At 71.8% G+C, this 57,671-nt stretch carries 44 protein-coding genes (2 of these 44 only partly in view); 25 read left to right on the top strand and 19 right to left on the bottom strand.

Annotated elements, in window-relative coordinates; translation table 11 throughout:
* The 3 genes in view from ACFYXV_RS01495 to ACFYXV_RS01485 are tightly spaced (each overlapping or abutting the next) and all read right to left on the bottom strand, a layout consistent with a single transcriptional unit that may run on beyond the window.
* Positions 1-403, bottom strand: partial view of an AIM24 family protein gene (locus tag ACFYXV_RS01495; RefSeq protein ID WP_383502183.1) — the 5' portion only. The gene continues 428 nt to the left of window position 1, outside the view; 403 of the gene's 831 nt are visible here — the first part of the coding sequence; the start codon lies at positions 401-403; its stop codon lies beyond the left edge, outside the window.
* The gene (locus tag ACFYXV_RS01490) at positions 400-1,050 is read right to left on the bottom strand and encodes an AIM24 family protein (protein ID WP_383345862.1); all 651 of its coding nucleotides are present in this window, start codon (positions 1,048-1,050) and stop codon (positions 400-402) included. Before ACFYXV_RS01490 ends, ACFYXV_RS01495 begins: the two co-directional genes overlap by 4 nt.
* Positions 1,050-1,688 (bottom strand): AIM24 family protein, encoded by a 639-nt coding sequence (locus ACFYXV_RS01485; RefSeq protein WP_053689446.1) that lies wholly within the window; start codon positions 1,686-1,688, stop codon positions 1,050-1,052. Before ACFYXV_RS01485 ends, ACFYXV_RS01490 begins: the two co-directional genes overlap by 1 nt.
* Before the next feature lie 183 nt (positions 1,689-1,871).
* Between ACFYXV_RS01485 and ACFYXV_RS01480 the strand changes: the two genes are divergently transcribed.
* The 4 genes from ACFYXV_RS01480 (at position 1,872) to ACFYXV_RS01465 (ending at position 6,413) form a co-directional block, all read left to right on the top strand.
* Positions 1,872-2,222 carry a DUF3817 domain-containing protein gene (locus ACFYXV_RS01480; protein WP_030153811.1) on the top strand — a complete coding sequence of 117 codons (351 nt, stop codon included), beginning with the start codon at positions 1,872-1,874 and terminating at the stop codon, positions 2,220-2,222.
* A complete protein-coding gene (locus ACFYXV_RS01475) occupies positions 2,219-2,509 on the top strand; it encodes an MTH1187 family thiamine-binding protein (RefSeq protein ID WP_385469336.1) in 291 nt (96 codons plus the stop codon). The genes ACFYXV_RS01480 and ACFYXV_RS01475 overlap by 4 nt, the downstream gene beginning before the upstream one ends.
* Before the next feature lie 91 nt (positions 2,510-2,600).
* Positions 2,601-4,412: a glycosyltransferase family 2 protein gene (locus ACFYXV_RS01470; protein ID WP_389381758.1), complete on the top strand. Its 1,812-nt coding sequence runs from the start codon at positions 2,601-2,603 to the stop codon at positions 4,410-4,412.
* 3 nt (positions 4,413-4,415) lie between these two features.
* Positions 4,416-6,413, top strand: coding sequence for a galactose oxidase-like domain-containing protein (locus ACFYXV_RS01465; protein WP_389381756.1), 1,998 nt, complete (start codon positions 4,416-4,418; stop codon positions 6,411-6,413).
* A gap of 18 nt (positions 6,414-6,431) precedes the next feature.
* Here ACFYXV_RS01465 and ACFYXV_RS01460 read toward each other — a convergent pair whose 3' ends face one another.
* Positions 6,432-7,454 carry a glycoside hydrolase family 6 protein gene (locus ACFYXV_RS01460; protein ID WP_389381755.1) on the bottom strand — a complete coding sequence of 341 codons (1,023 nt, stop codon included), beginning with the start codon at positions 7,452-7,454 and terminating at the stop codon, positions 6,432-6,434.
* 91 nt (positions 7,455-7,545) lie between these two features.
* Positions 7,546-8,547, bottom strand: a complete 1,002-nt coding sequence (locus tag ACFYXV_RS01455) for a DUF5937 family protein (RefSeq protein WP_385469344.1) — start codon at positions 8,545-8,547, stop codon at positions 7,546-7,548.
* A gap of 87 nt (positions 8,548-8,634) precedes the next feature.
* On the opposite strand from ACFYXV_RS01455, the gene ACFYXV_RS01450 reads away from it, so the two are divergent.
* The 4 genes from ACFYXV_RS01450 (at position 8,635) to ACFYXV_RS01435 (ending at position 12,598) form a co-directional block, all read left to right on the top strand.
* Positions 8,635-9,882: an MFS transporter gene (locus tag ACFYXV_RS01450; protein ID WP_385469346.1), complete on the top strand. Its 1,248-nt coding sequence runs from the start codon at positions 8,635-8,637 to the stop codon at positions 9,880-9,882.
* Between the two features lie 21 nt (positions 9,883-9,903).
* Positions 9,904-10,410, top strand: a complete 507-nt coding sequence (locus ACFYXV_RS01445) for a MarR family winged helix-turn-helix transcriptional regulator (protein WP_030153818.1) — start codon at positions 9,904-9,906, stop codon at positions 10,408-10,410.
* Between the two features lie 71 nt (positions 10,411-10,481).
* Positions 10,482-10,811: a DUF3817 domain-containing protein gene (locus ACFYXV_RS01440; protein WP_229336416.1), complete on the top strand. Its 330-nt coding sequence runs from the start codon at positions 10,482-10,484 to the stop codon at positions 10,809-10,811.
* Between the two features lie 86 nt (positions 10,812-10,897).
* Positions 10,898-12,598, top strand: a complete 1,701-nt coding sequence (locus tag ACFYXV_RS01435; protein WP_385469349.1) for a methylmalonyl-CoA mutase — start codon at positions 10,898-10,900, stop codon at positions 12,596-12,598.
* 60 nt (positions 12,599-12,658) lie between these two features.
* On the opposite strand, the gene ACFYXV_RS01430 is transcribed toward ACFYXV_RS01435, so the two are convergent.
* Positions 12,659-13,285: a TetR/AcrR family transcriptional regulator gene (locus ACFYXV_RS01430; protein ID WP_383345890.1), complete on the bottom strand. Its 627-nt coding sequence runs from the start codon at positions 13,283-13,285 to the stop codon at positions 12,659-12,661.
* Positions 13,286-13,524: 239 nt separating this feature from the next.
* Between ACFYXV_RS01430 and ACFYXV_RS01425 the strand changes: the two genes are divergently transcribed.
* The 4 genes from ACFYXV_RS01425 (at position 13,525) to ACFYXV_RS01410 (ending at position 17,673) form a co-directional block, all read left to right on the top strand.
* Complete coding sequence (locus ACFYXV_RS01425) at positions 13,525-14,532, top strand: tetratricopeptide repeat protein (protein ID WP_389381754.1); 1,008 nt, start codon at positions 13,525-13,527, stop codon at positions 14,530-14,532.
* A 561-nt stretch (positions 14,533-15,093) separates the two neighbouring features.
* Complete coding sequence (locus tag ACFYXV_RS01420; RefSeq protein WP_030857233.1) at positions 15,094-15,744, top strand: DUF6230 family protein; 651 nt, start codon at positions 15,094-15,096, stop codon at positions 15,742-15,744.
* A 107-nt stretch (positions 15,745-15,851) separates the two neighbouring features.
* Positions 15,852-16,391 (top strand): DUF6114 domain-containing protein, encoded by a 540-nt coding sequence (locus tag ACFYXV_RS01415; protein ID WP_385469353.1) that lies wholly within the window; start codon positions 15,852-15,854, stop codon positions 16,389-16,391.
* Entirely contained in the window at positions 16,381-17,673 is a 1,293-nt protein-coding gene (locus ACFYXV_RS01410) for a hypothetical protein (protein ID WP_385469355.1), read from the top strand. The genes ACFYXV_RS01415 and ACFYXV_RS01410 overlap by 11 nt, the downstream gene beginning before the upstream one ends.
* A 120-nt stretch (positions 17,674-17,793) precedes the next feature.
* On the opposite strand, the gene pyk is transcribed toward ACFYXV_RS01410, so the two are convergent.
* From pyk to pta, 3 genes are all read right to left on the bottom strand, one after another.
* Positions 17,794-19,224, bottom strand: a complete 1,431-nt coding sequence (pyk, locus tag ACFYXV_RS01405) for a pyruvate kinase (protein WP_383345901.1) — start codon at positions 19,222-19,224, stop codon at positions 17,794-17,796.
* A gap of 62 nt (positions 19,225-19,286) precedes the next feature.
* Positions 19,287-20,504, bottom strand: a complete 1,218-nt coding sequence (locus ACFYXV_RS01400) for an acetate kinase (RefSeq protein ID WP_385469357.1) — start codon at positions 20,502-20,504, stop codon at positions 19,287-19,289.
* 48 nt (positions 20,505-20,552) lie between these two features.
* On the bottom strand, positions 20,553-22,646 hold the full coding sequence (gene pta / locus ACFYXV_RS01395; protein ID WP_389381753.1) for a phosphate acetyltransferase: 2,094 nt from the start codon (positions 22,644-22,646) through the stop codon (positions 20,553-20,555).
* 311 nt (positions 22,647-22,957) lie between these two features.
* Between pta and ACFYXV_RS01390 the strand changes: the two genes are divergently transcribed.
* Positions 22,958-23,983, top strand: a complete 1,026-nt coding sequence (locus ACFYXV_RS01390; protein WP_389381752.1) for an ATP-dependent 6-phosphofructokinase — start codon at positions 22,958-22,960, stop codon at positions 23,981-23,983.
* A gap of 249 nt (positions 23,984-24,232) precedes the next feature.
* Entirely contained in the window at positions 24,233-26,251 is a 2,019-nt protein-coding gene (locus ACFYXV_RS01385) for a hypothetical protein (RefSeq protein ID WP_385469363.1), read from the top strand.
* Positions 26,252-26,271: 20 nt separating this feature from the next.
* Here ACFYXV_RS01385 and ACFYXV_RS01380 read toward each other — a convergent pair whose 3' ends face one another.
* The gene (locus ACFYXV_RS01380; protein ID WP_389381750.1) at positions 26,272-26,895 is read right to left on the bottom strand and encodes a helix-turn-helix domain-containing protein; all 624 of its coding nucleotides are present in this window, start codon (positions 26,893-26,895) and stop codon (positions 26,272-26,274) included.
* Positions 26,896-27,300: 405 nt separating this feature from the next.
* On the opposite strand from ACFYXV_RS01380, the gene ACFYXV_RS01375 reads away from it, so the two are divergent.
* Both ACFYXV_RS01375 and trxA read left to right on the top strand, forming a co-directional pair.
* Positions 27,301-27,714, top strand: coding sequence for a MerR family transcriptional regulator (locus ACFYXV_RS01375; RefSeq protein WP_389381749.1), 414 nt, complete (start codon positions 27,301-27,303; stop codon positions 27,712-27,714).
* Entirely contained in the window at positions 27,711-28,064 is a 354-nt protein-coding gene (gene trxA / locus ACFYXV_RS01370) for a thioredoxin (RefSeq protein ID WP_389381748.1), read from the top strand. Before ACFYXV_RS01375 ends, trxA begins: the two co-directional genes overlap by 4 nt.
* Here trxA and glgB read toward each other — a convergent pair.
* The 4 genes from glgB to ACFYXV_RS01350 form a co-directional block, all read right to left on the bottom strand.
* The gene (gene glgB, locus ACFYXV_RS01365; RefSeq protein WP_389381747.1) at positions 28,054-30,339 is read right to left on the bottom strand and encodes a 1,4-alpha-glucan branching enzyme; all 2,286 of its coding nucleotides are present in this window, start codon (positions 30,337-30,339) and stop codon (positions 28,054-28,056) included. The genes trxA and glgB overlap by 11 nt on opposite strands.
* A complete protein-coding gene (locus tag ACFYXV_RS01360) occupies positions 30,336-31,802 on the bottom strand; it encodes a phosphotransferase (RefSeq protein WP_385469371.1) in 1,467 nt (488 codons plus the stop codon). The genes glgB and ACFYXV_RS01360 overlap by 4 nt, the downstream gene beginning before the upstream one ends.
* Positions 31,803-31,955: 153 nt before the next feature.
* Positions 31,956-33,650, bottom strand: coding sequence for a maltose alpha-D-glucosyltransferase (gene treS / locus ACFYXV_RS01355; RefSeq protein ID WP_383345931.1), 1,695 nt, complete (start codon positions 33,648-33,650; stop codon positions 31,956-31,958).
* Positions 33,647-35,641 (bottom strand): maltotransferase domain-containing protein, encoded by a 1,995-nt coding sequence (locus ACFYXV_RS01350; RefSeq protein WP_385469374.1) that lies wholly within the window; start codon positions 35,639-35,641, stop codon positions 33,647-33,649. The genes treS and ACFYXV_RS01350 overlap by 4 nt, the downstream gene beginning before the upstream one ends.
* A 525-nt stretch (positions 35,642-36,166) precedes the next feature.
* On the opposite strand from ACFYXV_RS01350, the gene ACFYXV_RS01345 reads away from it, so the two are divergent.
* Together ACFYXV_RS01345 and glgP are read left to right on the top strand one after the other, a co-directional pair.
* Positions 36,167-38,908 carry a PKD domain-containing protein gene (locus tag ACFYXV_RS01345; protein ID WP_389381746.1) on the top strand — a complete coding sequence of 914 codons (2,742 nt, stop codon included), beginning with the start codon at positions 36,167-36,169 and terminating at the stop codon, positions 38,906-38,908.
* Positions 38,909-39,177: 269 nt separating this feature from the next.
* Positions 39,178-41,832, top strand: a complete 2,655-nt coding sequence (gene glgP, locus ACFYXV_RS01340) for an alpha-glucan family phosphorylase (RefSeq protein ID WP_385469378.1) — start codon at positions 39,178-39,180, stop codon at positions 41,830-41,832.
* Positions 41,833-41,860: 28 nt separating this feature from the next.
* On the opposite strand, the gene ACFYXV_RS01335 is transcribed toward glgP, so the two are convergent.
* On the bottom strand, positions 41,861-42,883 hold the full coding sequence (locus ACFYXV_RS01335) for an Lrp/AsnC family transcriptional regulator (protein WP_389381745.1): 1,023 nt from the start codon (positions 42,881-42,883) through the stop codon (positions 41,861-41,863).
* Between the two features lie 149 nt (positions 42,884-43,032).
* On the opposite strand from ACFYXV_RS01335, the gene ACFYXV_RS01330 reads away from it, so the two are divergent.
* Positions 43,033-44,571 (top strand): DHA2 family efflux MFS transporter permease subunit, encoded by a 1,539-nt coding sequence (locus tag ACFYXV_RS01330; RefSeq protein WP_389381744.1) that lies wholly within the window; start codon positions 43,033-43,035, stop codon positions 44,569-44,571.
* A gap of 166 nt (positions 44,572-44,737) precedes the next feature.
* The gene (locus tag ACFYXV_RS01325; RefSeq protein ID WP_385469384.1) at positions 44,738-45,181 is read left to right on the top strand and encodes a hypothetical protein; all 444 of its coding nucleotides are present in this window, start codon (positions 44,738-44,740) and stop codon (positions 45,179-45,181) included.
* A 673-nt stretch (positions 45,182-45,854) separates the two neighbouring features.
* Here the strand turns inward: ACFYXV_RS01325 and ACFYXV_RS01320 are convergent.
* Positions 45,855-48,119 (bottom strand): M4 family metallopeptidase, encoded by a 2,265-nt coding sequence (locus ACFYXV_RS01320; RefSeq protein ID WP_389381743.1) that lies wholly within the window; start codon positions 48,117-48,119, stop codon positions 45,855-45,857.
* A gap of 382 nt (positions 48,120-48,501) precedes the next feature.
* On the opposite strand from ACFYXV_RS01320, the gene ACFYXV_RS01315 reads away from it, so the two are divergent.
* Positions 48,502-49,989: a sugar transferase gene (locus tag ACFYXV_RS01315; protein WP_389381742.1), complete on the top strand. Its 1,488-nt coding sequence runs from the start codon at positions 48,502-48,504 to the stop codon at positions 49,987-49,989.
* 20 nt (positions 49,990-50,009) lie between these two features.
* Here ACFYXV_RS01315 and ACFYXV_RS01310 read toward each other — a convergent pair whose 3' ends face one another.
* On the bottom strand, positions 50,010-50,954 hold the full coding sequence (locus tag ACFYXV_RS01310) for a GDP-L-fucose synthase family protein (protein WP_383345960.1): 945 nt from the start codon (positions 50,952-50,954) through the stop codon (positions 50,010-50,012).
* Between the two features lie 308 nt (positions 50,955-51,262).
* Between ACFYXV_RS01310 and gmd the strand changes: the two genes are divergently transcribed.
* The 4 genes from gmd to ACFYXV_RS01290 all read left to right on the top strand — a co-directional run bounded on the left by gmd (position 51,263) and on the right by ACFYXV_RS01290 (position 56,438).
* Complete coding sequence (gmd, locus tag ACFYXV_RS01305) at positions 51,263-52,276, top strand: GDP-mannose 4,6-dehydratase (RefSeq protein WP_030159241.1); 1,014 nt, start codon at positions 51,263-51,265, stop codon at positions 52,274-52,276.
* Between the two features lie 245 nt (positions 52,277-52,521).
* On the top strand, positions 52,522-55,302 hold the full coding sequence (locus tag ACFYXV_RS01300; protein ID WP_385469389.1) for a LamG-like jellyroll fold domain-containing protein: 2,781 nt from the start codon (positions 52,522-52,524) through the stop codon (positions 55,300-55,302).
* A gap of 119 nt (positions 55,303-55,421) precedes the next feature.
* Positions 55,422-56,099 (top strand): hypothetical protein, encoded by a 678-nt coding sequence (locus tag ACFYXV_RS01295; protein WP_385469391.1) that lies wholly within the window; start codon positions 55,422-55,424, stop codon positions 56,097-56,099.
* 126 nt (positions 56,100-56,225) lie between these two features.
* A complete protein-coding gene (locus tag ACFYXV_RS01290; RefSeq protein WP_030857282.1) occupies positions 56,226-56,438 on the top strand; it encodes a DUF6458 family protein in 213 nt (70 codons plus the stop codon).
* A 4-nt stretch (positions 56,439-56,442) separates the two neighbouring features.
* Here the strand turns inward: ACFYXV_RS01290 and ACFYXV_RS01285 are convergent, their stop codons facing one another.
* Together ACFYXV_RS01285 and ACFYXV_RS01280 are read right to left on the bottom strand one after the other, a co-directional pair.
* Complete coding sequence (locus tag ACFYXV_RS01285) at positions 56,443-57,567, bottom strand: glycosyltransferase (protein ID WP_389381741.1); 1,125 nt, start codon at positions 57,565-57,567, stop codon at positions 56,443-56,445.
* Positions 57,564-57,671 carry the 3' portion of a WcaF family extracellular polysaccharide biosynthesis acetyltransferase gene (locus tag ACFYXV_RS01280; RefSeq protein WP_385469395.1) on the bottom strand. It continues 432 nt past the right edge of the window, so 108 of the gene's 540 nt are visible here — the last part of the coding sequence; its start codon lies beyond the right edge, outside the window; the stop codon is at positions 57,564-57,566. The genes ACFYXV_RS01285 and ACFYXV_RS01280 overlap by 4 nt, the downstream gene beginning before the upstream one ends.

Here is a 57,671-nt window from a genome sequence, read left to right as displayed (position 1 = left end):
GGAACCCCGGCACGATCGACTGCTTCAGGGCGAGCGAGGGCTGGTAGGCCAGCAGGTTGCCCGACCTGATCGTCAGGTTCCCCTCGTCCAGGTCGTACGAGTTCACGTCGAAGGCGCGGTCGGCCAGCAGCATCTTGCCCTGGCCCTCGGCCACCACCCAGTCGGCGGCGTGCATCGGCGAGTGGAAGCTCGTGCGCAGGAGCCGGTCGAAGCGTCCGTTGCCGACGCCGTTGAACTCGATGCGCCCGTAATAGGCGATCATCTTGCCCTTCTGCAGGAACCACTGGCTCCCCTTGAGCTCCACGCAGAAGGTATAGGCGTTCACGTTGTCGTCGGAGGGCAGGGAGTGCGGGTCGAAGACCGTCGGGGCGCCGGGTCCGCCCGTCACGGGGCCAAAATTCACAGCTTCTCCTCCGAGGCCTGTACGTACACCGCTCCCTGACCCGACAGCTCCAGCTGGAACGCCTCGCCCGAGCCGCGCCCCACCATGTCCCGCCAGCCGAGCGCGGTGGAGAGCTTGTTCCTGACGTCCCCGTGGTGGGCCACGTACGCCTGCGGGTCGACGTGGATCGGCCGGTTCGGGGTGATGGGGAGCTCGATGACCCCGCCGTGGGCCATCACGGCGACCGCGCCGTGCCCCTTGAGGGTGGTGGTGAACAGGCCCTGGCCGGTCACCTGGCCGCGGACCATGCCCATGACACCGCCCTGCGAGCCCATGAACATCGTGCCCTGCTGGAGCGTGCCGTCGAAGGCGAGCAGCCGGTCGGCCTCGACGTACAGGGTCTCGCCGGTCAGGTTGATCACCTGGATGTGGTGGCCGCCGTGGCCGAACATCACGGTGCCGTTGCCCTCGACCGACATCAGCGGGGTCTGCTCGTTCGCCACGCGGCGCCCGATCATGCCCATCACCCCGCCCTGACCGCCGGTCAGGCTCGGGGTGAAGGAGACCTCGCCGCGGTACGCGAGCATCGCGCCGCGCTGGCTGAACATCCTCTGCCCCGGGATCACCTGGGCCTCGACCATCTTCGAGTTGATCTCGCGGAACGGCATCAGATGTCGCCCCCGATGGTGTTGCGCTCGCTGGGCTGCACGTAGACCAGGCCCTCGCCCTCGAAGCGGATCTGGAACGCCTCGCCCGAGCCCTCGCCGATCAGGGTGCGGAAGTTGATCCCCGACTGGAAGGACTGCTGGAGGTTCCCGGTGTGCGCGATGTACGCCCCCGGGTCGACGGAGAGCGGGTACTGGGCGCTGACGCGCAGCACCACCGCCGGTCCGTCGGACATGATCGCCGCCTGCCCGCTGCCCTCGACGGTGGTGGTGAACAGGCCGTTGCCCGTCGCCCCGCCGCGCAGGCCGGTGAAGGTGGTGCCGGTGCGCAGGCCGGCGTCGGTGCACAGCAGGTTGCTGGACTCGACGTAGAGCTTCTCACCGCGCAGGTTGACCAGGTTGATCTCGCTCGCGCGGTCGGCGAAGAAGCAGGTGCCGTGTCCCTGCACTTCCATCACGGTCATCTGCTCACCCGTCAGCCGACGGGTCACCATGCCCCGGAGGCCTTCGCCGCCGCCGGTCATCTTCTTGAAGGCCATCTGACCGTCGTACGCGACCATGGAGCCGTTCTTCGCTTTCACGGCGTCCCCGGTCAGGTCGACGGCGAGCACCTTGCTGCCTTGGAGTCGGAACTGAGCCACGGGATGACGTTATCGGCAGCGGGCGGAGGCGAACAGGGCCCGGTGGCCGATATCCGGCGACTGCGGCATCTCACACACCCCGGGCACCCCGCCGCCCACACGCCGCGGCGGCCCCGCCTCAAGATCCGGCGGGGCGGCTGAGAGACTGGAACGGACCCCCGGCCACCACCCCGAAGGCTCATCGTGGACATCAAGACCGCTTCCGCCCTGCACCGCCTGCGCCTGATCTCCGTACCGGAGGCGCTGTCGTTCCCGGCCCTGCTGATCTTCGGATCGGTGCTGAGCCGGATCTCCGACATCGACTACCTGATGATGCCGCTCGGCATCCTGCACGGGATCCTGTTCGTCATCTACGCGGTCTTCCTGCTGGACGTGTGGAACAAGGCGAAGTGGCCGGTCAAGAAGGTCGCCCTGTTCTTCCTGCTGGCGCTGCTGCCCTTCGGCGGCCTCTACGGAGACAAGCTCCTCAAGCGCGAGGAGGCCGACAGCGTCATGGCCGCCCGCGCCCGGCGCGAGGCGGCGAACGCAGCGTGATCGTCGCGTTCTCGGTGACCCCGCTGGGGGTCGGTGAAGAGGTCGGCGAGTACGTGGCCGACGCGGTCCGCGTCGTACGGGAGTCGGGACTGCCGAACCGCACCGACGCCATGTTCACCTCGATCGAGGGGGAGTGGGACGAGGTGATGGACGTGGTCAAGCGCGCGGTGGCGGCCGTGGAGGAGAGGGCGCCCCGGGTCTCCTTCATCCTCAAGGCCGACATCCGCCCCGGAGTGGTCGACGGTCTGACGTCCAAGGTGGAGACGGTGGAGCGCCACCTGGCCTAGGCCCCCCGTTCGGCCGAGCCCCGTTCGACATGCTCAGGGTTTGTCACCTTTTGTAGTGATATAACCCTGGGCTTCGAGCACTGGAGGGGCCGTGCGGCCGGAAGGCTTCGACTACGAGACCCACAGTCGGCTCGCCGGCCCGTTCGCGGAGCCGGACCCGGCCGCCCCCTACCGGGTGGGCTACCGCTCCCTGTTGTCGCGCGAGCAGCCGCGCACCCGAATACGCGCCGTCCTGCTGATGGCCCTGGCCCCCCTCGCCGCGGCCGGGCTGCTGCTCTACCTCGTGTGGCCCACGCACCGGACCGTCCGCGAGGGCGGCGAGCACTGGCTGGTCCGCCTCGACGCCGTGATGCTCGGCTCCATCGCGCTGATCATGCTCTTCATGCTGGTCAACGTCCTGTCGGTGGCCCACGCCACGATGGTCGCCCGCGATCCCGTACCGGTGCCGCCCGAACCCGGCACCAGGGTCGCCTTCCTGACCACCTACGTCCCCGGCAAAGAGCCGCTCACCATGGTGCGGGGCACCCTCCTGGGGGCCGTCGCCCTGCGCCACGACGGCCCGCTCGACGTATGGCTGCTCGACGAGGGGGACGACCCCGAGGCCCGGGCCCTGTGCGCGGAACTCGGCGTACGCCACTTCACCCGCAAGGGCGTCGCCCGCTGGAACACCCGCGAGGGCACCCACCGGGAGCGGACCAAACACGGCAACTACAACGCCTGGCTGGTCGCGCACGGCGACGACTACGAGTTCTTCGCCTCCGTCGACACCGACCACGTCCCGCTGCCGAACTTCCTGGAGCGGATGCTCGGCTGGTTCCGCGACCCGGACACCGCCTTCGTCGTCGGCCCGCAGGTGTACGGCAACTACACGGGCCCCGTCACCAAGGCCGCCGAATCCCAGCAGTACCTCTTCCACGCGCTGATCCAGCGCGCCGGCAACCGCTACGGCGCCCCCATGTTCGTCGGCACCAACAACGCCGTACGGATCAGCGCCCTCCGGCAGATCGGCGGACTCCACGACTCCCTCACCGAGGACATGGCCACCGGCTTCGAGCTGCACCGCCGGCGCAATCCGGACACCGGCCGGTTCTGGAGGTCCGTCTACACCCCCGACGTGCTCGCCGTCGGCGAGGGCCCGGCCTCGTGGACCGACTTCTTCACGCAGCAGCTGCGCTGGTCGCGGGGGACCTACGAGACCCTCCTGCGGCAGTACTGGAAGGGCTTCTACCGGATGCCCCCGGGGCGGGCCCTCAACTACGCGCTGATGCTCGTCTACTACCCGATGACGGCCGTCAACTGGCTCCTCGGCATCCTCAGCTGCGTCCTGTTCCTGTGGTTCGGCGCCTCCGGCACCCAGGTCTCCTCCGAGGTCTGGCTCATGCTCTACACCGACGCCGCCGCCCTCCAGGTGGGGCTGTACCTGTGGAACCGCCGGCACAACGTCTCCCCGCACGAGCCCGACGGCTCCGGCGGCCTGGCCGGCATGGCGATGTCCGCGATCTGCGCCCCCGTCTACCTCGCCGCGCTGGCCTCGGCCCTGCTGCGCACCCGGGGCGCCTTCGTCGTCACCCCCAAGGGCGCGGGCGCCAGCCCCGACCGGCCGGCGACCTTCCGGATCCACCTCGCCTGGGCCGCCGTCCTGGCCCTCTCCCTCGCGGCCTCGGTCCGCCTCGGCCACACGCACGCCGCCATGCGCACCTGGGCGGTGCTCGCCCTGCTCATCGCCCTCGCACCGGTGGCGGTGTGGGCCTGGACCCGGGTGCGCGGGCGCCGCGCCCGGGCCGCCGCCCCCGCCCGGGCCGCCGCCCCCGCCCGGGCCGCCGGATCCCCGGTCCTCGGGCTCGGCCACGGGCCGGGCGAGGAGCCGGAGCCGGCGTTCGCCACGCCGACGGGAGGGAACTGACCCATGGCCCGCCGGCCTTCGAAGCAGTTCAAGAACACCGTGCTGGGCACCGGGGCCGTGGTGGTGCTGGCCGCGCTCAACGCCCCCGCCGCGCTGTCCTTCGCGCAGGAGCGCTACCACTCGTACAAGATCGGACAGTCCAGCTACAAGATCCAGTACGGCTCCTGGGAGCAGGTCCGCCTCCCCGAGGAGTACCGGATCAACGCGATGCACGCGGCCCTGCTGCACACGGGCAAGGTGCTGCTGATCGCAGGCTCCGGCAACAGCCAGAAGAAGTTCGACGAGGGCACCTTCGACACCGTCCTGTGGGACCCGCGGGACGACAGCTTCAAGAAGATCCCGACCCCCGAGGACTTCTTCTGCTCCGGCCACGGCCAACTGCCGGACGGGCGGCTGCTGGTGGCGGGCGGCACCGCCCGCTACGAGGTCCTCGACGGCAAGGTGACCCGCGCGGGCGGCGGCATGCGGGTCAAGAACGAGAGCCCCGACAAGGTGGTCCGGCTGCAGAAGGGCACCCGGTTCCGGTCCCCGTCCGGAGTCGAGTACGTGTCGAAGTTCGACGTCACCGTGCCGAAGGCCAAGCGAGAGTTCGAGATCACGTACGGGAAGAAGGGAGCTCTGAGGCCCTGGCAGAACAAGGTGGTCGCCTCGGAGGCGCGGGTCTTCGTCGAGGCGGTCGAGACCGGCGCCGGGGGGCTGACGACCGAGGCCGCGCAGTACCGCGTCGTCGGCCTCAAGGGAAAGGACGCCGACAACGTCTACGGGCTCGCGGAGCGCCTCAGCGTCGAGAAGCAGGACTTCCAGGGCATCAGATCGGCGTACGAGTTCGACCCGAAGGCCGAGAAGTACGTGCCCGTCGACCCGATGAAGGACGCCCGCTGGTACCCGACGCTGGTGGCCCTCCAGGACGGGCGGGTCCTCGCGGTCTCCGGGCTCAACGACGTGGGGGACGTGGTCCCCGGCGACAACGAGTACTACGACCCGAAGACGAGGAAGTGGACCCGCGGCCCCTCCCGCTACTTCCCGACCTACCCCGCGCTCTTCCTCGTGCAGGGCGGCAAGCTGCTCTACACCGGGTCCAACGCGGGCTACGGCCCGGCCGACAAGGGGCGCGAGCCCGGCGTATGGGACCCGAAGGCCAACACGTTCACCAAGGTGGCGGGGCTGGCCGACCCCGACCGGCTGGAGACCTCGTCCTCGGTCCTGCTGCCGCCCGCCCAGGACCAGCGGGTGATGGTGCTGGGCGGCGGCGGTGTCGGCGAGTCGAAGCTGTCGTCGAGCCGGACGGCGATCGTGGACCTCAAGGAGGACAAACCCGTCTTCCGCTCCTCCGCGCGGCTGCCGCAGGGCACCCGGTACCTGAGCAGCGTGCTGCTGCCGGACGACTCCGTGTTCACCACCGGCGGCTCCCGCGACTACCGGGGCCGGGGCGCCAGCGACGTGTACAAGGCGCAGTTCTACTACCCGCGCACCGACTCCTTCGTGGCCGCCGCCGACCCGGCGGTGGGCCGCAACTACCACTCCGAGGCGCTGCTGCTGCCCGACGGGCGGATCGCCACCTTCGGCTCCGACCCGCTCTTCGCGGACAAGGACAACACCCGGCTCGGCAAGTTCGAGCACCGGCTGGAGGTGTACTCGCCGCCCTATCTGTACCGGAACCCGGCGCTGCGGCCGGTCCTGGGCGGCGGGCCGGCCGAGGTGGGCCCGGACGGCCGGGCCACGTTCGCGACGCCGCACCCGGAGCGGATCAGACGGGCCCGGCTGATGCGGCCGAGCGCGGTCACGCACACCACGGACGTGGAGCAGCGCTCCATCGAGCTCGGGCTGGCGCGGGGGACCGGATCGGTGACGGTCGACGTGCCGAAGGACCCGTCGCTGGTGCCGCCGGGCTGGTACATGCTGTTCGCGACGGACGCGGAGGGCACGCCTTCGCAGGCCCGGTGGATCCGGGTGCGCGAGCCGGAGCGGCCCTCGGGGGAGGAGCCGCAGCCGCAGTCGTAGACGGGGCGCGGAGGGCGGCTACCGCGCGGCGCGGCTCGCCAGGCCCAGCGCGTAGTCCGGCCACCAGCGGCCCGCCGCCGGGCCGCCGCGGCAGGGCCCGTCGGACTCCCCGGGCCGTTTGATCCAGAGGTACGCGTCGACGAGCGGATCGCCCGTCCGGTCGGTGGGTGCGATCCCGAGGGCGCGGCCCGGGGGATTGCACCAGGACTCGTGGCCGCCGCCCGGGAGCGGGCCCAGGCCGTTGCGGCTGGTGTCGATGACGAAGTGCTTGCCGTGGGCGGCCGCGGAGATCCGTGCGCCGTACTCCCGGCCGGACGCGTCGGGCTGGAAGTTGGAGACGTTGAGGGAGAAGCCGTCGGCCTGCCCGAGCCCCGCCTTGAAGAGGGGCCCGACGAGCTGCATCGGGTCCGGGATCCAGGCCGGATGGCCGGCGTCCAGGTAGACCTTGGTGTTCCGGTTCCGCTTCAGCCGGGTGACGGCCTCCGAGAGCAGCCGGAAGCGCTCCTCGTGGTGGGCGGCCCGGGTGCAGCCGTCCACGATGTGCGGGACGGCGTCCGGCTCCAGGACCACCACCGCCCTGGCGTCGCCGACGGCGTCGGCGAAGGCACCGATCCAGTTGCGGTACGCGGTGGCGTCCGCGGCCCCGCCCGCCGAGTGCAGGCCGCAGTCGCGGTGGGGGATGTTGTACGCGGCGAGGAGGAGCACCCGGCCCGCCGCCTTGGCGCCCTTCGCGGCCCGGCGGATCGCGGGACCGGGGTCGTCGCCCGGCCCCCACAGGGCCATGGGCCGTTCCGAGATCCGGCGCAGCGCCTGCGCCTCGCCGTTGCGGCCCCGCGCCTCCCAGGCGGCGACCTGCCGGGCCGCGTCGCTCTCCGGGTCCACCCAGTACGGGGATGGAGCGGGCGCCGCCTCGGCGGGTGCGGCCTCGGCGGGCGCGTGCGCGGGGGCGGACTCCTCGCTCCCGCAGCCGGGGGCCGCGGCGATCAGCAGCGCGACGCCCAGCACGGCGGCGAGGGATCTGGGGCGGGGGCGGCCTGGCATCCGGGTTCCTCGAAGGGTCGGCACACGGAATCACGACCGGCATATCGTGACATGACGGTCAATCGCCCCGGTTCCGCGACACCGGACCCGCCTACGCCCGGGGACGGCCGCCCGTGGTCAGGGCGATGGCGAGCGGGGTGCGCTCGTACAGGATCCGGTGACCGTGCCGGGCCGAGATCAGCAGGCCCGCGCCGTGCAGGGCCTTCAGGTGCGCCGAGACCGTGGCCGGTGCCAGGCCCAGCCGGTGGGCCAGCGCCGTCGTGGAAGCCGGCTCGTCGAGCGCGCACAGCACGTCGGCCCGGCCCCGGCCCAGCAGCCGCGCCAGCGCCTGCGGGGTCGGACCCGCCGAGGCCGTCCACAGCGCGCCGATGCCGCGGGCCGGGTACACCAGCGTCGGCTGCCAGGGCGGGTCGTAGCCGCCCACCACCTCCGGCCACACGAACGCGCTCGGCATGAGGAGCAGGCCCTGCCCGTCGAGGGCGCGGTCGTGGTGGGTGGGGCGGTCGATGGTGAGCGTCCCGTCCGACCAGCGCAGATCCGGGTGCAGACCGTCGAACAGCGCCTCCAGCCCGCCGGCGGCGAGCCGCCGCGAGTGGAACACGATGTCGGCCTCCAGCAGGGACCGCAGCCGGGGCCAGTGCGGGGCGATCAGCGCCGTCCAGGCCTGCTCGAAGAGGTCGGCCAGCTCCTGTACGGCGCGCACCGGATCGGCGAGCATCCGCCGCCCGAGGTCGCTCTCGGCGGCGCCCGGCGTGCAGACGAGGGAGCGCCGCAGATCCTCCCGTACGGCCTCCGGATCGGCGGCGGCCGCCGTCGAGCGGACCCGGGCCAGCTCCTCCTCGAAGGTGACGGTGGGGCCGAGCGGGGGCGGGCTCAGGAAGTCGGGGTTGTGGCCGCGCGGCATCAGGAGCCACAGGGGGCGCAGATCGAGGCCGTCGGCGGCCGCGCCGATGCGGCGCAGCCAGGGCAGGTGGTACTGCTGGCGGGCCGGCCGCAGCAGGGTCCGTACCGCTTCCTGCGTCTCCCAGCGGGGCGAGATGGAGAACCGGCAGCGGAGCAGGTCCCCGGCTCCGAACCGGAAGTGGAACGCCATGTCCCTCCGGGGTGTGTGGTGCGACGGGTGATTCGGCACAGGACGAATCACTGCCGTACCCCTACCGTAGCCCCGCAGGGTCGTCCCATGTCCATCACCGTCAACGAGGCCGCCGGCGGATACCGGGGCGTGTTCCTGGTCCGGGAGTTCCGGGCCGTGTTCGCCGCACACCTGCTGTCCGTCCTCGGCGTCGTCGTCGCCGAGATCGCCCTCACCGTCCTCGTCTTCCGCGCGACCGGCTCGCCCCTGATGAGCGCGCTCACCTTCGCGCTCGGCTTCCTCCCCTACGCCCTCGGCGGCACCCTCCTCGCCGGGATCGCCGACCGCCGGCCCGCCCGGCGGGTGCTCGTCGGCTGCGACCTCGTCTGCGCCGCCTGCGCGGCGGCGATGGTCCTGCCCGGCACCCCCGTCGCCGGGTTGCTCGCCCTGCGCTGCGCCATGGCGTTCGTCGCCCCGCTCTTCCAGGGCACGCGCAACGCCTCCCTGGCCGACGTCCTCGGCCCCGGCGACGTCTACGTCCTCGGCCGCTCCCTCATGCGCATGGTGGCCCAGAGCGCCCAGCTGATCGGCTTCGGCCTCGGCGGGCTGCTGCTCACCGCCCTCGCCCCGCGCGCCGCCATCGCGCTGACCGCCGCCGGATTCCTCTGCTCGGCCCTGCTGCTCCGCTTCGGCACCCGCTCCCGCCCCGCCCGCGCCGCCGCCACCGCCCGCACCTCCCCGCTCGCCGGGGCGCGAGCCGTCCTCGGCGAGCGCCGGCTGCGCGCCCTGACCCTGCTGTTCTGGCTGCCGCCCGTCTTCGTCATCGCCCCCGAGGCGCTGCTCGTCCCGTACGCCGACGGCATCGGCGCCGGCACCGCCGCCCTGGGAGTGATGATGTGCGCGCTTCCCGTGGGCACCATCGCGGGTGAACTGTGGGCGGGCTCGGTGCTCGGCCCGCGCGCCCGCTCCCGGATCGTGGCCCCGCTCGCGGCCGCCGGCCTGCTGCCGCTGCTCGCGTACGCCTTCCGCCCCGGGGTGGCGGCCGTACTCGCCGCCCTGCTGCTCGCCGGGCTGGCGCACGCGTACACCCTCGGCCTCGACCAGTGGTACGTCGACGCCGTCCCCGACGCGCTGCGCGGCCGGGCGATGACCCTGCTGAGCACCGGGCTGATGACCCTCCAGGGCGTGGGCATGGCCCTGGCCGGGCTGGCCGCGGAGTTCCTGCCGGTGCACGTGGTCGTCGCGGGCGCGGGCGTGCTCGGTACGGGGGTGGTCCTGCTGCTCCTCGCCGAACTGCGGTCCGCGGGCCCGCGGGAGGGCCGACCGAAGAATGAGACGGGGCCCGCCGCCAAATGACCGACCGGTAGGGTCGGGTGCGTGTCCAAGCCGCTCAGCCTCCCCTTCGACCCCATCGCCCGCGCCGACGAGCTCTGGCAGCGCCGCTGGGGACCGGTGCCCTCGATGGCCGCCATCACCTCGATCATGCGCGCGCACCAGATCCTGCTCGGCGAGGTCGACGCGGTGGTCAAGCCGTACGGACTGACCTTCGCGCGCTACGAGGCGCTGGTGCTGCTCACCTTCTCCAAGGCCGGCGAGCTGCCGATGTCGAAGATCGGCGAGCGGCTGATGGTCCACCCGACGTCGGTGACGAACACGGTGGACCGGCTGGTGCGCTCCGGGCTCGTGGCCAAGCGGCCGAACCCGAACGACGGCCGCGGCACGCTCGCGTCCATCACGGACAAGGGCCGCGAGGTCGTCGAGGCGGCGACGAAGGACCTGATGGCCGTCGACTTCGGGCTGCGCGCGTACGACGCCGAGGAATGCCAGGAGATCTTCGCGCTCCTGCGCCCCCTGCGGGTGGCCGCCGCGGACTTCGAGGAGTAGCGGGCGGCCGCGGAGCGCGCTCGCCGGGCCCCCGTCAAGATCGAGCAAAACGGACGGTTAGGCTCGTCGGCATGAAGAAGAGCGTGCTGACCCGCTACCGGGTCATGGCCTACCTGACCGCGGTCATGCTGTTGATCCTCTGCACCTGCATGGTTTTCAAGTACGGCTTCGACACCGGCGCCGACCTGACCCTCGCGGTCTCGCAGGTGCACGGCGTGCTGTTCATGATCTACCTGGTGTTCGCCTTCGACCTCGGGTCCAAGGCCCGCTGGCCGTTCCCGAAGCTGCTGTGGGTGCTGGTCTCCGGCACGATCCCGCTGGCCGCCTTCTTCGTCGAGCGCAAGGTCCGCGCCGAGGTCGAGCCCCTGGTCACCGACGCGCTGGCCACCGCCGACGCCTAGAGCGCGGCTCGCGCACCGGTACCCCGGAGATAGTCTCCGGGGTTTCCCATCGACATTTACTAGGACGTCCTAGTAAATTCATGGGTATGGACGCTGACGCCATCGAGGAGGGCCGCCGCCGCTGGCAGGCCCGTTACGACAAGGCCCGCAAGCGCGAGGCCGATTTCACCACGCTCTCCGGGGATGACGTCGATCCCGTCTACGGGCCCCGCCCCGGCGACGCGTACGAGGGATTCGAGCGCATCGGCTGGCCGGGGGAGTACCCGTACACCCGCGGCCTGCACGCCACCGGGTACCGGGGCCGGACCTGGACCATCCGCCAGTTCGCCGGCTTCGGCAACGCGGAGCAGACCAACGAGCGCTACAAGATGATCCTGGCCGCCGGCGGCGGCGGGCTCTCCGTGGCCTTCGACATGCCGACCCTCATGGGGCGCGACTCCGACGACCCGCGCGCGCTGGGCGAGGTCGGCCACTGCGGGGTCGCCATAGACTCCGCGGCCGACATGGAGGTCCTCTTCCGGGACATCCCGCTGGGCGACGTGACCACCTCGATGACGATCTCGGGCCCGGCCGTGCCCGCCTTCTGCATGTACCTGGTCGCCGCCGAACGCCAGGGCGTGGACCCGGCCGTGCTCAACGGCACGCTGCAGACGGACATCTTCAAGGAGTACATCGCCCAGAAGGAGTGGCTCTTCGAACCCGAGCCGCACCTGCGCCTCATCGGCGACCTCATGGAGTACTGCGCCAAGGGCATCCCGGCGTACAAGCCGCTGTCGGTCTCCGGCTACCACATCCGCGAGGCCGGGGCCACGGCCGCGCAGGAGCTCGCGTACACCCTCGCCGACGGCTTCGGGTACGTGGAGCTGGGCCTCTCCCGCGGTCTGGACGTGGACCACTTCGCCTCCGGCCTCTCCTTCTTCTTCGACGCGCACCTCGACTTCTTCGAGGAGATCGCCAAGTTCCGCGCCGCCCGCCGGATCTGGGCCCGCTGGATGAAGGAGGTGTACGGGGCGCAGAGCGAGAAGTCGATGTGGCTGCGCTTCCACACCCAGACGGCCGGCGTCTCGCTGACCGCGCAGCAGCCGTACAACAACGTCGTGCGGACCGCCGTCGAGGCCCTCGCGGCCGTTCTCGGCGGCACCAACTCGCTGCACACCAACGCCCTTGACGAGACCCTCGCCCTGCCCAGCGAGCAGGCCGCCGAGATCGCCCTGCGCACGCAGCAGGTGCTGATGGAGGAGACCGGCGTGGCCAATGTGGCCGACCCGCTGGGCGGCTCCTGGTACGTGGAGCAGCTGACCGACCGCATCGAGGCGGACGCCGAGAAGATCTTCGACCAGATCAAGGAGCGCGGCCTGCGCGCCCACCCGGACGGGCAGCACCCGATCGGGCCGATCACCTCGGGCATCCTGCGCGGCATCGAGGACGGCTGGTTCACCGGGGAGATCGCCGAGTCGGCCTTCCAGTACCAGCGCTCGCTGGAGAAGGGCGACAAGCGGGTCGTCGGCGTCAACGTGCACCACGGGTCGGTGACCGGGGACCTGGAGATCCTGCGCGTCAGCCACGAGGTGGAGCGCGTACAGGTGGAGCACCTGGCGGCCCGCAAGGCGCGGCGCGACGACGCGAAGGTGAAGTCCTCGCTGGACGCGATGCTGGCCGCGGCCCGCGACGGGTCGAACATGATCCCGGCGATGCTGGACGCGGTGCGCGCCGAGGCCACGCTCGGGGAGATCTGCAACGTGCTGCGGGACGAGTGGGGCACGTACACGGAGCCGCCGGGCTTCTGATCCGCCGGTGCTGAGGCCGGTCGCGGCGCCCTGCGGGGCCCGCGGCCGGCCTCCGTCGTGTCAGGCGTGCGCGGGGCCCCGGAGGCCGTGCATCAGGAGGGCCGTGAAGGTGGCCACCCAGAGCTCGTCCACCGGCTCGGAGCTGACCAGGGCCCGGTGCACCACCGTGCCCGCGATCACGTCGAAGATCAGGTCCGTGGTGCGGCAGGCGAGCTCCTCGTCCTCCTCGTACGGGAGTTCGCCGCGGGCCTGGGCCCGTTCGCGACCCAGTACGACGAGACGTTTCTGCCGGTCCACGATCGCCGACCGGATCCGGTCGCGCAGGGCCTCGTCCCGGGTGGACTCGGCGACGACCGCCATCAGGGCCGTACGGGCCTCGGGCCGCCGCAGCAGCGCCGCGAACTGGAGGACCACGTCCTCGATGTCGGCTTCGAGGGAGCCGCGGTCGGGGAGTTCGAGGGAGTCGAAGAGTTCCGCCACGGCGTCCACGACCAGCTCGTTCTTGCCCGCCCAGCGGCGGTAGAGGGTGGTCTTGGCGACCCCGGCCCGGGTGGAGACGTCCCCCATCGTCAGCTTCGACCAGCCCAGGTCGACCAGCGCGTCCCGCGTCGCGGCGAGGATCGCGGCGTCCGCGGCGGCGCTGCGGGGACGGCCGGTGCGTCCGGTCGGGGGGCTGGCGTTGCGCATGGCGGAGACCATACCCGCCGGTAGCCAGAGCGGCGGGCCCCGAAAGGCTGTGGTTCAGATCACGGGGCGCGAAGGGGCGCGGGGAGTTACGCTACGGCTCGTAGCGTAAGAGCGACGACCACGCGAGCTACCGGCGCCAGGTGGGGACCCGGCGCCAACACCGCACCACCGAGGGTACTCAAGAAGCCATTTCGGCCGATCTTTTTCGTCGGCGCGCGCACACGGGGGAGGATGTACGCATGCAGCCCAGAAACATGTCCATGAGCGGCGTCGTCGACCTCGCCGCGGTGAAGGCGGCCGGCGAGGCCAAGGCGAAGGCCGAGCAGGCTCGTGCCGAAGCGGCCCGGCAGGCCGCCCAGGGCGGCGCGCCCGCGTCCGCCGGCGCCGTGCCGCCGTCCGCGCTCGTGATCGACGTCGACGAGGCCGGCTTCGAACGCGACGTCCTCCAGCTCTCCGCCGAGGTCCCGGTCATCCTGGACTTCTGGGCCGAGTGGTGCGAGCCCTGCAAGCAGCTCAGCCCGCTCCTGGAGCGCCTGACGGTCGAGGCGAACGGCCGCCTCCTGCTGGCCAAGGTCGACGTCGACGCCAACCAGATGCTCATGCAGCAGTTCGGCATCCAGGGCATTCCGGCCGTGTTCGCCGTGGTCGCGGGCCAGGTGCTGCCGCTGTTCCAGGGCGTGGCGCCCGAGCAGGAGATCCGCGCCACCCTCGCCCAGCTGGTCCAGGTCGCCGAGGAGCGCTTCGGGATCATCGGCATCGAGGTGGACCCGAACGCCGAGGGCGCCCCCGCGGGCATCCCGGCCGCCGGTGCGGACGAGCCCCCGGCGGGCCCGTACGACGCGCTGCTCGAAGCGGCCGTCGTCGCGCTGGACGCCGGCGACCTGGGCGGGGCGGTGCAGGCGTACAAGAACGTACTGGCCGACGACCCCGCCAACACCGAGGCCAGGCTGGGCCTGGCCCAGGCCGAGCTGCTCGCCCGGGTCAAGGACATGAACCCGCAGGCGGTGCGCACCGCGGCGGCCGAGGGCCCGAAGGACCCGGCGGCCCAGATCGCCGCGGCCGACCTGGACCTGGTCGGCGGTCACGTGGAGGACGCCTTCGGGCGCCTGGTGGACACGGTCCGGGTGACGGTGGGCGCGGACCGGGACGCGGTACGGGTCCGGCTGCTGGAGCTGTTCGAGGTCATCGGGGCCGACGACCCGCGGGTGGCGGCGGCCCGCACGGCGCTCGCGCGGGTGCTGTTCTAGTCCCGACGATTTATTGACACGTGGATAAACAGCAGCCGCACTTTGCCAAAACTTGGTAATTGCGGCTGCTGTTACTCGCAGTAAGTGGAGCCCCGTGAACTGTCCGGTGTGTTCGTAAATCCACCACTCTGTCGTGGCCCATGGTGACACCCAGCGTCGCCACCCGATGGCGCCGGGTCGACCCCCGGTTATCTTGCCGTTACCCGCCAGTAACGAACCCCCTTGTGCCCCGGCCTGGAATGGACCACGATCGGCGACGCTCGGTCCTTCCCGCAGTCCCGCTCATCGGAGCCGCGGTGGAGGGTCCCCACCGGGCCGGCCGGCGCCAGGGGTGCCGGCCGAGGGACAGGGGGGTCTTCGCCACACCGGCGGAGCCTGTCCTCCTGGTTGCGCGAACGCGTGACCCAGTGGTTGTCGCTCGGGGGTGAACGCCGGTGTATCGGACGCGGCTGTGCCGCGGCTCGGCCGCCTGCGCTCCTTCCCGAGGACGTAGCACTTCTCCCATCCCAGGACGGGTACGGCCCGGACCGGAGATGTACGTCCGAGAAGGAGGAACGAATAATGAGTTCTCAGGTTCGTGGCGGGACCAGATGGAAGCGCTTCGCGCTCGTCATGGTGCCGAGCATCGCGGCCACCGCCGCGGTCGGTGTGGGTCTGGCGCAGGGTGCCCTCGCGGCGTCCTTCAGCGTCTCCGGCCAGGACTTCAAGGTCTCGGCCGACAAGCTCGACGGTGACGACCTGCTCCAGTACGGCAGCGTCGCCAAGGGCAAGGGCCTGGACGGCAAGGACGCGGCGCACCCGGTCACCATCTCCGGGTTCCGCCACGCCGAGATCACCAACATGTGCCAGTCCCTGGTCACCCCGATCCCGGGCCTCGGCAACATCACGATGCAGCTGCGGACGGGCAACAAGGGCAAGCCCGCCGTCGCGGACAACATCTACCTGGATGTCGCCGAGCTCGACACCGACGCCACGTTCACCGACCTGGACATCGGTGTCGCGGTCGGCGCGGCGAAGGACGACACGCACCCCACCGCGCCGCAGGCCGGCACGGTGGCGAACGGCTCGCTGTTCTCGCAGCGCGCCAAGAAGGCCGTTCTGACCAACGTGCGTCAGAAGGCGTGGGCGACGACGGCGGGTACCTTCACGCTGCCCGACCTCAAGCTGCGCCTGCTCAGCGGCGACCAGCCGTGCTACCAGGACGAGAAGTAGTCCGTCCCGGGGCGTGACCGGTGGAGGCGGGTGGCGGCCGTGGCCGCCGCCCGCCCCGCCGGGCTCCCCCAGTTCTCCGTACCACCGTTTCCAGGGAGCTGTTGTCCATGAACCCCCAGGCCCCGGTTCGCGCCGCAGACGACGCATGGCTCACCGCGGTGTACTACCGCTTCCACGCCTGGAGTGGCGGCCGGCCCTTCTGGGCGGGCCTCTTCACTCTCATCGGGGGCGTTCCCATCGCGTACTTCCCGTACGCGGACCTCCGGCTGGGCAACGTCACCATCGCCATGGCGACGACCGCGGGCTCGGGCTCGCTGATCATCGGCGTCCTGCTGATCACCCTCGGCCTCGCCCTCTGGTTCCAGCAGGGCATCCGGGTCTTCGCGGGAGTGGCGTCCATCCTGCTCGCGCTGGTCTCCCTGCCGGTGTCCAACCTGGGCGGCTTCTTCCTCGGCTTCCTCTTCGCGCTGGTCGGCGGAGCCCTCGCCCTGGCATGGGTGCCGGGCAAGGCGGAAGGCGCGCAGCAGGCCAAGGCGGAGCAGTTCACGGAAGGCCCCGCAGGGGTCCCCGGTCCGCGCGACACGGAAACGGCTTACGCGACAGACACGACTGCCCATGCCGATGGCGGGAGGAACAGTGCGGGGTGACGAGACGCAGCGGGACGTGACCCCGAGCGCAGAGTCCCGTGAACGAAGGGGTCCGCGGCACGCCGCGCCCCGGAAGTCGCTGCTGAACAAGATCCAGATACCCGTCGGCAAGACGATGGCGCTGGCGGCCATGCCGACCGCGGTCTTCGTCGGGATGGGCATGGCGCCGAAGCTGGCGCTCGCCGACGAGGAGATCCCCTTCGCGCCCGGCCCGTGTGTGACGCGGTCCGACGAACCCGCGGAGTCGGCTTCTCCGAGCCCGTCGGCGTCCACGTCGCCCTCGCCGGGTTCCTCGCCCTCCGCGAGCCCCTCGCCGGGTGCGTCGAAGGCGCCGAAGGCGGCCCCGAAGCCGGACGCCGGCAAGTCGGCGGAGTCCTCCACCGCGTCGAAGCAGACGGCCCCCTCGGCCCCCGCCGGACCGGCCGCCGCCCCGTCCCCGTCCAAGACCCCGAACCCGCTCGACCCGCTGGGCATCGGCGACAAGGTCAAGGGCATCGTCGACGGCATCACCCACCCGGTCCTGGGCGGGCCGTCGGCCACCCCGACGCCCACGCCCACGCCCACGAAGTCGGCCCCGACGACGCCGCCGGTGACGCCACCGGTGACGAAGCCCGCCCCGGATCCGGCCGCGGACGCGATCCGCGACGCCGCAAAGAAGGCCGGCGTCGACGTCAAGGAGCTGTCCGAGGACGTCAAGGGCACCGAGGCGAAGCCGAAGGACGAGACGGGCAAGAAGGACGAGGACGAGGACAAGCCGAAGTCCGGCGAGGCGAAGGACGCGGACGGGAAGCAACCCTTCCCCTGCCCGACGTACGACGCCAAGGCGCTGGCCGACGCCGAACTGGAGCCGGGCATCCCGCTCCTGCCGGACGAGCCCTGGTACCTCGACAGCTCCCTGCTGACCCTCTACGGCCTGGATTACCACGGCATAGTCGAGGTGAAGACGGCAGGTGGCAAGACGAAGAAGGTCCTGAAGTTCACGGCGGACTCGCTGGACATCAAGGACCTCTACCAGACGGTCGGCAAGAGCGGGAACGTCGCCCACCTGAAATCCCGTCCGGGCTCCACCTCCAAGATCCGCGGCGGCACGGTGACGATGTACACCGAGAGCCTCAAGGGGAACCTCTTCGGCCTGATCCCGATCGAGTTCACCCCGAACAGCCCGCCGCCCCTGAACGTCCCGTTCGCGTTCTTCTCGAACGTCAAGGTCGTCCAGGCCGGCCAGTTCGGCGGCACCCTCACGGTCCCGGGCCTCCACAACTACGTCGGCCCGCCCGAGTAGTCCCGTACGGCCCCGCACCGCGTGCGACGCACCGAGGGCGGCACCCCGGTCCCTGTCAGGGGTCCGGGGTGCCGCCCTCGGTCTCTGTGCGGCAGAGGCGCGGCCGGGTCAGGCCGGGGACTAGGCCGGGGACTGGCCGCCCAGGTGGTGGACGCGGACCATGTTGGTCGTGCCCGGGACGCCGGGGGGCGAACCGGCGGTGATGACCATGGTGTCGCCGGCGTTGTGGCGGCCCAGCTTCAGCAGCTCGCCGTCCACCAGGTCGACCATCGCGTCGGTGGTGTCCACGTGCGGGACGATGTAGGACTCGACGCCCCAGCTCAGCGTGAGCTGGTTGCGGGTGTTGACGTCGGTGGTGAAGGCCAGGATCGGCTGGGTCACGCGGTAGCGCGACAGCCGGCGGGCGGTGTCACCGGACTGCGTGAAGGCGATGAGCGCCTTGCCGTCGAGGAAGTCCGCGATCTCGCAGGCCGCGCGGGCGACGGAGCCGCCCTGGGTACGGGGCTTCTTGCCCGGGACCAGCGGCTGGAGGCCCTTGGAGAGGAGCTCCTCCTCGGCCGCCGTGACGATCTTCGACATCGTCTTGACGGTCTCGATCGGGTAGGCGCCGACCGAGGACTCGGCCGACAGCATGACCGCGTCCGCGCCGTCGAGGATCGCGTTGGCGACGTCGGAGGCCTCCGCGCGCGTCGGGCGGGAGTTGGTGATCATCGACTCCATCATCTGGGTCGCGACGATCACCGGCTTGGCGTTGCGGCGGCACATCTCGATGAGCCGCTTCTGGACCATCGGGACCTTTTCGAGCGGGTACTCGACGGCCAGGTCGCCGCGGGCCACCATGACCGCGTCGAACGCGTCGACCACGGCCGCCATGTTCTCGACGGCCTGCGGCTTCTCGACCTTGGCGATGACGGGGACCCGGCGGCCCTCCTCGTCCATGACCTTGTGGACGTCCTTGACGTCGTTGGCGTCGCGGACGAAGGACAGGGCGACCATGTCGCAGCCCATCCGCAGGGCGAAGCGGAGGTCGTCGACGTCCTTCTCCGACAGCGCGGGGACGTTGACGGCGGCACCCGGCAGGTTGATGCCCTTGTGGTCCGAGATGACACCGCCCTCGACGACGATGGTCTTGACCCGCGGGCCCTCGACCTCGGTCACCCGGAGCTCGACGTTTCCGTCGTTGATCAGGACCTGGTCGCCCTTGGAGACGTCGCCCGGCAGGCCCTTGTAGGTGGTGCCGCAGATGGACTTGTCGCCCGGGACGTCCTCGGTGGTGATGGTGAACTCGTCACCGCGCACCAGCTCGACGGGGCCCTCGGCGAAGGTCTCCAGACGGATCTTGGGGCCCTGGAGGTCGGCGAGGACGCCGACCGCGCGCCCGGTGTCCTCGGAGACCTTCCGGACGCGGTCGTACCGCTCCTGGTGTTCTGCCTGGGATCCGTGGCTGAAGTTGAATCGGGCCACGTTCATGCCTGCCTCGATGAGAGCTTTCAGCTGCTCATACGAGTCGACGGCGGGGCCCAGCGTGCAGACGATTTTGGAACGGCGCATGGAGCGGATCCTATCCGTTTGTTTCGTAGCGGAATATTCCGTCTGGTGGAAAGTCCAAGTGACTAACGGGTAACCAAGGCGTACGCCTGGGTGGCGATCTCCAGTTCCTCGTCCGTCGGGACCACGGCCACCGCCACCCGCGCGTCATCCGGCGACACCAGCCGCGGCCGCGAAGAGCGCACGGCGTTGGCCTCCGGGTCCAGCACGAGCCCCAGCTCCGCGAGGCCGTCGACGGCAGCTTCCCGGACCTGGTGCGCGTTCTCGCCGACCCCCGCCGTGAACGCCACCGCGTCCACCCGGCCGAGCACCGCCGAGTAGGCGCCGATGTACTTCTTCAGGCGGTGGACGTACGCCGCGAAGGCGAGCCGCGCCGACTCCTCGCCCTCGCCCGCCCGCCGCAGCACCTCGCGCATGTCGTTGTCGCCGCACAGGCCCAGCAGACCGCTCTTCTTGTTCAGGAGCGAATCGATCTCATCCACCGAGAAGCCGCCCACCCGCGCCAGGTGGAAGACGACCGCCGGATCCAGGTCGCCCGAACGGGTGCCCATGACCAGACCCTCCAGCGGGGTCAGCCCCATCGAGGTCTCCTCGCACACCCCGCCGCGGACCGCCGAGGCCGATGCCCCGTTGCCCAGGTGGAGCACGATCACGTTCACGTCCTCCACCGGCCGGCCCAGCAGCGCGGCCGTCGCCCGCGAGACGTAGGCGTGGGAGGTGCCGTGGAACCCGTACCGCCGGATGGCGTACTTCTCCGCCGTCGCGGCGTCGATCGCGTACCGGGCCACGTGCTCCGGCATCGTCGAGTGGAAGGCCGTGTCGAAGACCGCCACCTGCGGGATGTCCGCGCGCAGCGAGCGGGCCACCTCGATGCCGGTCACGTTCGCGGGGTTGTGCAGCGGGGCGAGCGGGATCAGGCTCCGGATCTCCGCCAGCACCTCGTCGTCGATCACCGTCGGCCGTGTGAACCGGGTCCCGCCGTGCACCACCCGGTGCCCGACCGCCGCCAGTTCGGGGGAGTCCAGGCCCAGCCCGTCGGCGGCGAGCTCCGCCGCGACGGCCCGGAGCGCGGCCTCGTGGTCCGCGATCGCGCCGAGCCGCTCGCGCTTGCCGCCGCCCGCGGCCGGCCCGGTGAGCGGCTCGTGCACGAGACGCGAGCCCTGCTCCCCGATCCGTTCCACCAGGCCGACGGCCAGGCGGGCGGAGTCCGCCATGTCGAGCAGCTGGTACTTCACCGACGAGGAGCCGGAGTTGAGGACGAGTACGCGCGATGCGGTGGTCACGATGGGCGTCTTTCCTTCGGAAGTGGGGTGGCCGGGGCGGTACGGGGGTCAGGCGGTCGGCGCCTGCGCGGGCCGGGCGCCCTGTGCCTGGATGGCGGTGATCGCCACGGTGGTGACGATGTCCTGGACCAGCGCGCCGCGCGAGAGGTCGTTGACCGGCTTGCGCAGACCCTGGAGCACCGGGCCGACCGCGACGGCGCCCGCCGAGCGCTGCACGGCCTTGTACGTGTTGTTGCCCGTGTTGAGGTCGGGGAAGATCAGCACGCTCGCGCGGCCGGCCACCTCCGACCCGGGCAGCTTGGTCGCGGCCACCGAGGGCTCGACGGCGGCGTCGTACTGGATCGGTCCCTCGATCAGCAGATCGGGGCGCCGGTCGCGGACGATCCCGGTGGCCTTGCGGACCTTGTCCACGTCCGCGCCGGTGCCCGAGGTGCCGGTCGAGTACGAGAGCATCGCGATCCTCGGTTCGACCCCGAAGGCGGCCGCGGTCGCCGCCGACTGCACGGCGATGTCGGCGAGCTGCTCGGCGCCCGGGTCCGGGTTGACCGCGCAGTCCCCGTAGACGAGGACCCGGTCGGCGAGGCACATGAAGAAGACCGAGGAGACGATCGAGGCGTCGGGCTTCGTCTTGATGATCTCGAAGGCGGGCCGGATGGTCGCGGCGGTGGAGTGCACCGAGCCGGAGACCATGCCGTCGGCGAGCCCCTCCTGGACCATCAGGGTGCCGAAGTAGTTGACGTCGGTGACCACGTCGAGGGCCAGCTCGACGGTCATGCCCTTGTGGGCGCGGGCCTGCGCGTAGTACTCCGCGAAACGTTCCCGCAGGGGGGAGGTGGCCGGGTCGATGAGCTGGGCGGCGGAGATGTCGACGCCGAGGTCGGCGGCCTTCTTCAGGATCGCCTGCTCCTCGCCCAGCAGGGTCAGGTCGCAGACCCCGCGGCGCAGCACCACGTCCGCGGCGCGCAGCACGCGCTCCTCGGTGCCCTCGGGGAGCACCACGCGGCGGCGCTCGGAGCGGGCCCGCTCCAGCAGCTCGTGCTCGAACATCATGGGCGTGACCCGCTCGGAGCGGGCCACCGACAGCAGCCCGCGCAGCTCGGCGGTGTCCACGTGCCGCTCGAACAGGCCGAGGGCGGTCTCCAGCTTGCGCGGGGTCGCGGAGTTCAAGCGGCTCTGCAGCGAGAACAGTTCCGCGGCCGTCGGGAAGCTGTTGCCGGCCACCGAGACCACGGGCGTGCCCGGCGCCAGCTTCGAGGCCAGGGTCAGGATGTCCGGGCCCGGACGCTCGTTCAGGGTCAGCAGTACGCCCGCGATCGGCGGGGTGCCCGAGGCGTGCGCGGCCAGCGCCCCGATGACCAGGTCGGCGCGGTCCCCGGGGGTGACCACCAGGCAGCCGGGCGTCAGCGCGCCCAGGAAGTTGGGCAGCATGGCGCCGCCGAAGACGAAGTCCACGGCGTCGCGGGCCAGTCCGGCCTCGTCCCCGAGGAGCACCTCGGCGCCGAGCGCCCGGGTGATCTGGGCGACGGTCGGGGCGGAGAGCGACTTGTCGTCCGGCAGCACGTAGCAGGGCACGGGCAGCCGGGCGGCCAGCCGCTCCGCTATGCCGTCCCGGTCCTCGGCGGCCACCCGGTTGACCACCATCGCGACGACGTGGCAGCCGAGGCTCTCGTACGCGCGGAAGGCGCTCTGGGCCTCGGCGCGCACCGACTCGGCGGGGTGCCCGGTGCCGCCGACGACGGGTACCACGACGGCCCCCAGTTCGTTGGCGAGACGGGCGTTGAGCGCCAGCTCGTCGGGGAGGTTCGTGTCGGCGTAGTCGGTGCCGAGGACGAGCACGACCTCGTAGTCGCGGGCCACCCGGTGGTAGCGGTCCACGAGCCGGGACACCAGCTCGTCCGTGCCCTTCTCGGCCAGGATGGCGGAGGCCTCGTGGTACTCCATGCCGTAGGCCGCCCGCGGGTCCTGCTCGATCCGGTAGCGGGCCTTCAGGAGGTCGAAGAGCCGGTCCGGTCCGTCGTGGAGCAACGGCCGGTAGACGCCGACCCGCGCCGTCTGGCGGGTCAGCAGCTCCATGATCCCCAGCTCGACGACCTGGCGGCCGTCCCCCCGCTCGATACCGGTCACGTACACGCTGCGCGTCACGCGTGGTCTCCGTCCCATCGTGTGGATGTCGTGAATGCCGTACATGCAGTGGATGTAGTGGGTTTTCCCCCGTTAAGGTGGGCCTGACCTCTTGACAATACCCCGGCGGCCAGATAGGGCGCCCGCCGGGAAAGGCCTGTCCAGGGGGGTCGAAAGGCCTGGTGGGCGGAGCGGCGCGCAAAGCGCCGCACCCCCGGCCCGTGGAACAATCGGACAGGCCCCACCATGACGAACACGACGCCTTTCAGATGTACGGCTGTCCGCCCGCACGCGTACGGCCCGGTACGACCAGGAGCAGGAGACACAGCACGATGCGTATCGGAGTTCTCACCGCAGGCGGCGACTGCCCGGGCCTGAACGCTGTCATCCGTTCGGTCGTGCACCGCGCCGTGGTCGGACACGGGGACGAGGTCATCGGCTTCGAGGACGGCTTCAAGGGCCTCCTGGACGGGCACCACCGCCCCCTCGACATCAACGCCGTCAGCGGCATCCTCGCCCGCGGCGGCACGATCCTCGGCTCGGCACGCATGGAGCGCGCGCGGTTGCACGAAGCCGCCGAGAACGCCGAGGAGTTGGCGCGGCGCTACGGCATCGACGCCCTGATCCCGATCGGCGGCGAGGGCACCCTGACGGCCTCCCGGATGCTGTCGGACGCCGGGATGCCGGTCGTCGGCGTGCCGAAGACCATCGACAACGACATCTCCTCCACCGACCGCACCTTCGGCTTCGACACCGCCGTCATGGTCGCCACCGAGGCCATCGACCGCCTCAAGACCACCGCCGAATCGCACCAGCGCGTGATGGTCGTCGAGGTCATGGGCCGGCACGCGGGCTGGATCGCCCTGGAGTCCGGCATGGCCGGCGGCGCGCACGGGATCTGCCTGCCGGAGCGCCCCTTCGAGGTGGACGCCCTGGTGAAGATGGTGGAGGAACGATTCGCCCGAGGGAAGAAGTTCGCCGTCATCTGCGTCGCCGAGGGCGCGCACCCGGCCGAGGGCTCCATGCCGTACGAGAAGGGCGCCATCGACCAGTACGGCCACGAGCGCTTCGCCGGCATCGGCAACCGCCTCGCCGTCGAGCTGGAGCGCCGCCTCGGCAAGGAGGCCCGCCCGGTCATCCTCGGCCACGTCCAGCGCGGCGGCGTCCCCACCGCCTACGACCGGGTCCTCGCGACCCGCTTCGGCTGGCACGCGGTGGAGGCCGTCCACCGCGGCGACTTCGGCAACATGACCGCCCTGCGCGGCACCGACATCGTGATGGCCCCGCTGGCCCAGGCCGTCACCGAACTGAAGACGGTCCCGGAGGACCGCATGTACGAGGCCGAGTCGGTCTTCTGACCCACCCCGCGCCGGGACGGAAGTCCCGCCCCGGCGGGACCTGCGCCCCCGAACGTTCAGGACGAAGGCCCCCGCCGCCGCCTCGCCCCGGAGATCCGGTCTCCGGGGCTTTTTCCCGCGCCCACACCCGGCGGATATGATTTCAGCCCTGGGGGTTGGGGTGTGTGGCCGAGTCGCGTGGACGGATCGGGCCGTTGTGTCCGGCCCCGTCGTCCGTTCCCGCCGCCCGATGGAAGGTGCCCGTCTCCCGTGGCCACCCGCTCTGCCGTTCCGACAAGCAAGCCCGCCGACACCCGGCCGCCGCGCCCGGCCGAGGGCACGGCCGGCGGCGGGAGGCGGTGGCCCGTCCTCGGCGCGGCCGTGGCCCTGTCCTGGGTGCTTCCGCTCCTGCTCCACACGCTCTCCCTGGACGTGGTGCTCATCCCCGTCCTGGTGCTGGCGATCGCCTCCCTGATCCGCGTGGGCGGAGGGCTCCTCGACCGCCTGGTGATCGCGTCGTTCCTCCTGTGCGGCGCGGTGATGGCCTTCGGACTGCTCTTCTCCGTCTGGCCGTGGGGGCTGGCCCCCGTCCCCGGCACGGGACTGCTGCTGACCGTCCTGTCCGTCACCGGCTGGCTCGCCGGCCGCAGGCCGCACATACCGCTGCGCCTGCGCGGCTCGGACGCCCTCGTGCTCGCCACCGTGGCCGTGGTCTGGCGCTACCTCCACCACCCGGTGGCCGGGAAGTCGGCCATCGACCGGCTGGCGTACTTCGTGACCTCCGAGGACCGGCTCGGACACTTCTCCTACTTCGACGGCATCCACCACGTCGGCGGCTACGCCTTCCTCCACCAGGAGGCCGCCAAGGCGTACATGATGACCCCGGCCGAGGCGGTCTACCCGCAGGGCTCGCACTTCCTGCTGGCCTGGATCGACGTCCTCGTCAAGTCCTCCACCGACGGCGGCTCCGCCCTCGACATGACGCACCGCTACCTGCTGTACGTCCTGGCGGCCTACGCGCTGTTCTGCGGCGCCCTCGTCTGGGCCGCCCGCTGGATCGGCGGCCCGCGCCTGCGCGGCTGGCGCACGGCCGCGGTCTGCGCGACCGTGACGGCCGTGATGATGTCGGGCTCGATGGCGCAACTGGTCGAGCGCGGCTTCGACTCCGAGACCATAGGCCTGCTGTTCCTGGCCGTCGCCCTGGCCCTGCTCGTCCGGCCGGCGATGGGCCGGGCCGAGTTCGTGCTCGTCGGGGTGGCCGCGCTGGTCTCGGTCACCTTCGTCTACAACCTCTACGGCGTCCTCGTCGGCATCACCCTGGCCGCGGTCCTGGTGGTCCACCGCCGCCGCTTCGCCCCGCGCCGCCGCCTGGTCATCGGCGCCCTGGCCGGCGGCACCCTGATCGCGGGACTGCCCAGCGTCTTCTCGGTCCTGACCAAGCTGGACGTCGCCAAGACCTCGAACCTGGCCGGACCGATGGTCATCCCCGACCGCCCGGTGTTCATCGGCTGCGGGCTGCTGGCCCTGGTGGCCGCCTCCCTGCCGGTGAACCGCAAGACGGGCACCGGGCAGACGGTCCTGGCCATGGTCCTGGGCGCGACCGCCGTGATCGGAGTCTTCGGCGCCTGGCAGAAGCTCACCATCGGCTACTACTCGTACTACTTCGAGAAGCTCACCGCCGCCGGCCTGGTCATCGCCCTGATCTCGCTGGGCGTGATCGGGCTGATGCTCCAGCCCGCCGCCCGCACGAGCGGCTCCCCGCTGCGCCGGCGCACCGGCCTGCTGCTGCGCTCCGGCGTCGCGACGGCGGCCGCGCTCGCCCTGTTCGGCAACGTCCAGTGGGGAGTGCCGTCCGGCTGGGGCCACCCCTCCGCCTGGTACGACAGCCCGATGATGAAGTGGGGCAGGGGCGAGGCCAAGACCGACATCGGCCCTGCGGCGAACGCCCTCACCCGGCGCGACCTGAAGGGCGTCACCTCCCCGGTGATCGCCCTGTACGGCAACGACTCGTACCTGAACCTGCGGTCGACCTTCCTCGCCCAGATCCTCACGCACCGGGCGGGCACCATGGTCGGGCTCTACGAGGTCTTCTACGTCAAGATCGGCGGCCCGGCGGCGGTCGACGAGAAGGAGTACCAGGCATCGCTGGGCCGGCTGAAGGGCGCGATCGCCTCCTGCCCGGCCCCGCCGACCGTCCTGGTGGGAGACCGGAAGACGGCCGACCGGCTCAGGCAGGACCTCGGCCGCGCCGGCACCGCCGCGACCGTGGTGTACGCACCGCTCACGTAGCGGCCCCGGGAAGCGGCGGCCTACCGGGGGCCGGTGGCGTAGGACCAGAAGTGGCCCACGATGTCGGCCAGGAACTGGCGGCCCGCGTCGCCCGTGCCGGCCTCGCCCGCCGCCCCGCCCCAGCTCAGCGTGGCGACCATCTTCGACTGGTAGTCCGCGTGCAGCCGTTCCAGGACCGGCTCCAAGTGCTGCTTCGGCACCGGCAGCAGCTTGGCCAGCGGCTTCACGTACGCCTGCCAGCGCGTGGTCACCGCGTTGCGCAGCAGCTCGGCGAGCTCGTCCTGCTTCCCCGTCGCCGCCACGAACTGGGCCAGCGACAGCCCGAGCACCTGCGCCAGGGCCACGGACTGCCGTTCGTTGCCCTTCCAGCGCCCGGTGTCCTCCATCTTCTGGTACGCGGCCGTCTCCAGCCCGATCCGCCGGGCCAGCTCGTCCGCGGCCATGCCCCGGGCCATCCGGTGCTCCCGCAGGGTCACGGGCTCGGCGAGCAGCTCGCCGGGGGCGCACCACAGGACACCGGCCAGTGCCGTGAGCTCGGCGGAACTCGGGGATATCTCGCCGCGCTCCCAGGCCATCACGGTCTCGGGCTCGACGATCAGTCCGTACTGGGCACGCAGGCCATAGGCGACATGACCGGGAGCCATGCCCAGGGCTGCGCGGAGGCGACGCGCGGCGGGGGCATTGAAGGGAGGGCTGGAGTGCACAGGGCACACCGTAGAAGTGCCCAAGGGGTGGCGACTACAGACCGTTCAAACAAGCCCAGAACTCGTAGGAACGTCCTAGGGAGTTCAACGCGGTACGCGAGTTTCGCGGCGACTGTCCGGTAATCGGAACCGCACTAGATCCATTTCTCAGCGTACGGTCCCGGCCGACCGTGCGAAACCCCCGCGCACGATGTTCACGGATCTCCCGCACCCTCTCCTGAACCGGCACCCGGCCGAGCGCGTTCTCCATGGCGGGGCCCTCGCCCACGGGGGTGGCGAGGGCCCGCCCCCCACCCCGGATCCGCTCCTTGCCTTGACGTCGGCGTCAAGGCTTACGGTCGGATCATGCGAATCGGCGAACTGGCGGAGCGGGCCGGGACCAGCACGCGGACCCTGCGGTACTACGAGTCGCGCGGACTGCTGACCGCGCGGCGCACCGGCAACGGCTACCGCACGTACGACGAGGACGACCTGCGGCTGCTGCGCCAGATCCGCATGCTCCAGGACTTCGGCTTCGAGCTGGAGGAGACCCGCCCGTTCGTCGACTGCCTGCGCGCCGGCCATCCCGCCGGGGACTCCTGTCCCGCGTCCCTGGCCGTCTACCGGCGCAAGCTGGCCGAGCTGGACGGGCTGATCGGCCAGCTGGCCGACGTACGGGAGCAGGTCGCGCGGCAGCTCGCCGCCGCCGAGGACGCCGCCGGGGAGGCGGCGTCGCCGCGCTGTGAAATGACCGGACCGCAGGAGAGGGGAACCGCATGATCCATGCCAAGGGTGTCGCCGAGGTGACCGACCGGGACTTCGGGGCGCAGGTGCTCGCCGAGCGGGGGCGGCCCGTCCTCGTGGAGTTCACCGCCGACTGGTGCGGCCCGTGCCGGCAGCTCGCGCCCGTGCTGTCCGCCATCGCCGCCGAGGAGGCCGAGCGCCTCAAGGTCGTGCAGATCGACGCGGACAACAACCCCGCCACCGTCGTCCGGTACGGGGTGCTGTCCATGCCGACCCTGCTCGTCTTCCGCGACGGCGAGCCGGTGAAGCAGATGGTCGGGGCCCGGGCCAAGCGCAAGCTCCTTCAGGAGCTCGAAGAGGTCACCGGCTCCGCCGTCACGGCCTGAACCAGACCGTCGCCAGCGGCGGGAGCGTCGTCCGCAGACTCACCGGGCGGCCCTGCGCGGGCACGCGCTCGGGCCGCAACGGCTGCAGATGGCGCACCCCGCTGCCGCCGTACTGCTCCAGGTCCGTGTTCAGGACCTCCCGCCACCACGGCACCTCCTCCGGCACGCCGATCCGGTAGGCGTGCCGCACCACCGGCGAGAAGTTCGACACGCACAGCAGCGGCGAGCCGTCCTTCGCGTACCGCAGGAACGCGAAGACGTTGTCCTCCGCCGCGTCCGCCTCCACCCACGCGAAGCCCTCGGGCACCGTGTCCCGCTCCCACAGCGCGGGCGCCGCCGTGTACGTGCGGTTCAGATCGCGCACCAGGTCGCGCACGCCCCGGTGGTCATCGGCCGCCGTGTACGAGGAGTCCAGCAGCCACCAGTCCGGCCCGTGCGCCTCGGACCACTCCGAACCCTGCGCGAACTCCTGCCCCATGAACAGCAGTTGCTTGCCGGGGTGGGCCCACATGAAGCCCAGGTACGCACGGTGTATGGCCCGCTGCTGCCACCAGTCCCCGGGGATCTTCGACACCAGCGAGCCCTTGCCGTGCACCACCTCGTCGTGCGAGATCGGCAGCACGTAGTTCTCGCTGTACGCGTAGATCATCCCGAACGTCATGTCGTGGTGGTGGTACTTGCGGTGCACCGGGTCCTTGGTCGCGTACCGCAGGGTGTCGTGCATCCAGCCCATGTTCCACTTCAGCCCGAAGCCGAGCCCGCCCCCGTCCGTCGGCCGGGTCACGCCTCCCCACGCCGTGGACTCCTCCGCGATCGTCACCACGCCCGGGCAGCGCCGGTAGACCGTCGCGTTCATCTCCTGGAGGAAGCCGACCGCGTCCAGGTTCTCCCGGCCGCCGTGCTCGTTGGGCGCCCACTCGCCCTCGCCGCGCGAGTAGTCGAGGTAGAGCATCGAGGCCACCGCGTCCACGCGCAGGCCGTCCACGTGGAACTCCTGGCACCAGTACACGGCGTTGGCGACGAGGAAGTTGCGGACCTCCTTGCGGCCGTAGTCGAACTCCAGCGTCCCCCAGTCCGGGTGCGCGGCCCGCCGCGGGTCGTGGTGTTCGTACAGGGGCCGTCCGTCGAACTCCGCGAGCGCCCACTCGTCGCGCGGGAAGTGCGCGGGCACCCAGTCGACGATCACACCGATCCCGGCCCGGTGCAGCTCGTCCACCAGGAACCGGAAGTCGTCCGGACCGCCCATCCGCGAGGTCGGAGCGTAGAACCCGGTGACCTGGTAGCCCCACGAACCACCGAAGGGGTGCTCGGCGACCGGCATCAGCTCCACGTGCGTGAAGCCCAGCTCCTTGACGTACGGGGGCAGCTGCTCGGCCAGCTGGCGGTAGGACAGCCCCGGCCGCCAGGAGGCCAGGTGCAGCTCGTACACCGAGAACGGGGCCTGGTGCACCGGGCGGTCCCCGCGCCGCGCCATCCACTCCGCGTCCCGCCACTCGTAGTGCGAGGCGGTGACGACCGAGGCGGTGGCCGGCGGGACCTCCGCCGCACGGGCCATCGGGTCGGCGCGCAGGGTGTGGCTGCCGTCCGGCCGCGTGATGTCGTACTTGTACAGCGCGCCCTCTCCCACCCCCGGCAGGAACAGCTCCCACACGCCGCTCGAACCCAGCGAGCGCATGGGATGGGCGACCGAGTCCCAGTACGAGAAGTCCCCGGCGACCCGGACCCCCTGGGCGTTCGGCGCCCACACCGTGAACCGGGTGCCGGCCACGCCCTGGTGCTCCATCGGCCGGGCCCCGAGCGCGGTCCACAGCTCCTCGTGCCGGCCCTCGCCGATCAGGTGCAGGTCCAGCTCGCCGAGCGCGGGCAGGAACCGGTACGGGTCGTGCACCTCGATCTCGTCGCTGTCGTACGCGACCAGCAGCCGGTAGTCCGGTACGCCGGTCAGCGGCAGCAGCCCCGAGAACAGCCCGTCGCCGTCGTCGTGGAGCGCGGCCCGCAGCCCCTTCGCGACGACCGTGACCGATTTGGCGTACGGGCGCAGCACGCGGAAGACCACTCCGTCCCGGCGCGTCCGGGCGCCCAGCACCCCGTGGGGATCGTGGTGGCGGCCCTCCAGCAGCCGGGCCCGTTCCCCGGCGTCGAGCGCGGGCGCCGGCCGTACCCCGTGCGCGGGAGCCCTCCGGGCGCGCGGTGCCGTGGCTTTCCGCGGCGCCGCCTCGGCCGGGGCCGGGGAAGCGGGCGGGGTGGTCGAGGGTGACTGACGGGCGGGGCTCACGTGTGCGGCCTCCTAGGCGGCTGCGGGCGGGGGTGGGGGGAGAGCGAGGGGAAGCCTTCGCCGGGGGCGGGCCCGGCACCCGGGGACCCGGCGCCCGGCTGCGCCCGGCCGAATCCCCGGTCCGCGCCGGCGGCGAGCCTGCGGATGGCCGCCATCGGGACGTGCAGCCAGTCGGGGCGGTGCCGGGATTCGTAGCGCGCCTCGTACACGGCCTTGTCGGTCTCGTAGGCGCGCAGCAGGACCGGGTCCTCGCGCGGGTCCCGGCCGGTCGTGCGGGCGTAGCCCTCGCAGAACGCGGCCCGGCAGCCGTCCGCCCAGGCGGGCGCGAACGGGCGGTGGGAGCGGGCCGCGTAGTCGAACGAGCGCAGTATCCCGGCGATGTCGCGGACGGCCGGTTCGGGGCGGCGCCGGTCGGCCAGCGGCCGGGCCGGCTCGCCCTCGAAGTCGATCAGTGCCCAGCTGCCGTCGGCGGTGCGCAGGGTCTGGCCCAGGTGCAGGTCCCCGTGGATCCGCTGGGCGGGCACCCCGGCCCCGCGGGAGGCGGCCAGAGCGTCGAACGCCCCGCGCAGCCCCGCCTCGTACGGCCGCAGTGCGGGCACCTCCCGGGCGGTGGCGGCCAGCCGGGCCGTCATCCCGGAGGCGAGCCGGGCGGTCTGCTCCGGGCCCAGCGCCACGGTGGGCAGGGCGGCGGCCAGGGCGCTGTGCACCTCGGCGGTGGCCCGGCCCAGCGCGTGCGCCTCGGCGGTGAAGTCGTCCCCCGAGCGCAGCCGGCCCAGCGCGAGCTGCCAGCCGTCGTCGGAGCCGCGCAGATAGGGCTGGAGCACGCCCAGGGTCAACGGTTCTCCACCGGGCAGCGCCGCCTCGTACCAGGCGACGGGAGCGGGGACGCGGGCGCACCCGGCGGCCGCCAGGGCCCTGGGCAGTTCCAGGTCCGGGTTGACGCCGGGGCCGACCCGGCGGAACACCTTCAGGATGTACGAATCCCCGTAGATCAGCGAGGAGTTGGTCTGTTCCCCGGACAGCGGCCGGGGCGGGAGCGCGGCCGGGATCAGCGCCATCGGGTCGCGGTCGAAGCGCAGCGGGCCGAGGGTGCCGGGAGCGCGCAACCGTTCCAGCAGCAGCGCCGCCAGCCGCGGATCGCCGAGCCCCTCGTAGACGCACTGGCCGGCGTACGGGCCCTGTTCGGGCCGTCCGATCAGCGCGGGCGCCAGTGCCGGCGGCAGGGCGGGGCGCACGCCGAGCAGCAGCTGGTAGCAGTCGCCGTCGACGTCGAGGAGCAGGTGGACGAGTCCTGGGGAGGACCCCGGCGGCAACAGATCGGCCGCCGAGATCATCCGGAGCCGGCCGATGCGCCGTCCTTTGCCGGCGAACCAGCGCTGGAGCGGCAGCCAGTCCCGGAGCATCGGCTCCAGCGGACTGAGTCCGGTCGTGCTCGTCGTCCCGGCGGATGCAGCCTCCGACATGGCGTCGCGTCCTTTCCCCGGGCCGTCACAGAATGCGGAGAGTGTCCCGGATCGCGTCAGTTGCTTCTCCGGTGGTGTACGAGTGTCGGGTCAGGATGATCCGTACAGGGGCGGGCGATTGACCCATTCGCGCGCCCACCCCGTACTCGGCGGCTACTCGCTGCGCAGGCGGAACCAGTAGAAGCCGTGCCCCGCGAGCGTGAGCAGGTACGGCCATTCGCCGATCGGCGGGAAGCGCACGTCACCCGTGAGCTCCACCGGAACCCGCCCGTTGAACGACCGGAGGTCCAGCTCGGTGGGCTGCGCGAAACGCGAGAAGTTGTGCACGCACAGCACCAGGTCGTCCCCGTACTCGCGCAGGAAGGCCAGTACCGCCGGGTTGGACGAGGGCAGTTCGGTGTACGAGCCGAGGCCGAAGGCCGGGTTCGCCTTGCGGACCTCGATCATCCTGCGGGTCCAGTGCAGCAGCGACGAGGGCGATGCCATCGCGGCCTCGACGTTGGTGACCTGGTACCCGTGGACCGGGTCCATGATGACCGGCAGGTTGAGCCTGCCCGGATCGCAGGAGGAGAAACCGGCGTTGCGGTCCGGGGTCCACTGCATCGGGGTGCGGACCCCGTCGCGGTCGCCGAGCCAGATGTTGTCGCCCATGCCGATCTCGTCGCCGTAGTAGAGCACCGGCGAGCCGGGCAGCGACAGCAGCAGGGCGGTGAACAGCTCCATCTGGTTGCGGTCGTTGTCCAGCAGCGGGGCGAGCCGGCGCCGGATGCCGATGTTGGCCCGCATCCGCGGGTCCTTGGCGTACTCGGCGTACATGTAGTCGCGCTCTTCGTCGGTGACCATTTCGAGGGTGAGCTCGTCGTGGTTGCGCAGGAAGATGCCCCACTGGCAGCGGTCCGGGATCGCCGGGGTCTTGGCCAGGATTTCGGAGACGGGGTAGCGCGACTCTCTTCGTACGGCCATGAAGATGCGCGGCATGACGGGGAAGTGGAAGGCCATGTGGCATTCGTCCCCGCCCTTCGCGAAGTCGCCGAAGTAGTCGACGACGTCCTCGGGCCACTGGTTGGCCTCGGCGAGCAGCACGGTGTCGGGGTAGTGCGCGTCGATCTCGGCCCTGACCCGCTTGAGGAGCCGGTGGGTGCGCGGCAGGTTCTCGCAGTTGGTGCCCTCCTCGGCGTAGAGGTAGGGCACGGCGTCGAGCCGGAAGCCGTCGATGCCGAGGTCCAGCCAGAAGCGCAGCGCCGAGACGATCTCCTCCACGACGGCCGGGTTCTCGTAGTTGAGGTCCGGCTGGTGCGAGAAGAAGCGGTGCCAGTAGTACTGCTTGCGGACCGGGTCGTACGTCCAGTTGGAGGTTTCGGTGTCGATGAAGATGATGCGGGCGTCTTGGTACTGCTTGTCGTTGTCGGCCCACATGTAGTAGTCGCCGTACGGACCGTCCGGGTCCTTGCGGGACTGCTGGAACCACTCGTGCTGGTCGCTCGTGTGGTTCATGACGAAGTCGATGATCACCCGCATGCCGCGGTGGTGCGCGGCGTCCACGAACTCCACGAAGTCGGCGAGATCGCCGAACTCGGGCAGCACGGACGTGTAGTCCGCGACGTCGTAGCCCCCGTCGCGGAGCGGCGAGGCGAAGAACGGCGGCAGCCAGAGGCAGTCGACGCCCAGCCACTGGAGGTAGTCGAGCTTGGCGGTGAGTCCCTTCAGGTCTCCTACGCCGTCGCCGTTGCTGTCGTGGAAGGAGCGTACGAGCACCTCGTAGAAGACCGCCCGCTTGAACCAGTCGGGGTCGCGGTCCTTCGCGGGGGTGTCCTCGAACGTGTCGTGGACGGGATCGTTGATCATCATGTGGTGGGTGACCCTCCGGTGGGCGGGGACGGTCGCAGAGCCGCCAGTACGTGTGCGGGCGTGCGGCCCGGCTCCAGACGCACGTAGTTGGCCCTGCCCCAGTGGTAGGTCTCGCCGGTGAGCTCGTCGCGCACCGCGAGGGACCCGTGCCAGTCGAGGCCGAGTGCCGGCATGTCCAACGAGACCGTCGCCTCCTGGGTGTGGTGCGGATCGAGGTTGACGACCACCAGTACGGAATTGGCGCCCGCGTGCTTCGAATAGGCGATCACCTGGTCGTTGTCGGTCGTGTGGAAGTGGATGTCGCGCAGCTGCTGGAGCGCCGGGTTGCGGCGGCGCAGCCGGTTGAGGGCGGTGATCAGCGGGGCGATCGTGCGGCCCTCGCGGTCTGCGGCCGCCCAGTCGCGTGGCCGGAACTCGTACTTCTCGGAGTTCAGGTACTCCTCGCTGCCCTCCCGCACCGGGGTGTTCTCGCACAGCTCGTACCCGGCGTAGACGCCCCAGGTGGGGGAGAGGGTGGCGGCGAGGACGGCGCGCACCTCGAAGGCCGGGCGGCCGCCGTGCTGGAGGTACTCGTGGAGGATGTCGGGCGTGTTGACGAAGAAATTCGGCCGCATGACGGAGGCCGAGCGGGTGTCCGCGAGTTCTGTCAGGTACTCGGTCAGCTCGGCCTTCGTGTTGCGCCAGGTGAAGTACGTGTACGACTGCTGGAAGCCGATCGCGGCGAGCGTGCGCATCATGGCGGGCCGGGTGAAGGCCTCCGCCAGGAAGATCACGTCGGGGTCGGACTTGTTGATGTCCGCGATCACCTTCTGCCAGAAGACGACCGGCTTGGTGTGCGGATTGTCCACCCGGAAGATGCGTACGCCGTGGTCCATCCAGTACCGCAGGATGCGGGCCGTCTCCTCGACGAGACCGGCCATGTCGGTGTCGAAGTGGATCGGGTAGATGTCCTGGTACTTCTTCGGCGGGTTCTCGGCGTACGCGATCGTCCCGTCGGCCCGGTGGCGGAACCACTCGGGGTGCTTCTCCACCCAGGGGTGGTCCGGGGAGCACTGGAGTGCGAAGTCGAGCGCGATCTCCATGCGCAGCTCGCGGGCGCGGGCGACGAAGGCGTCGAAGTCCTCGATCGTGCCGAGGTCGGGGTGGACGGCGTCGTGGCCGCCTTCGGTGGAGCCGATGGCCCACGGCACACCGGGGTCCCAACTTCCAGCCGAAAGGGTGTTGTTCGGTCCCTTGCGGTACGTACTCCCAATGGGGTGGATCGGTGGCAGGTACACCACGTCGAACCCCATCGAGGCGATGGCCGGCAGCCGCTCGGCGGCGGTGCGCAGCGTTCCGCTCACCGGTTCCGCGCCGGGCTCGACGACGGCGCCCTCGGAGCGGGGGAACATCTCGTACCAGGAGCCGAAGAGGGCCCGCTTGCGCTCCACGACCAGCGGCAGGGCCTTGGAGGCGGTGACCAGTTCCCGGTACGGGCGCCGGACGAAGGCGTCCTGCACCGGGGCCGCGAGGGCGGCGGAGTACCGCAGTTCCACGGGGCGGTCCTCGTCGCGCATGGCCTCGGCGGCGGCCAGGACGTGCTCGCGGCCGTCCTTCTTGGGGATCCGGGAGCCGGCCCGCTCGTAGAGCTCGGCGCCTTCGAGGAGGGTGAGCCCGGGGTCGATGCCGGCCGGGATCTTGATCGCCGCGTGGGCCTGCCAGGTGCCGACCGGGTCGCTCCACGCCTCGACGGTGTACGTCCACCTCCCCTCGGCCTCGGCGGAGACCCGAGCGCCCCACCGGTCGGTGCCGGGCGCCAGCTCCCGCATCGGCACGGGGGGCCGCAGCCGCCCGGTGGGGTCGCGGAGCACGACATGGGCGGCGACGGCGTCGTGGCCCTCGCGGAAAACGGTGGCTGAGATCTCGAAGACCTCCTCCACGACCGCCTTGGCGGGTCTGGCGCCGCAGTCGACGGCGGGGCGGACGTCCAGAACGGGAATGCGACCGATCATGATGGGATCACCTGGGGGCAGTTCGCAGGGCTCGGTGACAACAGCCCAGCCGGGACACCGGCTGGTCGTGCACGCTCTGTTCGCTCTGTTTCTAGCCGCTCGGAAGACGGCTGGGCTGCGGGCATGGCCGCTCCTGTCCGCGTTCACTCGGGTGGCGGGAGAGGTGGTGGGGCGGGGTGCCGTGCGTGTACGCGGGGAGCCCTGCCCACTCTCACCCCGCTCAATCAGTGCACTCGGTTAACTACTCGTACGTAGTCGCGCGGCCCGGACCAAGGCCTTGGCCGACATCTGCCGAGGCTCAGTCAAGTCGGTTGGGACTAACGGATGTACGCCCTGAACCCCTCGTCACACCGGTCCCACAGGCATCGTCTGTGACCGGAGATTTGGGCAGTGAAGGGCGGAATATCCGTAGTGACAGTGGCCTTCCCCGGGTGGATCATGGGGTCGTCTCTGTGAGTTTCCTGTGCGCTTCCGCCCGCCGGGGTGTCCTGAATTCGCATCACTTTTTCCGAAGGAACGTTCCTCTTGCGTGCCACTCGTACGGTGGTCCTGCTCACCGCGGGCCTCGTCACTCTTCTCGGTGTTCCGGTCTCCGCGGCCGCCGATGCACCGGCCTCGCTCTACGTCGACAAGAACGACGCCGGCTGCTCCGACGCCGGCTCCGGAGCGCAGGCCGCCCCGTTCTGCACGGTCTCGGCGGCCGCCAGGATCGTCGGCCCGGGCCAGACCGTGCGGATCAAGGCCGGGGTGTACGCCGAGGCGGTCACCGTCGACCGCTCCGGCGAGCCCGGCAGGCCGATCACGTTCGACGGCGGCTCCGACGTCCAGTACTCCCCGGAGCTTTCCAAGGGCCTCACGCTCAGCGGCGCCGCTCACGTGGTGGTACACGGAGTGAGGGCCACCGGCGGCGTCAAGGTCGGCCGTTCCACCGGTGTCGAGCTGGACCGGATGGACATCTCCCGGGGCAGGCTCGAGGCCGTTGTCATCGGCGAGGGCAGCACGGACGTGCGCCTCACCCGGAACCGGCTGAGGGGGGCCGTCAAGGTCGAGGGGGGCTCCCGGGGCACCGTCCTCGGCCGGAACCTCCTCCTCGGCGTCTACCAGCCGCCGCTCGCGGTCGTGGACGCGCCCGCCACGGTCGTCACCAACAACACGCTCGAAGGCATGTGCGGGGCGACCCTCTCGGTCGGCGGCGGCTCGACCGGTTCGGCGGTGTTCAACAACGTGCTGCACACCAACGCGAGCTCGGTCGCCTGCCAGTCGACCCAACCGCGCGTGGGCATCTCGGTGTCGCCGGAGGCCGCGGAGGGCACCCGCGCCGACTACAACCTGCTCACCGGGCACCAGGCGCCGGCGGCCGCCTACAACTGGTCCGGCACCGGCTATCCGACGCCGGCCGCCTTCCGGGCCGCCACCGGCCAGGGCGCGCACGACATCCTGACCGCGTCGCGCGAGGGCGTCGGCGACATGCCCGGCTCGCCCACCATCGACTCCGCCGATCCGACGGCGCCGGGCGTGCTGCCGAGCGACTTCGCCGGGGACCCGGTCGCCGACGATCCCGGCGTCCCCAACACCGGCAAGGACGGCGGCTACCTGGACCGCGGCGCCCACGAGACCCAGGACGGCCTGAGCGAGGTCTGGATGGTCATCGACCGGACCTACGCCCCGGCCGGCACCCCGGTCGAGGTGCAGGCGGTCTCGAACAGCCAGTGGCCCACCGCGATGGCGTACGAGGTGGACTTCGGCGACGGGACGGCCCCCGTCGTCACCCGCCAGGGCAACGGGGCCAACGCGGTCGCCACGCACGTCTACGCCGGTCCGTGCGCCTGCACGGTCAAGGTGACGGCGGTCAACGGCGTCGGGAAGAGGGTCTCCACCGAGAAGTCCACCAAGGTGACCGCGGCCGGCCCGCTGACCGCCGCCTTCACCACGGAGCCGGTGCTGCCGGCCACGGACAGCCCGATGGACGGAGTCCGGCCGCTGACCATCCGTGTCGACGCCGGATCCACCAGTGCGCCGTGGCCCGTGGACCGCATGTACGTCGACTACGGCGACGGCAGCCCCGCGCAGCAGGACGACACCCGGCACACCTATGCGGCGCCCGGCGAGTACAAGGTGTCGCTCACCGTCCGCGACACCAAGGGGGCCGTGTCCACGGCCACGCGGAGCGTGAAGGTGGACTACGCGCCCTCCGGCTACGTCGCCACGGCGCCGTTCCGGCTGCTGGACACGCGCGCCAACGGCACCGCCCTGTGGGGCGGGAGCTCCACCGAGGTGACCCTGCCGGCCGGGCTGTCGGTGCCGGACCACGTCCTGTCCGGCGGCATGGCCGCGGCCGTCCTCAACGTCACCGTCACCGGTGCCGGCGAGGACACCCACCTGAGCGTGTGGCCCTCCGGCCAGCCGCGCCCCGCCACCTCGAACGTCAACGTCAAGGCGGGCGGCACCTCCTCCAACACCGTCACCGTGCCCGTGGGCGCCGACGGCAAGGTCTCGGCCCAGCTCAACTCCGGCAGGGCCGCGCTCGTCGTCGATTTCGTCGGCTACTACCAGCCCGGCATCGGCCAGCGGTTCACCCCGGTCGCTCCGACCCGCCTCGCCGACACCCGTACCGCGGGCGGCGCGCTGGGCGGCGGCCAGACCCGTACGGTGAAGGTCGCCGGCGTGAACGGCATCCCCGCCGACGCCACCGCCGTCGCCTTCAACCTGACCGGCACCGGCTCCACCGAGAACGCGCACGTCATCGCCTACCCGGAGGCGGACAAGCGCCCCGCGACGTCGAACCTCAACCTGGAACCCGGCAAGGACAAGTCGAACCAGGCCATCGTCCCCGTCGGCCCGAACGGCACCATCACCCTCTACACCAACACCGGCTCCACCCACCTGATCCTCGACGCCGTCGGCTGGTACGGCAAGGACGGAAAGGCCCTGTTCACCCCGGCCGCCCCGCGCCGCCTCGCCGACACCCGCACCACCGGCAAGCTCGCCCCCGGCGCCACCACCACCGTCACCGGCCTGCCCGCCGGCGCGATCGGCGCGGCCCTGAACGTCACCGCGACCGACTCCACCGGCCCCGGCTTCCTCACCGTGTACGGGTACGGCAGCGCCCGCCCGGACGCCAGCAGCCTCAACACCCGTCCCGGTGACACCGTCCCCAACCACGTCACCACCCCCGTGGGCGACGCAGGCCGCGTCACCGTCGCCAACAGCTGGGGCGGCAGCACCCACGTGATCACCGACCTGCTCGGCTGGTTCACCCAGGGCTGACCCCCCGCCGAACGACCCGCGAGACCCGCCGCCCCGGCCACCCGTGCACCGCACGCGGTGGCCGGGGCGGCGGCGTTCGGGGCGGGGTGGCCGGCGGAGTGCCCGGCGAGGTGCGCGGCGAGGTGCCCGGCGGGGTGCGCGGCGGGGTCCGGCGCACGAGGCACCGTGGCAGGCGGGGCCCCGGTGAAGCTAGCCTTCCCGGGGTGATGCGCGGACGCACAGCGTGGTGCGGCCGCTTCGATCCGCAATCGCCTGCGAAGGTAGAACGTGTGAAGGCTATCCGTCGATTCACCGTGCGCCCCGTCCTCCCGGAACCATTGCTTCCGCTTGCCGATCTCGCGCGCAATCTGCGCTGGTCGTGGCATACCGAGACCCGTGAACTCTTCCAATCCGTCGACCCCGAGGGCTGGCAGGCCGCCGGCGGCGATCCCGTCCGGCTGCTCGGCGCGGTCTCCGCACCCCGGCTGGAGGAACTGGCCGGCGACCGGCGGTTCCTGCGCCGCCTCGCCGTCGTCGCCGCCGACCTCGACGACTACGTCCACGGCGGGAGGTGGTACCAGAGTCACGAGGACCATGCCGAGCTGCCCGCCGGGATCGCCTACTTCTCACCCGAGTTCGGGATCACCGCCGCCCTGCCGCAGTACTCCGGCGGCCTCGGCATCCTCGCCGGGGACCACCTCAAGGCCGCCAGCGACCTCGGCGTCCCGCTCATCGGCGTGGGACTGCTGTACCGGCACGGCTACTTCCGCCAGTCCCTCTCCCGCGACGGCTGGCAGCAGGAGCACTATCCCGTCCTCGACCCCAACGAACTGCCCGTCTCCCTGCTGCGCGACGGCGAGGGGGCACCGGCCCGGGTGAGCCTGAGCCTGCCCGGCGGCCGGGCCCTGCACGCGCACATCTGGCAGGCCCGCGTAGGCCGGGTACCGCTGCTGCTCCTCGACTCCGACGTCGAGGACAACGACTCCGGCGCCCGCGAGGTGACCGACCGGCTCTACGGCGGCGGCAGCGACCACCGCCTCCTCCAGGAGATGCTGCTCGGCATCGGCGGCGTGCGCGCGGTGCGCGCGTACTGCCGGATCACCGGGCACCCCGACCCCGAGGTGTTCCACACGAACGAGGGACACGCCGGCTTCCTCGGGCTCGAACGCATAAGGGAACTGGAAGGGGAGCAGGGGCTCGGCTTCGAGGCCGCCGTCGAGGCGGTGCGCGCCGGGACCGTGTTCACGACGCACACGCCGGTGCCCGCCGGCATCGACCGCTTCGAGCGGGCCCTGGTCGCCCGCCACTTCGGGCCCGGCGCGGAGCTGGCCGCCCTGCCGGTCGACCGGATCCTGGAGCTGGGCGCCGAGTCCTATCCCGGCGGCGACCCCGGGGTCTTCAACATGGCGGTGATGGGGCTGCGCCTGGCCCAGCGGGCCAACGGGGTCTCGACCCTGCACGGGGCCGTCAGCCGCGGCATGTTCGCGGGGCTGTGGCCGGGCTTCGACCCGGCCGACGTGCCGATCACCTCCGTGACCAACGGCGTCCACGCCCCGACCTGGGTGGCCCCCGAGGTGGTCCGCCTGGGCGCCCGCCAGATCGGCGCCGGGCGGACCGAGGACGCGCTGTCGGTGGGCGGCTCCCAGCGCTGGGACGCGGTCGCCGACATCGGCGACCAGGACATCTGGGACCTGCGGCGCGTGCTGCGCGAGCAGCTGGTGCAGGAGGTGCGCGACCGGCTGCGGGCCTCGTGGCTCCAGCGCGGGGCCGCGGAGGCCGAACTCGGCTGGGTGGACTCCGTGCTCGACCCGGATGTGCTCACCATCGGCTTCGCCCGGCGCGTGCCCTCGTACAAGCGGCTCACGCTGATGCTGCGCGACCCCGAGCGGCTGCGCGCGCTGCTGCTCGACCCGGAGCGGCCCGTGCAGATCGTCGTCGCGGGCAAGGCGCACCCGGCCGACGACGGGGGCAAGCGGCTCGTCCAGGAGCTGGTGCGGTTCTCCGACGATCCGCGGGTGCGCCACCGGATCGTCTTCCTGCCCGACTACGGCATGGCCATGGCGCAGAAGCTCTACCCGGGCTGCGACGTCTGGCTGAACAACCCGCTGCGGCCGCTGGAGGCCTGCGGTACCAGCGGGATGAAGGCGGCGCTCAACGGCTGCCTCAACCTGTCCGTGCTGGACGGCTGGTGGGACGAATGGTTCGAACCGGACTTCGGCTGGGCCATTCCGACGGCCGACGGGCTCGGGACGGACGAGGACCGGCGCGACGACCTGGAGGCGGGCGCCCTCTACGAGTTGATCGAGGACAGGGTCGCGCCGCGGTTCTACGACCGGGCGGGCCGCAGCGGGCTGCCGGTGCGGTGGATCGAGATGGTCCGTCGCACTCTCGTCTCGCTGGGGCCCAAGGTGCTCGCGGGCCGCATGGTGCGCGAGTACGTGGAGCGGCTGTACGCCCCGGCCGCCCGCGCCCACCGGACCCTGAACGCGGACGCGGCGCGGGACCTGGCCTGGTGGAAGGGGCGGGTCCGGGCGGCCTGGCCGCGGGTCACCGTCGAGCACGTGGAGGCTCTGGCGGCGGCCCCGGTGGGCGGCACGGCCGAGCTCGGGGCCACCCTCACCCTGCGCGTGCGCGTCGCGCTGGACGCCCTCACGCCCGAGGACGTGGAGGTCCAGGCCGTCGCCGGGCGGGTGGACCCGCAGGACGTGATCCGCGACGGGCGCTCCTTCCCGCTCAAGCCCACCGCCGGGCCGGACCTGGAGGGGCGCTGGATGTACGAGGGCCCGCTCGCCCTCGACCGTACGGGGCCCTACGGCTACACCGTACGGATCCTGCCCGCGCACCCGATGCTGGCGACCCCGGCCGAACTGGGGCTGGTCGCGGCCCCGGTGGAGACCGACGCGGCCGGTGACGCGGGCGCGGGCGGCGGCGTACTGCTGCGCTAGCGGCCGGGGGGCCGCAGGGCTCCGCGGTTCAGGGGGCGGGCGGCGGATCGACCAGCCGCCCGCCCTCGACCAGCATCCCGGCCCGCTTGATGTTGCGCAGGGTCGGGATCACCTCCACGTGCCGTATGCCGGGCACCGCGCCGATCCGCTCGGTCAGGTACGTGTAGAGCTCGTCGGTGTCCCGGCACACCACCGCGGCCATCAGGTTGGCCGTACCCGTCACCGCGGCCGCGAACGGCACCTCCGGATGGCCGGCCAGCGCGGCCCCCGCCTCCGCCAGCAGTGCCGGGGCCGCGGTCAGCAGCAGCGTCGCCTCGGCCTCGAAGCCCAGCGTCGAGGGGACGAGCTCCAGGTCGAAGTAGAGCGCCCGCAGCTCCCGCAGCCGGTCGAGGCGCCGGCGCGCGGTGGACTCCGACAGGCCGGAGGCACGGGCCAGCTCCGGATAGCCGGCCCGGCCGTCCTGCGCCAGCACCGCGAGCATCGCCTGCTCCGCCTCGTCCAGGGCGTACCGCTCCTGCTCCCGGCCGTGGACCACGGGGGGCCGGGCCGGGGCCTGCCCCAGCGCCTCGACCTGCTCGGGCCGCAGCACGTCCAGACCGCACCACCCCGACGGGCCGCCGTAGTACACCCGCAGGATGGTGTGGGCGCTGACCCCGGTCACCCGGCGGGTGCGCGGGAGCTTGTCCAGCAGCAGGCCGTCGCGGTCCTGCCGGGTCCGGGCCTTGGTCAGGCAGTTGATCTCGGTGCCGCCGGAGCCGAGCTTCACCCAGGAGATGTCCGGCCGCCGCGCCAGCGCCCCGGCCACCGCGAGCGCGGCGTCCGGCGCGCACTGCACCCGCAGCCAGGATTCGAAGAGTCCGACGCGGCTGCCCAGCGGCAGCCCGATCACCCGGAGCAGCCCCGAGGTCCGCAGCCGGCGGTAGCGGCGCACCACCGTCTGGTCGGAGACCTCCAGCACCTCGGCGATCTTGCTGAAGGCGGCCCGTCCGTCGATCATCAGGGCCTCCATCAGGCCCCGGTCGAGCTCGTCCAGCTGTACGAGTGTCGTCATGGTTTCCATCATGGCAGGGCATGTGATGGAGGAAATCCGGCAGCCGGAGGGGGCTGGGTGGGGGATCGGCAGCCCGGATGGGAGTTTGGACGCACCGCCAGCCCCTTATCAACCCCCTGCCGGGCCTCCGGGTCCCGAGGAGTTCTCCCATGCGTAAATGGCTCCCGCTCACCGCGGTGTGCCTCGGGGCGTTCATGCTCCTGGTCGACGTCACGATCGTGATGGTCGCCCTGCCCGACATGGCCGCCGACATGCACACCTCCTTCTCCGGACTCCAGTGGGTCATCGACGGCTACGCCCTGGCCCTCGCCGCGCTGCTGCTCGGCGCCGGGTCCCTCGCCGACCGGATCGGCCGCCGCCGGGTCTACCTCGCGGGGCTCGGGATCTTCGCCGCCGCCTCGCTCGCCTGCGGGCTGGCCGACGGCCCGGCCGCGCTGATCGCGTTCCGCGCCGTCCAGGGCATCGGCGGCGCCGCGATGTTCGCCACCACCATGGCCCTGCTGAGCAGCGCCTACCAGGGCCGCGACCGCGGGGTCGCCTTCGGCGTCTGGGGCGCGGTCAACGGCGCCGCCGCGGCGGCCGGCCCGATCCTGGGCGGGCTTCTCACCCAGCACTTCGGCTGGCGCTGGATCTTCTTCATCAACCTCCCCGTCTGCGCCCTGGCCGTGTACGTGACCTGCCGGTCGGTCGCCGAGTCCCGCGACCCGCGCGCCAAGGGTCTCGACCTGCCCGGCATGGCCGCGTTCACCACGGGGGCCGCGGCCGTCACGTACGCGCTGATCCGCGTCGGCGAGAACGGCTGGACCGGGGCCGCAACCCTCGGCCTGTTCGGCCTCGGCGTGGCCGCCTTCGCCGCCTTCGTCCTCGTCGAACTGCGCAGCTCCCGCCCGATGCTGGACCTCTCGCTGTTCCGCAGCCGCTCCTTCGTCGGCGTGATGGCCGGGGCGCTGCTGCTGTCCGGGGCCGCGTTCTCGTACCTGATGTACGTGTCCCTGTGGCTGCAGTCCGCGGAGGGGATGGGTCCGGTCTCCGCCGGCCTGGTGCTGGTGCCGCTGAGCATCTCCTCGTTCGCCGTCTCCGCGGCGGCCGGGCGGCTGCTGCACGGGGCTCCGGCGCGGCTGACCATCGGCGGCGGGCTGCTGCTGATCGGAGCGGGCGCGCTGCTCCAGGCCTGGATGACGGACGCCGGCGACGGCTGGTCCGCCCTGGTCCCGGGGCTGGTGGTGACCGGGCTCGGCGTGGGCATGGCGACCCCGGCCCTGGCGGCCGCCGCGATGGGCGCCGTGGCCCCGGCCCGGGCGGGCATGGCCGGCGGGGCCCTGAACACCGCGCGGCAGCTGGGCATGGCGCTCGGTGTCGCGGTGCTCGGCGCGGTCTTCCAGGCAGGGCTGCGGGACGGTCTCGCCGGCTCCGGCCAGGGCCGCGAAGCGGCCGAGGCGCTGGCTTCCGGGCGGGCCGGGCAGCTGCTGGCGACGGGTCCGGCCGCACGGGCCTGGGTCGAGGAGGCCTTCGCGAGCGGGCTGCGCGGAACGTTCCTGACCTCGGGGCTGATGGGCCTGGCGGGGGCGCTGCTGGTGCTGGTGCTGGTCCGTACGAAGGACGGGGCCCGGACTCCCGTCGCGGCCGGCGCCGGTGTCCCGGCTCCGGCGGCCGAGGGCTCGCCGGCATCCGAACGCGCATCCGTGTAGCGCGCCGCGGGCGGGGCCGTGCGGGTGAAGGTGGCCGGGCCGGGAGGGTGAACCTTCGAACGTGTTGCGCATGGCGCAGTGCCTCGGCGTGGAATACCGCTCTCGCCCCTGCCCGCCGGGTGCCACCGGAGCGGCACCCTGTGCCCACAGAAACGGACTGCCCCCCATGCGTCTTCGCCAGACCGCCGTCGCGTTCCTCGGCGCCCTCGCCCTCGTCCTGCCCGCCGCCGGCCCGTCACTGGCCGGCGGCCACGACGACCTCGGCCGACTGCAATACATCATCGACAACGACGAACGGGCGCAGATCCGCCCGGCGGACAACGACACCTGCTACGAGCTGACGGACACCTCGCGGAACCGCCCGGCGACCGCGGTGCACAACGGCACCGAGTCGCGGGCCGTGCTCTACCCGAACCGTGCCTGCGGCGGCCGGGTGGAGCGCGAGCTGCAGCCGGGGGACACGGTGTACAACGTCGAGGCCCTCTCGGTGACGTTCGTGCCGGTCCGCACCCACCATGACGACTGCCGCGACGACTTCCGCCGGGGCGGCTGCGGCGATTCGCGCTGGGACGACGACGACTTCCGCTCCGCCTTCCGGAACAACGGCTGACCCTCAGGTCCGCCGAGCACGGGCGAGGGCCCGGCACCCCCGGGGTGCCGGGCCCTCGCGGCCGTCAGCGCGGCGGGATCGAACACGTGGTCCGGGGGCCGTACGTCGCCCTCCACCGCGATCCGGGTCACACAGGGTTCGCGGCGCGCCAGCCGGTCGGCGAGGGCAGGGATCTGACCGGGGACTCCCGCGCCCACGAGCACGTGGTCGACGCCTGCCAGGATCGCGCCGAACATCGCCGGGGCGGTGGCGAGCTGGATCTTCTCCAGGTGGTTGACTCCGACGACACCATCGTGTCCCTCCTTGGCGAGCCAGACCTCGACGAAGTCGCCGAGGACGGTGAGGACTTCCGCCGGGGCACCGCAGGCGGCGCGCAGCCGCGGGGTGGTCCGCATCCGGGCACCAGGATCCCCGCCGAGGCCGTCCGGGCGGAAGTGGCGGTCGAGCGCGGTCTGCGCGAGTTCGGGGAGCGGGAAGGCCGCCGGCGCGCGGCGCGCGTACCCGCCGGTGTGCGCGGGGGCCGCCGACGGCCGCCGAAGGCCCCCGCTCGCCGGGGCGCAGGTCCCGTACGGCAGGGGCACATGGAACAGGGCCGCCCGGGAGGGTCTCTCCCGGACGGCCCCGCGTTTTCAGTGGGTCAGCCGTATGGCTTCACCTGCCTGCTCCGGTGGGGTCAGAAGGTGAGCTTCCAGCTGTCGATCTTGCCGGTGTCCAGGGTGGCGGCGTCCCGGACGCGGAGCTTCCAGGTGCCCTGGGCGACCTCGGAGGAGGCGTTCACCGTGAACTGCTGGACGATGTTGTCCGCGCTGCCGCCGGTGCGGTTGCGCAGGTTGTAGACGGTGCCGTCGGGGGCGACGAGGTCGACCACCAGGTCACCGACGTAGGTGTGGACGATGTTCACGTCCACCTTGAGGGTGCTCGGGGCGTTGCCCGTGCGGGTCACGGCGATCGGGGACTCGACGGTCGCGTTGTCGGCGATCGCGTAGTCGTTCGTGTTCTCGAACACGTTCTGCTGGGACGTGCCGACGGTCCAGGTGAAGGACGCCGTGCCCGTCTTGCTCTGCGAGTCGGTCACCGTCACGGTCACGTTGGACGTGCCCGCGGTGGTGGCCGTGCCCGAGATCAGACCGGTCGAGGAGTTGATCGACAGGCCGGCCGGCAGGCCGGTCGCCGCGTAGCTGAGCGCACCCGGGTTGGTGCTGGTCGCCTGGACCTGGAGGCTCACGGCGGTGTTGATCTGGGTGGTCTGGTTGGCGATCGGGGTCACCGAGACGCCGGAGACGATGCGCGCGCCGACGTTGATGCCGGCCCAGGCGTTGGCCACGTTGTTGTACGTGGTCGAGCCCTGGCCGTACAGGTCGGCGGCGGCCTGGAGGGTCGCCGTACGGGCGGCCGCGTAGTTGGTGTTGGACTTGAAGTAGCCCACCGTCAGCGCGCGGAACCAGATCTTCGCGGCGGCGTCGCGGCCGATCGCGGTGACCGGGAGGTTGTCCGAGGTCGGCGAGTTGTAGCTGACGCCGTTGATGACCTTGGCGCCGGAGCCCTCGGACATCAGGTAGTAGACGTGGTTGGCCGGGCCCGAGGAGTAGTGGACGTCGATGCCGCCGATGCCCGAGTACCACGCGTCCTTGGAGCCGCCGTCCTTGCTCGGCTTGTCCATGTAGCGCAGCGGGGTGCCGTCGCCGTTGATGTCGATCTTCTCGCCGACCAGGTAGTCGCCGACGTCCTGCGGGTTGTTGGCGTAGAACTCGACGTTCGCCGCCATGATGTCGGAGGTCGCCTCGTTCAGGCCGCCGGGCTCACCGCTGTAGGTCATGTTGCCGGTGACCGAGGTGAGGCCGTGGGTCATCTCGTGGGCGGCCACGTCGATGGACGTCAGCGGGTGCGTGTTGCTCGTGCCGTCGCCGTACGTCATGCAGAAGCAGGAGTCGTCCCAGAACGCGTTCACGTACGCGTTGCCGTAGTGGACCCGGCTGTACGGGGCCACGCCGTCGTTGCGCAGGCCGTTGCGGCCGTGCACGTTCTTGTAGTAGTCCCACGTCAGCTGGGCGCCGTAGTGCGCGTCGGCACCGGCGGTCGCGCGGTTGGACGCGGCGCCGTTGCCCCATACGTCGGTCGTGTTGGTGAACAGGCTGCCGGTGCCGGAGCTGCCGCCGTTGAGGTCGTACGTCTTGTGGTTGCCGCGCCCGGCGTCGGTCAGCGTGTAGTTGCTGCCCGACTGGGAGGTGCCCATCGTGACCTGGCCGCTGTACATGGTGTTGCCGGTGCCCGTCTCGATGGCCTGCCACTGGGTGATCTTCGCGCCGGTCTTGGCGTCGGTGACCACGTGCAGCTCGCTCGGGGTGCCGTCGTCCTGGAGGCCGCCGACGACGGTCTCCCAGGCGAGGACGGGGGCGCCTTCGGCGGCCCAGATCACCTTGCGGGCGCTCTTGGACGCCTTGGCGTCCTTGGAGCCCGCGGCGTTGGCCGCGGAGACGGCCTGGCCCTCGGCACCCGCCGGGGTCACGGTCGCGGTGGTGTCCGCGACCTTGATCTCGTGGTTGGTGGCCTTGGTGATGCTCTTGGTGACGCCGGCCTTGGCGTGGACCGTCAGGTCGCCACCGAGCACGGGGAGTCCGCCGTAGGTGCGCTCGTACGTGGTGTGCGTGGTGCCGTCGGCGTCCTTGACGACGTCGCGTACGACCAGCTTCTCCTGCTCGCCGAGGCCGAGGGCCTTGGCCGCCTGGACGGTGGTCGAGTTGGCGTCGGCTATGAGCGTCGCACGCTCGGACGCGCTGAGGTTGACGGCCGCCGCGCCCGCGTTGGACTTGGCGGAGGGTGCCTGCGACGCGGTGGCGTCGGCTGAGGCGGTGCCGGCCTGGATGCCGACGGCGAGCAGCGCGGCGGCGGCGACGAGAGCGCCGGCCGCGGTGGCACGCCTGTGGGGGGTGTGACTCAACGCAGACTCCTTCTGCAAGGGGGGTTCCGGATGGCTGGGTGGGCCTCCGGGCAGAGCAGGGCTGGTGCGTAGAACGGATCGAAGAGTGCCAGCTGTCGGCGTCGATGTCAGGGCCGCGTCAAAAGGTTGGCCGGAAACGGTTCGTTGACCGATGAGACGTATCCGGTATCCGAACCATTCACCTTCGCGTGCGAAAGAGGGGTCCGATATCTGGAACGGTTGGTACCGGTTGCTAACACTTGCGCAACAAGAGGCCCCGTTCGGGCAATCGGCATTTGTCGTACGGGCGTTTGTCGTACTGTTTCCCGGTGCGCCAGTTGTCCGAAGCCAGGGGAAGCCACGGGCACGCGCCACTGTCATAGACCACGTGCCAGGGGGGCCCATGAGGCATGTCCATTTTCCTGCGCAAAGACTGGCCGGAGCGGCGGCTGCCGCCGCGGGGCTCGCAGCAGCCCCGGTGAGGCGGATCGGCGACAAGGCGCGCTGGTACCTGCCCGCCGCCCTCACGGCCGACTTCCTCGGCGCCGCGGTCCCCGTGGGGCTGGTCTTCCATGCCGCGCAGCAGGTCCGGCCGGTGTACTGCGCCCTCGGCGCGGCGCTCGCGTGGACCGGCGTGCAGGCGGTGCGCCGCCGCTACGCCTCCCGCGCCCTCGGAGAATCGCGCGGAGTGCTGCCCGTCCTGCACGACTGGCTGATTCTCATCGGTGTCCTGGCCGTCGCCCGTGTGGTGACCGGCGAGAGCACCCCGCGGCTGTCCGCGCTCGGCGCCCTGCTGCCCGCCCTCCTCGTCACCGTGGCCTGCCACAAACTGACCTACCGCCACCTCTCGGCGGCCCGCCGCGAGGCGCACGCCGTCAGCCGGGTCCTGGTGGTCGGCGAGCCCGGCGCGGCAGGGGCCGTCATCGAACACCTGGCCGCGCGCACCGACCACCCGTACGTGGTGGTCGGCGTGGTGCCGGTCGGCGCCGGCCCGCTCGAAGGCGGGGTGCCCGTCGCGGCCCGGCTCGACGAGAGCGTGCCCGAGGCCCCGAACGCGGACTCCACCGCCGTGCTCGGCGCCGTCCGCAGCCACCACGCCGACCTGGTCCTGGTCGCCCCGGGCGCCAGGATCGCGGGGGAGAGGCTGCGCAAGGTCGCCTGGGCCCTGCACGACGCGGGGCTGGAACTCGCCGTCTTCCCCGGGCTCGTGGAGGTCTCCGTCAAGAGGCTGGAGACCCTGTCCGCCGGCGGGCTCGCCGTGCTGAGGGTGGCGCCGCCGGTGAGCCGCGGCGTGCAGACCCTCCTCAAGTCGGTCCTCGACCGGGCCGGGGCCGGCATCGGACTGCTCCTGCTCTCGCCGGTCTTCCTCGGCATCGTCCTGGCGATCCGGCTCGGCTCGCGCGGCCCGGCGTTCTACCGCCAGCAGCGCATCGGGCGCGACGGGGTCCCGTTCACCATGTGGAAGTTCCGCACCATGGTCGTGGACGCGGACCGGCTCAAGAACGAGCTGTCCGGGGCCAACGAGAACGACGGCCTGATGTTCAAGATCCGCCGAGACCCCCGGGTGACCCGGGTGGGCCGGCTGCTGCGCCGCACCTCCATGGACGAACTGCCCCAGCTGCTGAACGTGCTGGGCGGCCACATGTCACTGGTCGGCCCGCGCCCGCCGCTGCCGGAGGAGGTGGCCCGGTACGACGAGGTCGAACTGCGCCGGCTCACCGTGCGGCCGGGCATGACCGGACTGTGGCAGATCAGCGGGCGCTCCGACCTCTCCTGGGACGAGACGATCCAGCTCGACCTTCAGTACGTGGACAACTGGTCCTTCACCAGTGACGTCGACGTCATGGGGCGTACCCTCCGCGCCGTCGTCGACGGCCGCGGAGCGTACTAGGAGGTCCTCGGTACGTGCGCTCAGCCCTGCTCGCGCCACCACCGGTAGGTGGCGGCGATCCCGTCCCGCAGCCCGATCTCCGGCTTCCAGCCCAGCGAGGTCAGGCGCGTGACGTCCAGGAGCTTGCGCGGCGTGCCGTCCGGCTTGGACGTGTCCCAGGCGAGCCGGCCGCGGAAGCCGGTCACCTCGGCGACGGTCTCGGCGAGGGCCTTGATCGTGAGGTCCTCGCCGCAGCCGATGTTGACCGGCTCGTCCCCGTCGTAACCGCCGAGCAGCACCGCGCAGGCGGCCGCCAGGTCGTCCACGTGCAGGAACTCGCGGCGCGGGGTGCCGCTGCCCCACAGGGTGACCTCCTCGCGGCCCTCGGCGGCGGCCTCGTGGAAGCGCCGGATCAGGGCGGGCAGCACGTGCGAGGTCTCCAGGTCGAAGTTGTCGCCCGGGCCGTAGAGGTTCGTCGGCATCGCCGAGATGTACGAGGCCCCGTACTGCTTCCGGTACGACTGCACCTGGACGATGCCGGCGATCTTCGCCAGGGCGTACGCCTCGTTGGTCGGCTCCAGCGGTCCCGTCAGCAGGGCGTCCTCGCTGATGGGCTGCGGGGCCAGCTTCGGGTAGATGCAGGAGGAGCCCAGGAACAGCAGCCGGCCGACGCCGGCGGCGTGCGCGCCGCCGATGACGCTGAGCTGGATCTTGAGGTTGTCCTCCAGGAACTGCACCGGATAGGTGCTGTTGGCCATGATCCCGCCGACCTTGGCGGCCGCCAGCACGACGGCGTCGGGGCGGACGTCCTTCAGGTACGCCTCCGTGGCGGCGGCGTCGCGCAGGTCGAGGTCGGCGCGGCCCCGGGTGAGCACCTCGTGGCCGTCGGCCGTGAGCCGGCGGGCGACCGCGGAGCCCACGAGGCCGCGGTGGCCCGCGACGAAGACGCGGGCGTTCGGGGGCAGGAGCGGCAGCGAACTTGTCATACCGCCGATGATGCCACCCGCCGCCGGCGGGCCCGGGACCAGCCCGCATTCCGGTCACCGCCGCCCCGGAGCGCCCCCGCGCGGGGGGACCGGGGCGCCCCGCGAGCCGTACCGCCCCGCCGGGCCCGGCGCGTGCCGCGGCGGAATCCGCCGCAAAGACGTCCGCACCGGGCGTGTACGGTACCCATCCAGCCCTCCGGGCAGCGGCCCGGCGGCGAGGTGCGCCACCCCCTGCCAGGGCCCGGCCCGCAGCCACCCCGAGGCCCAGCCTCACCACGACCCACAGCAACCACCATCAAGGGGACCCCATGGGCAAGACCGCACTGATAACCGGCGTCACCGGGCAGGACGGCTCGTACCTCTCCGAGCTGCTGCTCTCCAAGGGCTACACGGTGCACGGCCTGGTGCGGCGTTCCTCCAGCTTCAACACCGAGCGGATCGACCACATCTACCAGGACCCGCAGACCGCCAACCGGTCCTTCGTCCTGCACCACGCCGACCTCTCCGACGGCGTGGCGCTCGTGAACCTGCTGCGCGAGATCCGGCCCGACGAGGTCTACAACCTCGGCGCCCAGTCGCACGTCCGCGTCTCCTTCGACGCGCCCCTCTACACGGGCGACGTGACCGGCCTCGGCGCGCTGAGGCTCCTGGAGGCCATCCGCGCCAGCGGTGTGGACACCCGGATCTACCAGGCCTCGTCCTCGGAGATGTTCGGCGCCACCCCGCCCCCGCAGAACGAGAAGACCCCGTTCCACCCGCGCAGCCCGTACGGCGCCGCGAAGGTGTTCGCGTACTGGACCACGGTGAACTACCGCGAGGCGTACGACATGTTCGCCGTCAACGGGATCCTGTTCAACCACGAGTCCCCGCGCCGCGGCGAGACCTTCGTGACCCGCAAGATCACCCGCGCGGTCGCCCGGATCAAGGCCGGACTCCAGGAGCACCTCTACCTGGGCAACCTCGACGCGGTGCGCGACTGGGGCTACGCGCCCGAGTACGTGGACGCCATGTGGCGGATGCTCCAGCAGGACGAGCCGACCGACTACGTCGTCGCCACGGGCGTGGCCGCCACGGTGCGCGAGTTCGTCGAGTCCTCCTTCGCCCACGCGGGCCTCGACTGGGCGGAGCACGTGCGCTACGACCCCAAGTACGAGCGCCCGAGCGAGGTCGACGCCCTCATCGGCGATGCCTCCAAGGCCAACGAACTGCTTGGCTGGAAGCCGACGGTGCTCGTGGCCGAGCTGGCGCAGATCATGGTCGACGCCGACATCCGGCAGGTCGAGGACCAGCTGGCGGGCGCCACGGTCCGCATCGACCGCTGAAGGCCTTATATTTCCCCTACGATTTGCCGTGTCCCGGTCATCTCCACTGGTATCGGTGGGTGTGGCCGGGGCAAACCTGCCGTATGTCCGCTGTGCCCCCTCCAACCTGAACCGTTCATTCCAAGTTGGTATGCAAAGGGTCAAGGGGGGTGACCAGGTTCTCGCTGGAGCCCTAGTCTGCGCCAGTACATATGGCTGTTCGGATAGTTCCAGCCATCAAACCGGGCGATTGCCCTGGGGGGCTCATGCGTAGATCCAGAGGGCTGACTGCTGCCCTCGTCCTGTCACTGGCCGGCGCCGGCACCGGCATAGGCCTGGTGTTGATGCCCGAGGCGTCCGCCATCACGCCTCCCGTGGCATTCACCGCCGACGAGCTGCCCACCTGGCAGCCCAACGGCATCGTCTTCGCGACGGCCGAGGCGAACGGCACCGTCTTCGCCGCCGGCACCTTCTCCGCCGTCCGCCCGCCCGACGGCACCAGCGGCGCGGAGCAGGAAGCGGTCAACTTCGTGGCGCTCGACGCCGCGACGGGCAACCCGACCTCGTGCAAGCTCGCCTTCACCACCGGCGACGGCAGCGCGACCGTGCGTGCCCTGGAAGTCTCCAAGGACAAGAAGACCCTGTACGCGGGCGGCTACTTCGGCGCCGTCAACGGCACCCCGGTCTCCAGCATGGCCGCGATCGACATCGCGACCTGCACCCCCAAGGCCGCCTTCCACCCGGGCTTCCCCGCCACCGTGCGCGGACTCGCCGTCACCGACGACACCGTGTACGCGGCCGGCGACTTCGGCACCGTCGAGGGCCAGACCCGCGAGCGGTTCGCCGCCGTGGACGCGGGCTCCGGCGCGCTGAAGCCCTTCACCGCCAACGCCGACGAGCCGGGCCGCGCCATCGAGGTCACCCCGGACGGCAAGAACGTCCTGCTGGGCGGTGACTTCTTCGACATCAACGGCAAGAGCACGCACGCCCTGGCCGTCGTCAACGCCACCACCGGCGCGGTCGCCAAGACGTACAGCAACATCCCGTCGAACTCGGTGGTCAAGGACATCGCCACCGACTCGACCGGCTTCTACACCGGCAACGAGGGCTCGGGCGGCGGCGTCTTCGACGGCCGCATCGGCCTGAACCTCAGCGACTTCAGCGAGAAGTGGCGCGACCGCTGCCTCGGCGCGACCCAGGCCGTCCTGCCGTACGACGGAGTGCTCTACAGCGCCTCGCACGCGCACGACTGCTCCCTTGAGGGCCAGTTCCCCGACGGCAAGCGCAACTTCTTCAACGCGCAGCTGACCAACTACGAAGGCGCCGCCCCCGCGCCCGTGGACGGGTTCGTGCGCAGCCCGCGCAAGCTCGGCTGGCACCCCACCGCCAACGACGGCATCGGCGAGGGCATCGGCCCGCGCACGCTGACCATCGCCGAGAAGAACGACGTCAAGTACCTGTGGTCGGGCGGTGAGTTCACCACCATCAACGGCAAGCCGCAGCAGGCGCTCACCCGCTTCGCCTCCACCGGCGACGTCGGCGCCCCGACCACCCCGGTCGCCAGCGCCGGCAGCGTCAAGCCGGACGAGGTCCAGGTCCGCTGGCGCACCAGCTACGACGCCGACGACAGCAAGCTGACGTACCGCATCTACCGCAACGGCTCGTCCAGCCCCATCGCCACCGTCGCCGCCGAGTCCCTGGAGTGGCAGCGTCCGCAGGCCTCCTGGACCGACACCACGGCCAAAGCCGGCCAGTCGTACACCTACCGCGTGACGGCCACCGACGCGGCGGGCAACACCAGCGCCCTGTCGGCCAACGCCGCGGTCACGGTCCCGAGCTCGGTCCAGTCCTACCCGGAGCAGGTCCGCGCCGACGGCGCCGGCCTGTACTGGCGCTACGACGACGTCGTCAGCCCGTACGTCGCCGACTCCTCGGTCGCCGGCAACACCAGCGGTGTCCAGCTCAACGCCCCGGCCCTGCGCCAGACGCCCGGCGCGATCAGCGGCGCCAGCACGGCGATGGGCTTCAACGGCACCAGCCAGCAGGTGTACAGCGACCACCGCCAGACGGTGGGCAACACCTTCTCGATCGAGACGTGGTTCAAGACGAACACCACGCGCGGCGGCAAGCTGGTCGGCTTCGGCAGCAACACGGACCGCTCCAGCGGCTCGTACGACAAGCAGATCTACATGACCAACAACGGGCGTCTGGTCTTCGGCGTCAGCAACGGTTCGGCGCGCACCATCACCACCGGCCTGTTCGACACGTACAACGACAACAAGTGGCACCACGTCGTCGGCACCCTGGGTGCGGGCGGCATGGAGCTGATCGTCGACGGTCAGAGCAAGGGCACGCTGAACAACGTCACCAGCTCGGTCGCGTACGAGGGCTTCTGGCACGTCGGCGGCGACAACCTGAGCGGCTGGCCGAACAAGCCGACGAGCAACTTCTTCGCCGGCCAGATCGACGAGACGGCCGTCTACCCGAAGGCGCTCACCGCGGCCCAGGCCAAGAAGCACTACGACCTGGCCAAGGCGCCGTCCGACACGGTCTCCAAGGTCTCCGCGACCGAGGACACCTACGTCAACCAGGGCGCCCCGAGCGCCGCCAACGGTGCGAGCACCTCCCTGGCGGTCCGCGGCACCTCGGCGTACCAGACGTACCTGCGCTTCAACCTGCCGGCCGCGCCGGCCGGGCAGGTCCTGAAGTCCGCCGCGCTCCAGATCAAGACGTCGACCCAGGCGAACGCCGGTACGACCGACAAGATCTCCGTGGTCCCGGTCACCGGTACCTGGAGCGGCGCCGGCACCACCTTCAACACCAAGCCCGCGCTCGGCGCCACCGAGCTCGGCTCGTTCGCGAGCGTGCCGGACGGCTCGGCGATCCAGAGCACCCCGCTGGACACCGCCGCGCTCACCCCGGTGCTGGGCACCGGCTACAGCATGGCCCTGACGAGCACGGGCACCGACCCGCTGTGGATCTGGTCCATGGAGGCGACGGCCGCGGACGCCGCTCCGCAGCTCGTCCTCACGTTCGGCCCGAAGTAAGCGCCTGACGGACGCGGGGCCCGGCACGCACGACGGCCGGGCCCCGCGCTCCACCCCCGAGTTCCGCCGGTCAGCTCGACCGGCACGTAATACCGGCACGTAATACGGGAGCCCCAGAGATGTACCGACGCTCCGCCGCGGCTGCTGTTCTGCTGGCCGCGGCTCTGACCCTGACCGCCTGCAGCTCGGGCGGCGAAGGCAAGGCCGACGCAGGGGCGGCGAAGCCGAAGCCGCCGGCCGCCTCGTCGGTCCCGGATCCCGCGGACGCCTCGGCCGCGCCCGTCTCGCCCGACGCGAAGCCGACCGGTCCGGTCCTGCCGGACTCGAAGCTCACCCCGAAGACGGGAAGCTTCAAGGCCAACGAGAAGCAGTACCTGAGCGGGCGCGTCCCCGAGAAGATGGACCCGGCGGCCGTCCTCCAGACCGGCCAGGAGTCCTGCCAGCGGGTGGAGCGCACCGCGAAGCGCGACAAGGACGCGGCGACCGGGGCCATCGTCGCCGGGGAGATCCCGGGGGCGAAGGACGCGATCACGTACCTGTGCCCGGAGCAGAAGCCGATCCTGGACGCGGCGTCGAAGGGCTTCCCCGACGGGACCCGCACGTCGCCCGCGGCGGGCACGTACCGGGCGCTGACCCAGGCCACGAACTGCACCTGGGAGGCGAAGGGCAAGGACGGCGCGGTCCTGGCCTCGGGCCCCGAAGCCCCCGTGAAGGCGGGCGACAAGATCACGGCCACGATCCCCGCGGGCACGGCGGCCTTCACGTCGGCGGGCTGCTACGCCTGGATCCCGGCGTAACCCCTCCCGTCCCGCACGGACGCGAACGCCGCCCCCTGCCCGAACTCCGGGCCGGGGGCGGCGTTTTCGCATCCGCTTCCCGGGTAGCCGCGCGGTCAGACGACAACGACTGCGGAGGCGAATCACATGGGAGGCATCGGCGGCTGCATCGCGCTGATCGTGGTGGGGGCCATCCTCACCTTCGCGACGGACTGGAAGATGGAGAGCGTCAACCTCGACGTCGTCGGGCTGATCATGATGGCGGCGGGTGCCATCGGCCTCGCCGTCTACGCGAGCGTCTTCAAGCGCCGCCGCGCGGCGGCCCTCCCGGTGGTCGACGAGACCCACCGCGAGCTGTAGCCCGTCACACCCGCCGGCGCATGGCCCCCTCGTAGACCGGCAGGAGGGTGTCCAGGACCGCGTCCATCGAGAAGGCGGACGCGGCCAGTTCGCGGGCCGCCGCGCCGGCCTTCGCGTTCGCCCCGGGGTCCAGGAGCTCCAGGACGGCCTCCGCCACGCCCGCCGGGCCCGGCGGGACCGCCCGGCCGGCGCCCGCGGACGCGATGTCGCGGGCCAGGCCGTTGGAGTGCGTGACCACCGCGGGGACGCCGACCGACAGGGCTTCCAGCACCGACATCGGGAACGGCTCGTCCACCGAGGGCAGGACGTAGACGTGCGCCCGGCGCAGCTCCGTCAGGACCTCGGCGGTGGACAGCGCGCCCGGGACCGTGAAGCGGGAGGCCAGGCCCAGCTCCGCTATGCGCGCCCGCACCGCCGCCAGTTCGCCCTCGTCCGGGCCGGCCACCACGAACTCCGCGTCGGGGTGGGCCGCCAGGACCGCCGGGGCCGCGTCCACGAAGTCCACCGGGCGCTTGCGGGCCTGCAGGCGCGCCGAGTACAGGATGCGCGGGGGACCGGCCGGGGCCGGCCGCTCCTCCTGCGCGGGCGTGCCGTTCACCAGCCGGACGGCCCCCGCCAGAGGGCCGCCCACCACCGCGTCGAGGCCCTCGCGTTCGTGCGGGGTCAGGTACAGCACCGCGTCCGCGCCGCGCAGCAGCCTGCGTACGGCCACCGCGTCCAGCACCTTGGCCAGCAGCTTCCCGCTCGGGTCCACCATCCCGTGGGTCTGGAGCACCAGCGGTCTGCCGGCCCGCAGCGCGGCGAGGGCCACCGGCAGGGTCACGAGGTCCCGCGCCAGGTGGACGTGGACCAGGTCCGCGTCCCGGACCAGGCGGCCCGCCGAGGCCAGCAGGGCCGGCGAGGTCATTCCGCTGAAGCCCAGCGGCAGGATGCGGCGGGCCGGGAACAGCTTCGCCGGCACTCCCTCCACCGAGGTCGGCCACGGGTCGGGGAAGCCCTCGCCGAGCGCGAGCAGCCGTGCCTCGTGGCCGCGGGCCCGCAGTCCCCCGGCCAGGTTCAGCGCGACCCGGACCGGCCCGCCGAACGCGTGCGAGGGGGAGTGGAGCGTGACGGCGTGCAGGACTCTCACTTGGGCTCCTCGACCGGGCGGCGCTGCCCGTCCATCGTCTGCAGCGTCAGTGCAGGAAGGTTTCTGTGGACCACGGATCCGGCACCCGCCACCGCGCAGCGGCC

This window comes from Streptomyces sp. NPDC002181 (assembly GCF_042890485.1).
Taxonomy (GTDB): Bacteria; Actinomycetota; Actinomycetes; order Streptomycetales; family Streptomycetaceae; genus Streptomyces.
Note: the sequence above shows the minus strand (reverse complement) of the source record. Positions and strands in the feature narration are given on the sequence as shown.

Excerpts from the sequence above, each read along its gene's own strand:
- ACFYXV_RS01315 (WP_389381742.1), top strand. The coding sequence starts at position 48,502 with ATGAGGCATGTCCATTTTCCTGCGCAAAGACTGGCCGGAGCGGCGGCT.
- ACFYXV_RS01310 (WP_383345960.1), bottom strand. The coding sequence starts at position 50,954 with ATGACAAGTTCGCTGCCGCTCCTGCCCCCGAACGCCCGCGTCTTCGTC.
- ACFYXV_RS01325 (WP_385469384.1), top strand. The coding sequence starts at position 44,738 with ATGCGTCTTCGCCAGACCGCCGTCGCGTTCCTCGGCGCCCTCGCCCTC.
- ACFYXV_RS01380 (WP_389381750.1), bottom strand. The coding sequence starts at position 26,895 with ATGGCTCCCGGTCATGTCGCCTATGGCCTGCGTGCCCAGTACGGACTG.
- treS (WP_383345931.1), bottom strand. The coding sequence starts at position 33,650 with ATGATGATCAACGATCCCGTCCACGACACGTTCGAGGACACCCCCGCG.
- ACFYXV_RS01295 (WP_385469391.1), top strand. The coding sequence starts at position 55,422 with ATGTACCGACGCTCCGCCGCGGCTGCTGTTCTGCTGGCCGCGGCTCTG.
- ACFYXV_RS01440 (WP_229336416.1), top strand. The coding sequence starts at position 10,482 with ATGAAGAAGAGCGTGCTGACCCGCTACCGGGTCATGGCCTACCTGACC.
- trxA (WP_389381748.1), top strand. The coding sequence starts at position 27,711 with ATGATCCATGCCAAGGGTGTCGCCGAGGTGACCGACCGGGACTTCGGG.
- ACFYXV_RS01420 (WP_030857233.1), top strand. The coding sequence starts at position 15,094 with ATGAGTTCTCAGGTTCGTGGCGGGACCAGATGGAAGCGCTTCGCGCTC.
- ACFYXV_RS01490 (WP_383345862.1), bottom strand. The coding sequence starts at position 1,050 with ATGCCGTTCCGCGAGATCAACTCGAAGATGGTCGAGGCCCAGGTGATC.
- ACFYXV_RS01465 (WP_389381756.1), top strand. The coding sequence starts at position 4,416 with ATGGCCCGCCGGCCTTCGAAGCAGTTCAAGAACACCGTGCTGGGCACC.
- ACFYXV_RS01455 (WP_385469344.1), bottom strand. The coding sequence starts at position 8,547 with ATGGCGTTCCACTTCCGGTTCGGAGCCGGGGACCTGCTCCGCTGCCGG.
- ACFYXV_RS01435 (WP_385469349.1), top strand. The coding sequence starts at position 10,898 with ATGGACGCTGACGCCATCGAGGAGGGCCGCCGCCGCTGGCAGGCCCGT.
- pyk (WP_383345901.1), bottom strand. The coding sequence starts at position 19,224 with ATGCGCCGTTCCAAAATCGTCTGCACGCTGGGCCCCGCCGTCGACTCG.
- gmd (WP_030159241.1), top strand. The coding sequence starts at position 51,263 with ATGGGCAAGACCGCACTGATAACCGGCGTCACCGGGCAGGACGGCTCG.
- ACFYXV_RS01430 (WP_383345890.1), bottom strand. The coding sequence starts at position 13,285 with ATGCGCAACGCCAGCCCCCCGACCGGACGCACCGGCCGTCCCCGCAGC.
- ACFYXV_RS01300 (WP_385469389.1), top strand. The coding sequence starts at position 52,522 with ATGCGTAGATCCAGAGGGCTGACTGCTGCCCTCGTCCTGTCACTGGCC.
- ACFYXV_RS01425 (WP_389381754.1), top strand. The coding sequence starts at position 13,525 with ATGCAGCCCAGAAACATGTCCATGAGCGGCGTCGTCGACCTCGCCGCG.
- ACFYXV_RS01330 (WP_389381744.1), top strand. The coding sequence starts at position 43,033 with ATGCGTAAATGGCTCCCGCTCACCGCGGTGTGCCTCGGGGCGTTCATG.
- ACFYXV_RS01335 (WP_389381745.1), bottom strand. The coding sequence starts at position 42,883 with ATGACGACACTCGTACAGCTGGACGAGCTCGACCGGGGCCTGATGGAG.
- ACFYXV_RS01360 (WP_385469371.1), bottom strand. The coding sequence starts at position 31,802 with ATGTCGGAGGCTGCATCCGCCGGGACGACGAGCACGACCGGACTCAGT.
- ACFYXV_RS01460 (WP_389381755.1), bottom strand. The coding sequence starts at position 7,454 with ATGCCAGGCCGCCCCCGCCCCAGATCCCTCGCCGCCGTGCTGGGCGTC.
- ACFYXV_RS01450 (WP_385469346.1), top strand. The coding sequence starts at position 8,635 with ATGTCCATCACCGTCAACGAGGCCGCCGGCGGATACCGGGGCGTGTTC.
- ACFYXV_RS01375 (WP_389381749.1), top strand. The coding sequence starts at position 27,301 with ATGCGAATCGGCGAACTGGCGGAGCGGGCCGGGACCAGCACGCGGACC.
- ACFYXV_RS01290 (WP_030857282.1), top strand. The coding sequence starts at position 56,226 with ATGGGAGGCATCGGCGGCTGCATCGCGCTGATCGTGGTGGGGGCCATC.
- ACFYXV_RS01390 (WP_389381752.1), top strand. The coding sequence starts at position 22,958 with ATGCGTATCGGAGTTCTCACCGCAGGCGGCGACTGCCCGGGCCTGAAC.
- ACFYXV_RS01415 (WP_385469353.1), top strand. The coding sequence starts at position 15,852 with ATGAACCCCCAGGCCCCGGTTCGCGCCGCAGACGACGCATGGCTCACC.
- ACFYXV_RS01350 (WP_385469374.1), bottom strand. The coding sequence starts at position 35,641 with ATGATCGGTCGCATTCCCGTTCTGGACGTCCGCCCCGCCGTCGACTGC.